Annotated in this window: 38 protein-coding genes (1 of these 38 running past the window's edge); 31 read left to right on the top strand and 7 right to left on the bottom strand. The window is 39.0% G+C overall.

Annotated elements, in window-relative coordinates; genetic code table 11:
• The 14 genes from LVD47_RS05605 to LVD47_RS05540 all read left to right on the top strand — a co-directional run.
• Positions 1–2,173: the 3' portion of a SusC/RagA family TonB-linked outer membrane protein gene (locus tag LVD47_RS05605; protein WP_236974575.1), read on the top strand. Its footprint begins 1,388 nt before the window's first position; the window shows 2,173 of its 3,561 coding nt (coding positions 1,389–3,561); the start codon falls outside the window, past its left edge; the stop codon is at positions 2,171–2,173.
• Positions 2,174–2,189: 16 nt separating this feature from the next.
• Positions 2,190–3,872, top strand: a complete 1,683-nt coding sequence (locus LVD47_RS05600; protein ID WP_236974574.1) for a SusD/RagB family nutrient-binding outer membrane lipoprotein — start codon at positions 2,190–2,192, stop codon at positions 3,870–3,872.
• A gap of 52 nt (positions 3,873–3,924) precedes the next feature.
• Complete coding sequence (locus LVD47_RS05595) at positions 3,925–4,836, top strand: DUF6807 family protein (protein WP_236974573.1); 912 nt, start codon at positions 3,925–3,927, stop codon at positions 4,834–4,836.
• 35 nt (positions 4,837–4,871) lie between these two features.
• On the top strand, positions 4,872–7,103 hold the full coding sequence (locus LVD47_RS05590) for an alpha/beta hydrolase (RefSeq protein WP_236974572.1): 2,232 nt from the start codon (positions 4,872–4,874) through the stop codon (positions 7,101–7,103).
• A gap of 9 nt (positions 7,104–7,112) precedes the next feature.
• Positions 7,113–7,991 (top strand): GNAT family N-acetyltransferase, encoded by an 879-nt coding sequence (locus LVD47_RS05585; protein WP_236974571.1) that lies wholly within the window; start codon positions 7,113–7,115, stop codon positions 7,989–7,991.
• A gap of 92 nt (positions 7,992–8,083) precedes the next feature.
• Positions 8,084–9,982, top strand: a complete 1,899-nt coding sequence (locus tag LVD47_RS05580) for a hypothetical protein (protein ID WP_236974570.1) — start codon at positions 8,084–8,086, stop codon at positions 9,980–9,982.
• A 13-nt stretch (positions 9,983–9,995) separates the two neighbouring features.
• On the top strand, positions 9,996–10,787 hold the full coding sequence (locus tag LVD47_RS05575) for a hypothetical protein (protein ID WP_236974569.1): 792 nt from the start codon (positions 9,996–9,998) through the stop codon (positions 10,785–10,787).
• Positions 10,788–10,801: 14 nt separating this feature from the next.
• A complete protein-coding gene (locus LVD47_RS05570; protein ID WP_236974568.1) occupies positions 10,802–13,060 on the top strand; it encodes a right-handed parallel beta-helix repeat-containing protein in 2,259 nt (752 codons plus the stop codon).
• A gap of 7 nt (positions 13,061–13,067) precedes the next feature.
• The gene (locus LVD47_RS05565) at positions 13,068–14,021 is read left to right on the top strand and encodes a hypothetical protein (protein WP_236974567.1); all 954 of its coding nucleotides are present in this window, start codon (positions 13,068–13,070) and stop codon (positions 14,019–14,021) included.
• Between the two features lie 32 nt (positions 14,022–14,053).
• Entirely contained in the window at positions 14,054–14,851 is a 798-nt protein-coding gene (locus LVD47_RS05560) for a DUF1338 domain-containing protein (protein WP_236974566.1), read from the top strand.
• 5 nt (positions 14,852–14,856) lie between these two features.
• Positions 14,857–15,987 carry a saccharopine dehydrogenase family protein gene (locus tag LVD47_RS05555; RefSeq protein WP_236974565.1) on the top strand — a complete coding sequence of 377 codons (1,131 nt, stop codon included), beginning with the start codon at positions 14,857–14,859 and terminating at the stop codon, positions 15,985–15,987.
• A 6-nt stretch (positions 15,988–15,993) separates the two neighbouring features.
• Positions 15,994–17,529 carry an L-piperidine-6-carboxylate dehydrogenase gene (gene amaB, locus LVD47_RS05550; RefSeq protein ID WP_236974564.1) on the top strand — a complete coding sequence of 512 codons (1,536 nt, stop codon included), beginning with the start codon at positions 15,994–15,996 and terminating at the stop codon, positions 17,527–17,529.
• Positions 17,530–17,550: 21 nt separating this feature from the next.
• The gene (locus LVD47_RS05545; protein WP_236974563.1) at positions 17,551–19,374 is read left to right on the top strand and encodes an alpha/beta hydrolase-fold protein; all 1,824 of its coding nucleotides are present in this window, start codon (positions 17,551–17,553) and stop codon (positions 19,372–19,374) included.
• Between the two features lie 35 nt (positions 19,375–19,409).
• On the top strand, positions 19,410–22,322 hold the full coding sequence (locus tag LVD47_RS05540; RefSeq protein WP_236974562.1) for a glycoside hydrolase family 2 protein: 2,913 nt from the start codon (positions 19,410–19,412) through the stop codon (positions 22,320–22,322).
• On the opposite strand, the gene LVD47_RS05535 is transcribed toward LVD47_RS05540, so the two are convergent.
• Complete coding sequence (locus LVD47_RS05535) at positions 22,319–23,671, bottom strand: nucleoside hydrolase-like domain-containing protein (protein ID WP_236974561.1); 1,353 nt, start codon at positions 23,669–23,671, stop codon at positions 22,319–22,321. The genes LVD47_RS05540 and LVD47_RS05535 overlap by 4 nt on opposite strands.
• Positions 23,672–23,777: 106 nt before the next feature.
• Between LVD47_RS05535 and LVD47_RS05530 the strand changes: the two genes are divergently transcribed.
• The gene (locus tag LVD47_RS05530) at positions 23,778–25,316 is read left to right on the top strand and encodes a sulfatase family protein (RefSeq protein WP_236974560.1); all 1,539 of its coding nucleotides are present in this window, start codon (positions 23,778–23,780) and stop codon (positions 25,314–25,316) included.
• On the top strand, positions 25,317–27,104 hold the full coding sequence (locus LVD47_RS05525; protein ID WP_236974559.1) for an arylsulfatase: 1,788 nt from the start codon (positions 25,317–25,319) through the stop codon (positions 27,102–27,104).
• Positions 27,105–27,430: 326 nt separating this feature from the next.
• Here LVD47_RS05525 and LVD47_RS05520 read toward each other — a convergent pair whose 3' ends face one another.
• The 4 genes from LVD47_RS05520 to LVD47_RS05510 are packed head-to-tail and all read right to left on the bottom strand — an operon-like array spanning position 27,431 to position 29,932.
• Positions 27,431–27,658: an RpnC/YadD family protein gene (locus LVD47_RS05520; protein WP_236974558.1), complete on the bottom strand. Its 228-nt coding sequence runs from the start codon at positions 27,656–27,658 to the stop codon at positions 27,431–27,433.
• A gap of 20 nt (positions 27,659–27,678) precedes the next feature.
• The gene (locus tag LVD47_RS05515) at positions 27,679–29,313 is read right to left on the bottom strand and encodes a DUF8614 domain-containing protein (RefSeq protein ID WP_236974557.1); all 1,635 of its coding nucleotides are present in this window, start codon (positions 29,311–29,313) and stop codon (positions 27,679–27,681) included.
• Between the two features lie 50 nt (positions 29,314–29,363).
• Positions 29,364–29,684, bottom strand: a complete 321-nt coding sequence (locus LVD47_RS24020; RefSeq protein WP_369427747.1) for a type II toxin-antitoxin system PemK/MazF family toxin — start codon at positions 29,682–29,684, stop codon at positions 29,364–29,366.
• The gene (locus LVD47_RS05510) at positions 29,678–29,932 is read right to left on the bottom strand and encodes an AbrB/MazE/SpoVT family DNA-binding domain-containing protein (protein WP_236974556.1); all 255 of its coding nucleotides are present in this window, start codon (positions 29,930–29,932) and stop codon (positions 29,678–29,680) included. The genes LVD47_RS24020 and LVD47_RS05510 overlap by 7 nt, the downstream gene beginning before the upstream one ends.
• 168 nt (positions 29,933–30,100) lie before the next feature.
• Between LVD47_RS05510 and LVD47_RS05505 the strand changes: the two genes are divergently transcribed.
• Positions 30,101–30,688, top strand: coding sequence for a gluconate 2-dehydrogenase subunit 3 family protein (locus LVD47_RS05505; protein WP_236974555.1), 588 nt, complete (start codon positions 30,101–30,103; stop codon positions 30,686–30,688).
• Positions 30,681–32,393: a GMC oxidoreductase gene (locus LVD47_RS05500; protein WP_236974554.1), complete on the top strand. Its 1,713-nt coding sequence runs from the start codon at positions 30,681–30,683 to the stop codon at positions 32,391–32,393. The genes LVD47_RS05505 and LVD47_RS05500 overlap by 8 nt, the downstream gene beginning before the upstream one ends.
• A gap of 11 nt (positions 32,394–32,404) precedes the next feature.
• Here LVD47_RS05500 and LVD47_RS05495 read toward each other — a convergent pair whose 3' ends face one another.
• Positions 32,405–32,857: a hypothetical protein gene (locus LVD47_RS05495; RefSeq protein WP_236974553.1), complete on the bottom strand. Its 453-nt coding sequence runs from the start codon at positions 32,855–32,857 to the stop codon at positions 32,405–32,407.
• An 81-nt stretch (positions 32,858–32,938) separates the two neighbouring features.
• A complete protein-coding gene (locus tag LVD47_RS05490) occupies positions 32,939–33,814 on the bottom strand; it encodes a helix-turn-helix domain-containing protein (RefSeq protein ID WP_236974552.1) in 876 nt (291 codons plus the stop codon).
• Between the two features lie 122 nt (positions 33,815–33,936).
• Here LVD47_RS05490 and LVD47_RS05485 point away from each other — a divergent pair, with 122 nt between their 5' ends.
• The 13 genes from LVD47_RS05485 to LVD47_RS05425 all read left to right on the top strand — a co-directional run bounded on the left by LVD47_RS05485 (position 33,937) and on the right by LVD47_RS05425 (position 57,600).
• Complete coding sequence (locus LVD47_RS05485; protein WP_236974551.1) at positions 33,937–37,164, top strand: DUF1553 domain-containing protein; 3,228 nt, start codon at positions 33,937–33,939, stop codon at positions 37,162–37,164.
• A 10-nt stretch (positions 37,165–37,174) separates the two neighbouring features.
• Complete coding sequence (locus LVD47_RS05480) at positions 37,175–38,626, top strand: DUF1501 domain-containing protein (RefSeq protein WP_236974550.1); 1,452 nt, start codon at positions 37,175–37,177, stop codon at positions 38,624–38,626.
• Positions 38,627–39,635: 1,009 nt separating this feature from the next.
• The gene (locus LVD47_RS05475; RefSeq protein ID WP_236974549.1) at positions 39,636–41,072 is read left to right on the top strand and encodes a BNR-4 repeat-containing protein; all 1,437 of its coding nucleotides are present in this window, start codon (positions 39,636–39,638) and stop codon (positions 41,070–41,072) included.
• 384 nt (positions 41,073–41,456) lie between these two features.
• Positions 41,457–42,284, top strand: coding sequence for a glycoside hydrolase family 16 protein (locus LVD47_RS05470; RefSeq protein WP_236974548.1), 828 nt, complete (start codon positions 41,457–41,459; stop codon positions 42,282–42,284).
• A gap of 84 nt (positions 42,285–42,368) precedes the next feature.
• Positions 42,369–42,752 carry a VOC family protein gene (locus tag LVD47_RS05465; RefSeq protein WP_236974547.1) on the top strand — a complete coding sequence of 128 codons (384 nt, stop codon included), beginning with the start codon at positions 42,369–42,371 and terminating at the stop codon, positions 42,750–42,752.
• A gap of 135 nt (positions 42,753–42,887) precedes the next feature.
• Complete coding sequence (locus tag LVD47_RS05460) at positions 42,888–43,406, top strand: RNA polymerase sigma factor (RefSeq protein WP_236974546.1); 519 nt, start codon at positions 42,888–42,890, stop codon at positions 43,404–43,406.
• 123 nt (positions 43,407–43,529) lie between these two features.
• On the top strand, positions 43,530–44,528 hold the full coding sequence (locus LVD47_RS05455) for a FecR family protein (protein ID WP_236974545.1): 999 nt from the start codon (positions 43,530–43,532) through the stop codon (positions 44,526–44,528).
• A gap of 16 nt (positions 44,529–44,544) precedes the next feature.
• On the top strand, positions 44,545–48,141 hold the full coding sequence (locus LVD47_RS05450; protein WP_236974544.1) for a SusC/RagA family TonB-linked outer membrane protein: 3,597 nt from the start codon (positions 44,545–44,547) through the stop codon (positions 48,139–48,141).
• Between the two features lie 10 nt (positions 48,142–48,151).
• The gene (locus LVD47_RS05445) at positions 48,152–49,816 is read left to right on the top strand and encodes a SusD/RagB family nutrient-binding outer membrane lipoprotein (RefSeq protein WP_236974543.1); all 1,665 of its coding nucleotides are present in this window, start codon (positions 48,152–48,154) and stop codon (positions 49,814–49,816) included.
• A 209-nt stretch (positions 49,817–50,025) separates the two neighbouring features.
• Positions 50,026–50,592 (top strand): RNA polymerase sigma factor, encoded by a 567-nt coding sequence (locus tag LVD47_RS05440; protein WP_236974542.1) that lies wholly within the window; start codon positions 50,026–50,028, stop codon positions 50,590–50,592.
• 590 nt (positions 50,593–51,182) lie between these two features.
• A complete protein-coding gene (locus LVD47_RS05435; RefSeq protein ID WP_236974541.1) occupies positions 51,183–52,334 on the top strand; it encodes a FecR family protein in 1,152 nt (383 codons plus the stop codon).
• A gap of 303 nt (positions 52,335–52,637) precedes the next feature.
• Complete coding sequence (locus LVD47_RS05430) at positions 52,638–56,165, top strand: SusC/RagA family TonB-linked outer membrane protein (protein ID WP_236974540.1); 3,528 nt, start codon at positions 52,638–52,640, stop codon at positions 56,163–56,165.
• Between the two features lie 70 nt (positions 56,166–56,235).
• The gene (locus tag LVD47_RS05425; protein ID WP_236974539.1) at positions 56,236–57,600 is read left to right on the top strand and encodes a RagB/SusD family nutrient uptake outer membrane protein; all 1,365 of its coding nucleotides are present in this window, start codon (positions 56,236–56,238) and stop codon (positions 57,598–57,600) included.
• Positions 57,601–57,671 lie beyond the last annotated feature (71 nt).

The following is a 57,671-nucleotide window of genomic DNA, read 5'->3' as shown; positions in this document are numbered from 1 at the left end:
TGTGCGCGATCTCTTTTATAAGACAGGAATTACCAATACTCAGAACGTGGCTATTACAGGGAGCAATGAAAATTCTTCTTTTCGTTTGTCCTTAGGTAATACCAATGCAAAGGGTGTTATTCCCAACCATGAAATTACAAGGTCAAACGTAGCTATAAAAGCTAATAGCCAGGTCAGTGAAAAAATTAGCATTGATGCCAGTGCAAATTATATCCGTTCAGGTGGAAATCAACGACCCACTCTTGGATATTCTGAACAGAATCCAATTTATAATTTAGCTATTTTATCGAGGTTTACACCGTTGGACTTTATAAAAAGATATTATGAAGAAACGGGAAGTTATGCTCGGTTCCCAGGCATGAATTACAATCCATGGTATATTGTCAATGAATTGAAAAATGAAGATAAAAAAGACCGTCTTTTGGGATATGTTTCTGCTAATATTGAATTTACCAGTTGGTTGAATTTAATGGGTAGGATTAGTACTGATATTTTTACGGAACTTAGAGAGGAAAGGTGGCCAGTCGGTGCCCGCGGTAGCAGCAATCAACCCGGCCGAATGACACAGACTAATCGGCACAGGAAAGATGTTAATGGTGATTTATTACTTACGGCTGAAAAAGACTTTTCAGGTCCTTTAGCAGGTTATTTGACTTTGGGAGGTAGTTATTTGTCACAGCGCTATGATCAAATGTTTTGGGATGCGCGTGATTTTAAGGCAGAAGATATTTTTCATATAAGTAATGCCAATGATGTAAGAGCAGATGGAAATTTGTGGGAAAGAGAAATGCAATCTGTATTTTTCAATAGTCAATTGAGTTATCGGGATATGCTGTATCTGGATATTACAGGACGGAATGATTGGTCTTCTACATTGGGGGCTGATAACAATTCCTATTTCTATCCATCTGTGAGTACCAGTTTTATATTTTCAGAATTACTGTCTGCAAGCAGTTTTGTAACATTCGGCAAAGTGAGGGCTTCCTGGGCGCAGGTTGGAAATGATTCAGATCCTTATTTGACACATGTTGGATATTCTTTGTATAATACGGGGTTTGATGGACTTAATTTTGCTTCTAAAAGTGGAACAATTCCACCCGTAAACCTTAAGAATGAGCTTACTGAATCCTGGGAAATTGGAACGGACCTGAGATTCATGCAAAACCGGTTGGGGCTTGATATTACCTACTATAATGGAAGAACCTATAATCAGATTTTGAACGTACCTGTATCCAATGCCAGTGGTTACAGTCAGGCGATCGTTAATGCAGGTGAAATCCAAAATAAGGGATTGGAAGTCATGTTGAATTACGACATTTTTGATCCGGCAACGAATGCGTTTGGATGGAGTATTACAGCCAATTATGCAAAAAACAATTCTACTATAGTTGAATTAGCACCTGATATTGATGTTTATACCTTAATAAGCACTTCTATGAATAATATAGAGGCAAGAGAGGGACAGCCATACGGGAATATTGTAGGATATGCTTACAAAAGGGCACCCTCAGGAGAGCGGATAGTCAATGAATCTGGAGGTTATGTGCGCGAGGAAGAAGTCAGTGTTTTGGGGAATATTACGCCGGATTGGATCGGGGGATTAATGAATACTTTTAGATACAAGCGCTTTTCAATGAGCGTTTTGTTGGATTTTGTCCAGGGAGGAGAAATATCTTCGCATACCCGGGAAAGAATGACTGCTAAGGGAACAGGTAAGTTTACTGAGGAAGGAAGACGACCCAAAGATGTAGATGAAAACGGGAATCAACTACCCTATGTTGGAGTTCTTGATGGTGTAATGGAAGTGACAGATAGTGAAGGGAATGTAGTGGGGTATGAAAAAAATACAAAAGCAGTACCTGGTCAAACCTATTGGGCTAATAGAGCCTGGTCACAAATTGGAGAAGAATTTGTATTGGATGCGAGTTATATAAGTTTGAGAGAAGTAATGTTGAGGTATAGCTTTAGTCCAAAATTTCTCGAACGAACTCCTTTTCAAAAATTGAATCTAAGTTTAGTAGGAAGAAATTTAATGTATTTGGAAGAGCATATGGACGATATGGGGATTTCCCCTGAATCTGCGCCCAATAATTCTGCCGCCGCCGCAGGATTGGAAACCTTGGCAATGCCCACTACCAGGACCTTTACTTTGAATGTAAACCTTTCCTTCTAACAAGAAAATTAATATAATGAAAATCTATATAAGAATTATACCAATTGTTTTGTCAGCTTTATTTTTTTCTACATCCTGTACGAAAGATTTCGAAGAGATCAATACTCCAAGAGATTTATTGCTCGAGGATAAAGTTGACGTGAATTTGATGTTAACAAGAGTAATGACGTATGCCATAATCAGGGACGGAGAAAGTGGGTTCGGGACCATTGGCAATTATTCGGGAATGTCAGTTTCTGGAGCAAATAGGCCTTTTCAAGAGGGTGAAAGTTCTGGATTGTGGAATGATACCTATGACAATTATGGGCGTAATTTGGCCGATATTATTGATATTTGTGAAAGGAGGGATTTGGAAGATGGAGAGCAATCGCGAACTAACAAAATTGCAATAGCACGTATTTTAAAAGCATGGGCTTTTTCTAGATGTACAGATGTATATGGAGATATTCCATATTTCGAATCCAATTTGCCAATCGAGGATGCCGTTTTTAAACCCAAGTACGATGATCAAAAGTCAATCTATGAAGACCTTTTTAAAGAATTAAGGGAAGCGGCCAATCAATTGGATCCGGACAAGGAGTCTTTTGATGAAGCTGATATCATGTATGAAGGAGATGTCGTGAAATGGAGAAAATTTGCTAATTCACTCCGATTGCGTCTCGCTTTGAGATTGAGATACGTTGATGAGGGTATGGCTAGTGAGAACATGAGCGATCTTTCACTTGACGATGTAATTACTGAAAGAGAAGACGATGCAGTTGTATATACTATAACAGATTATCCGGAGCATACGAATCCCGAGTATGTGGATTTGGTTTCCCGGGGCTTTATCGTGGTAAAAAATGCAATGGCAAAGACCTTCCTTGACATCCTGGCTAATAACGATGACCCGCGAACCAAAGTGTTTGCAGATACTGCAAAGGCTGAATGGCCGGGTGACCCAGATTATCCCCAGTACGACTATTTCGGTTATAGGGGCCTGCCATTACTGGGAATGTCCCCGCCCGAATACGGTTACCCTTATGCTGATGAATCGGTATCCCGTTGGTCCGACCTTTTGTGGGTCCCGAATATTGAACGAGCTCTTTTTAAAGCTTCGGAAACCTATTTTGCTTTGTCGGAAGCGGCGTTGTTTGGCATAAAGGGATCTCCTGAAGATGCACAGGGATATTACGAAAAAGGCTTGGAATTAGCGATGGAACATACGCTGGAATTTTACCAGCGGAGCGAACCACAATTGGCTGATGTCATCCAGTTATTCGATCCTGAAGCTACTTCAAATGAAATAGCGCAAAGGATAGCCGGTAAAAAAATCACCCAGGAAGAAATTGATGCTTTTTTGGCAGAATCTCCTGTAGTAGAACTATCCGGTACAAGTGAAGAAAAACTGGAACAAATTATTAATCAAAAGATGATAGCTTTATTTCCCCAGGAACAGGAAGCCTGGTCCGAATACCGAAGAACGGGCTACCCTAGAATTCTCGTCGGGCCGGACAATGATCATCTTATGGGGCAAATTCCGAGAAGGTTTCCCTATCCGACCAATGAACAAAATATAAATGGAGAACAATATCAGATTGCCTTGCAGAATATAGGTGGGCAGGACAACCGGTTGGTGCGTATTTGGTGGGACGCTAATCCAGAACCTATTAAAGAGCATCCGGAAGAAGTACAATGGATGGCCAAACCCTACAGGTGATAACAAAATTCAAATGCTTATCTTTAACATGAATCAAAATAAATAATAAACAATGTTAAGGTTTGCCATACTATTTTTAAGCGTAAAATTATTTATTTTATCTGCTGCGAGCGGACAAGATCTCAAAGTGATTAGTAGTCTTGAAGGGTTTGAATTTTATGAAGGTAATCGACCGATATTGACCTATATTGTCAAAGCCAATGATGAACACAAGCCCTATGACCGACCGCATTATATTCATCCACTATACGGACTTGATGGCAGCGTGCTCACAGAAGATGTTCCAGAAGATCATCCCCATCATCACGGAGTTTTTACGGCTTGGCACCAGTTATTATACAAAGGTGAACAGATAGGGGATACCTGGTTATGTGAGAATACAGAGTGGGAAGTAGAAAGTACTTCAATTGATGAGATGGAAGATCAAATAGTATTGCATTCTGCAGTAGATTGGATGTCAAAATTGGATAGTAGTTCTTCAAAAGAAGCCGTAGTAAGGGAAGAAATGGAATTGAGTATACACAAATCAGTTGAAGGATATAGAGCCATTGATTTTGAATTTATATTGATTCCTTTAGTGTCAGATATTGCTATAGGTGGATCAGATAATGAAAAGGGATATGGAGGTTTCAATGTTCGTTTGAAAAGTCCTGAGAATTTGATTTTTAATTCGGAAGGCGAGGTCAATCCAGAGAATACGGCAGTTCAGACGAAACCGTGGATGGATTTTATAATGAAAAATGAAAACGCTGGAGTGGTAGTCATGGTTCATCCGGAAAATCCTGGTGAACACGATAAATGGATTCTACGTAATAGCAAAAGTATGCAAAATCCGGTTTTTCCGGGTAGAGAGCCTGTCGTATTACCGTCAGAAGGAATAACACTAAAATACAGGGTAATTGTATATGATAATACATTTGATTCTTCAAGAATACCATATTTGTACGATGGCTACAAAAAATAGTAAGATTTAATTTGGGTTACAATAATTACTTTACATTGATTAATTACTTACGGAATATATTAATTGTATCGGTTTTGGGAATAGCGGCATGTACAGCTAATGCAAAACCCGTTTACATAGTCGATTCAATGCATTTTAGTGATGTATTTGGTGAATACAGACATTACCGGATCTTTTTACCTTCTGAGTATTATGAAAGGCCAAATAACTACCCCGTGGTATATTTTTATCACGGATGGTCGCAGCGGTATTTTGGTAGTTTGATAAGAGATGAAAATAATACGAAAAATCCTTCTGAAGAAGAGTTGATTTCAGAAGTGGTGGATAGGTATCAGTTGATTGTAGTTAAACCCGATGGTTACAATGCTGATCCAGAAGATCCGTATTACTTGAGACCTTATAATGTGGGTCCGGTAGAAACCCATAGACAATTTGCATTATACTTTCCAGAGTTGGTAGGTTTTGTGGATAAAAACTATAGAACTAAACCAGAGCGGAAGTACAGAGGGATTACGGGATATTCAATGGGTGGTTTTATGTCTTTTTGGTTAGCAGGGAAATATCCACACCTAGTATCAGCGGCGGGTAGCTTTTGCGGGTCTCCGGAATTTGTAATAGGTCCCAAAAATTTTCCAGTTGAGTATTATCATGGAGATGTACATCAAAATTACAAAGGAGTTCGATTGCGATTAAATTATGGAATAGAGGACTTTATCCGTGCTTACCATCGCGATTTGAACGAAATATTTGAAAATAGATTAGAGTATTATGAGGTGAGTGATTACCCGGGAGGACATGCTTTGTCCGGATTTGATGATATGTTTGATTTTTTCAATCGTTCATTTGAAAGTCCTTTGCCTTTAGTTCGTAGCTGGAATCACATTGATGTATATCCTCATTTTGAGGTTTGGGATTACCGTGTGACCTCAGATAGGAACATTCCGGGATTTACAATCCTTGAGAATGTATGTCACAATGGATTTCGAAGTAGTATTAGACCGTTTTTACCGAATGGAAAACCTATGGAGAGGTTTATGGTAAGGGTTGGTACTTCCCCAAGATACGAAAGAAACACTGATTATGTAGTTGCAATCTACGATTTAAAAGACCTAAATTATAAGGAACTTACTATAAAGTCTGATGACGATGGAAGATTGGAAATAAATTTGAACGGCAGTTTGAATGAAGTAGCCATTTTTCATCCTGATAGTGCAAGAGCCTTACCAATAATTCATTCTGTGGAAAGGAAATCAAATTCACAGCAGGAAGAAAGGAGAGAAAGGTTCTTTGTTAAGATATTGAACAAGGGCACAGAGGATTTTAAAGATGCTAAAATGGAAATTTTTTCTTTTAGAGATAAAGTGAAGCTTGGAGAAGTCAGCGTTTCCAAACTAAGAGGAGGAAAGTTAGTAGAAATTGAAGTGGAAATACAGCGACTGGAAACAAATCATACGTTGGAAGTTGAAAAATATATAGCTGTTTTTTCCAACGAAAAGGGAAAACGCTGGGAGGATACTTTTGAGTTGCGTATCCCGGAACGCAAAACCCTTGAAAAAAATTATATAATTGCAGACGGTGGTGAATATACATACTTGTCTAGAGGTAGTGACACGATTACCGCTGTTTTGGGAACTGGAAATGGCGACGGCGTGCTTAATCCAGGAGAGTCGTTTGCTATTTTAGTTGAAGATAATGGATTGCATAGATTGACGCAAATAAAGTCTAATTCAGAATTTTTGAATCTGGAATCGAAATATTCAAGAAAATCTGATAATTGGGTCCCGTTTGATCATGTTGGTGGATCATTTAAGTACACTATCCCAACGGTATCTTCAAATATCCTTGACGGAGAATTCATTGATTTGGCTATCGAATATTGGATGCCCAATTATCCGGACCATTTCATAAAAAAAAGCAGGATACGCGTGCCTGTAGAGGGTGAAGATTTTACAGCTCCTGTGGTAAATGATATTACATTGAATGGTGATAATGTTTTGCAGATATCTATATCTGATGGTGCAAGTATAGAGGTAGCCAAACTTTTAGTAAAAGGGGAAGAAGATACTGGTTCAATTACAGAATATGAATTGAATGATGATGGCGTGGGTGATGATATTGTTCCTAATGATGGAGTCATTACTCAGAAGATTAGTGTGCCTTATTTCGGAGAGTATAACCTTTCATTGTACCTTGAAGATGAATTGGGAAATTCAGGAGTTGTTACGCCTCAAGAAACGTATTTGTTTTATGGGAATAATTTGAAATAGGTATAATACTTGATAAACACTGATCAAACATATAATAATGGAATACAATTAAGAAATATAGATGAATCCGATTTGGGATTTTGCGGAGAATTGGTAAAGCAAGCAGGATGGAATCAAAATGAAAATGATTGGAGGAGAATGTTAAGGTTGGACCCGGAAGGATGTTTCCTGGGAGAGATAAAGGGGCGTAAAGTAGCTTCTGCTGTATTTACGCGATTTGAGAATGTGGTATGGATATCAATGGTTCTTGTTCACAAAGATTATCGCCGACAGGGAATAGGACGTAAAATGTTTGAGAGGATAATGGGGAAGTTGAAATCGATAGGTGTCAAAACGGTGAGGCTGGATGCGACCGAGATGGGCGTGAATTTATATAAGAAATTTGGTTTTAGAGAGGAGTATAATTTGACGAGGTTTGTACGTGAGCCAATAGTGCCAAAAAAAGCTTTAAGTAAAAGATTGTATGAATTGTCAGATTTGAAAGAAATAAGAGAATGTACTGTTATTGATGAAAAAATTACAGCGACTAATCGTGAAAATTTATTTCAAATACTTTGCGAGGATAGGTCAGCAAAATATTGTGGTAATTTTTCATCAAATGGTAAAATGGAAGGATATGTGGTTATACGAGATGGCCGAAATGGCGTACAAATAGGACCCTGTGTAGCATTGAGCAGTAAAGGTGAAATTCTTTTGGATACGGCAATGAATGCCGTAGGAGATAGAAAAATAATTGTTGATATCCCTGAAAAGCATCCTCAGGCTGTGAATTGGGCACTTAATAATGGATTTGAGAAAAAAAGAAGTTTTATTAGGATGTATGTCGGTGAGAAATTAAGAGATAGTCCAGAAAATATTTGGGCGAGTTTCGGACCGGAAAAGGGATAAACAAGAAATAAAATAAGAGAAGATGTTTAACTAGTGTCAAAAATCAAAGAGTGAATTTTTGAACAGAGGTTGTGTGTCAAAACCAAAACAAAATGAAATATTGCAATACTGTTAGTGTGTTATTTTTATTGTTGTTCATTTGTAGGGTAAATGGATTGGATGGCAGATGTGTTAGCCTAGATAAAAATTTGTCTGAAATCATAACAGAAATAGAAGACGAAAAGACCTATATTATCCATGCACCAATAAATGATATAAATGAGTTTAGAGAATTGGCAGAACAAGTTTCTGTCTTAAAATCATTTGGTAGAGTGTTAGTAAATATAAGTACTCTAGCAGATAAATCTTTCCACGAAATACCGGATGGAAGAAACCATTGGTATGAATATGCTAGTTATAACCCAACACCATTCAAGTTTTTCCCAGATGAAAAAATAAAACCTTTTATTCCTCAGTCTTTTGTCGAGAAAAATAAGATTCTTATAAAAGCCAAAGCAGAAATACTTAGGGAATATGGCTTAAAGGCGGCATTCTGGTCTTATGAGCCTAATTTTTTGCCTTATGAATTTTTCGATCAATACCCACAAATGTTGGGCCCCAGAGTGGATCACCCCAGGAGAAGTAATGAGCCTGCATTCGCACCTTGTATTTCTGTTAAAGCCACACGCGATATGTACCGTAGAATGGTTAGTATTCTTTTAAAGGAGGTTCCGGAAATCGAGGCATTCTTTTTTAAGACTAATGATGCAGGGTCGGGAATCTGCTGGTCAGATTGGCAATATACGGGGCCAAATGGACCTCTGCATTGTAAAGATGTTAAAATGGGAAGTAGGGTGCAAAAGCTAATGAATACCTTTAAAGAAGGAGCTAATGATGTAGGTAAGGATATTGAAATATATTTGACCGGGTCGATGTTTTCCGATGAAGAGAAAGCTGAAATTTATGAAAACCTTCCTTCAAATTGTTTTTTTCAGAGCCATAATTCTGATAAAGTCAGTGGACTCAAAAGCGGGATCGTAAGCAAGTATCCGATACGAGGATTTATAGATCCTATAAGTACAATAGAAGATGTAGTATCGACGATTCAGGATAACCCCCAAACTATATTTATCAGCTTTCGAGCGTCCTACGACCGGGGATATGAAAATAAAGAGGGACGACAGTTTTTACTTGATATGGTAACAACTGCCTTGCGCCGGAAAGAAGCGCTGAAAACAGAAGAATTATTTAAGGAGTTTTTGAAAGACCGCGGTGTCAAAAAACTTGGTGAGGAATTTTATCAAATTTGTAAAGAAATTAACAAAGCCGAAGAATACAGGAGTGATTCGGTAAAAGGACTGAGTAATATTTATTGGACCATTTCTACTCGTCATATTTTGCGTCCTTTGGTGTTTAACCCCCTTCTATTAAATTCGGAAGAAGAAAGATATTTTTTGCCTGAAGTATTCAATACGTCACAGGACGAAGCTCGATTGGACTATGCAGATATCCATGGAGGAAGATGGAGTTTGCCCTATAATCAAGGATTGATATACGCCTTGAAACTAGATAGTGTAGCGAATGACTTAATTGCTCTTTTTGAGAAAAGTAAATCTTTAGACTTTGTGAAAGACTGGAGTAGATCCATTCGTATCCAAAGTAGTTTGGCCAGAACGGCAGTCCACTTTGCAGAAGCCCAGAAAATAAGGGACCAAAATAGAATAGAAATAGAGAAAGGACCTCATGGTCCGGGTAAAGAATCTACATGGTCCGGTGATGAAGATTTATTAAAATTTAATGAGATAATGCGACAGGAGTTTGATAATACTCAGAATCTTATTGAGCTTTTGGAAAATGAGGGGATGGATCTTATTTGCCATGCAGTGAAATCTGTTTATGAGGATACATTTTTACTGGGACCGGATTTAATAGATCAATTAAAATTGAAGAGGAAAATAATGATGAAGCATTGGACGGATATCGAAAAATACTTGACTACTCCATTGAAATAATATAATAAAAAAAATGAAGACATTTTTGAAAATACTATTTGGAATTGGTGCTGTTCTATTATTAATCAATATAGCGGGATTATTTAAAACTATGAGAAATCCTGAATTGTATGAAGAGAATCGCACAGGTAGACTCAACGACATAACTATAGAGTATCCTGAAATAAATGAAATGTTATTAAAAAAACCGGATGAATCCAATCGAGAATTTGCCATTCGATTGAATAAAATAGTTAGCAAAGGGATGATTCATTATTGGAGGGATCCAGCTATTGATAAATATCATTTAAGAGTTCCGATATGGGAGAATTATATGCTATTTGCAGCTTCATATATTAAGCCAGATCGATATCTGAAATATGAATTCACCAATTATAGGAAGAATCTTGAACGAGGTCTGGGGGTGTGTTCTACGCATTCTACCGTAGTCAAGGGTGTGTTGAATGAACATGGAATTGAAGCTGAGCTTTGGGACATTGCCGGGCATGTTGTTGTTACAGCACAGGTTTCAGAAAATGAATCCATTATTTTGGATCCTGACTACGGTATTTTTGTGCCCTACGATATTGAGGCTATCGAATCGGACCCCGAGATTACAAGGGCTTCTTATGCGAGCATGCATGAACTTTATAAGCCCGAATATGACGATCCATATACCACTGATATTGTGGTTGATTTATATGGCAAGGAAGGTAATCACACCTATGTTATAGATCATTGGTTTGAACATTTTTCATATGTGGCTATCTGGGTTCTTCCTTTCCTTTTTATGCTACCGGGAATATTCTTATTTAATAAAAAGTAATAATACAAGTTATTATGATAAAATATAATGCTTTTAAAGCCGATAAAATGTTAGAATTGGTGGATTTGTTAGGCCTACGAAATAGGAGCTGGGTGGTATTGGGTTTATTAATATTTGGAGGCTTGTATACTGCAAGTGCACAGTACAAAACTGTTCCTCATCGACACGTCCAACCCGGTGAAATTGCAATTGATAAGCCGGGATTTTATGGAGAACAAGGAGCGACCTATGTTCTTACGGATAATATTGTAAGTCAGAAAAGTGGAATTTTTTTAGGAAAAGATGTTACACTAGATCTCAATGGGTACGCTTTGACTTTTGCAACCGGATACTATGATCATATTCCCAATTCCGGATTTGAAGATGGAGAGATACACTGGGATCTGAGTGAGGCTCCCGGGGCCAAGGTGAAAAACACCAGGGACGTACATATTTTTATTGGGGATAAGCTGCTGAGCCTGGAAAAAGGTGATGAGGTAGTGTCAGGTTATGTAAATCTTCCGGAAGCGAACCGTTCGTATTATGCTATGTGTGGAATTACAGGCCGCCATTCCCGGGATTTGAATTCCGATTTGTCGAATGAGATGAAGATTAGTCTATATGTGGAAGATGAGCACGGAGAACAGGTGGAAGTTACTACGGAGTATCAGGATGGTAAAAAGGTAAGTTGTCCTGTGGAAAATCGATCTCCCCGACTGGGGGGTGGATTTATTATTGCACATTTACAGGGACTTCCGGCTGGTAAGTACCGGGTTAGAGTGAAGGCCGAAACTGATTGCTTGATCGATGAAGTGGATATCCGTCCCGCAATGGATGTCGGAATTGGAATTGTGGAGAATACGGATCCGTATGGGCATTTTGATCATTTATACGATATCAGGCACAGTGCTTTTTTCGACTATACTGCTGATATTTCCAGTGGGCGCCCGTTGGATGGTATCCCCATTGCTGAGGGAAGAGGTACTGTGACCATTAAAAATGGGGTCATCAGATCGGGAACAAAGGGGGTACAGTCATGGGGTGTGCAATCTACAGCTAATGAAACCAAAATTATATTGGATAATGTAAAAGTCATTAACCAGGGGATCAATTCAATAGCGGTTGATGTGCCGCAGGCCTTGATTACCGGGTGTACTTTTGAAGTGGATAATCCTTTTGTCATCAACCGCCATGGTTCACAGTTTTATGCAGTGGACATCCGGGGAGAGGCACCTTCTGAAGTCTCGTTTTCGGAATTTAATGGGGGACAGGGATGTTTGGTATTCAAGGGGAACAATTCCAGTATTCACAACAATTATTTTGCAAATGAGCAAATGGTTACCAATCACTATAGTATTATGGCTATCGGAGATAGCTCTGAAATTTTTGAAAACCGGATAGAGCCCAAAACAGGATCGGGCATTGAGATCTACCGGCACAAAGGCATCGAAATATTCAACAATTTCATAAAAGTGGAATCTTCACCTCCTACTTGTGAGTATGGTGCTGAAGAGTACAGTGTGGCAGCAATAAGGATTGCCGATTACAATGCAGAACCTGATTCCAAAGGAGGTGCCGCAAATAACAAAGTTTATAACAATAAAATATACGTTACAGGTCGTGCATTTCCTGAATATGAAAAATACACACCCATGGTCTGGGCATTTTTCTACAGTGCAAGTGGAGGGCAAAATTATATTTTTGGGAATGAGATCTTTGTAGATCATAAAGAACCGAATGCCAAAGCCGAAGCTTCGGCCTTTTACATTTGTGGAGGTCTGGAAGGCTATGGTGGAAAATTTTACAATAACCGGATCCTTACCAATGTTCCCGCAGCCTGGATTGCATCCCGCTATGGGGGTACTGTGAATACGGAGGTATATAACAATACCATAATGCGGTCTCCCACTGCATCTGAAGATCTGCAACCTTTCAGAATGGGGTGGAAGTACGGCAAAACAAGCTATGCTCGTGATGTTAAGTTTTATTCTAACCGTTTTGAGGGGATGGAGTTTGGGATTGACCGTACAAACCAGGACCACAGTTATGAAGTGTACTGGACATTAGAAGTACGGGCCGAGGGATTAGTTAATAAAAGGGTAGTCGTTGAGAATTCAGAGGGTACAGTGGTAGATGAAGGTAGGATCAATTCCAAAGGTGTCTGGACAACGGAATTGTTAGATTTTTCATATGCAAAGGGAAATAAAACGTCAAATAATACCTACAAAGTCGTTTGTGGAAATTTTGATAAAAGAGTAATTCTGAATAAAAATCAAATTGTAACAATTAAATAAATGGATAATGAAAAAAATATTTATTACCCTGCTTGTTTTGGCAATTTACAGTGTGCCGGGATTTTCCGGGGAAAATGTGTTTTCAGTGGAAGGGAACCGTACCCTTCTAAACGGGGAGGAATTTCAGGTCATTGGTCTTCGATGTTCAAATTCTCTGTATTCTGAAGAAACCACGGATGACCTTATCGATCACCTGGATGCTTATATGTCATACGGGATAAATACCATAAGCGTATTTCTTATGGGATCCCGTTTTGGGGATATAAAAGGATATAATGAAGATGCATCTTTGAATAAGACCTATGCGAATCGCCTCAAAAGGATCATTGAAGAATGTGATAAGAGGCAAATGGTGGTATTAGTGGGCTGTTTGTATTGGAGCGATAATAACGGCTCTCGAGCTAAATGGGAGAGTTGGGGACAGGAAGAAGCAAATAATGCAATAGCTAATACAGTCCGGTTTTTGTCTGAAAATGAATTTCAAAATGTATTTATCGATCCGGACAACGAAGGTATGGCCAATCGGTCGGCCGGGTTTAATATCAGTCAGATGATCACTGCCGGAAAAACTGTTGACCCCTCTTATGTCATTGGGTATAACAATTGGGGGTTTGCTCCGCGAAGTGCAGATATGGCTTTACACTTTTCAAACAAAACCAAAATCATTCCCTATATAGAAACCGAAGGGACGATGACTGATTACTGGGGACCGTATAGCAAGGAAAACGGAACGTATCATTATATCAATGTGGGTATTTATACAGAGGGAAAAAAAGCTCAACAGTTGAGGCTGACAAAGGAACATTTGGACAATGGATACGGCTATATTTTTGCTTCAACCTGGTTACAAAATATCCCTATAAATCACAATCCCGGTGGACATGGAACACACTGCGATCCTGGTATTAAATGGTGGTTGAATTATATAAAGGAGAATTACGGAGCCTACAGCCCGAAGTAATAGTAATAAATTAATAAAATACACTTAGTGATATGAAAAACAATTATAATGAAACCTTCCTGAAATTGTGGAAGAAATACATCACATTGTGTCCTTCAGCTTTGAAGATTCACGATTTGTTATCAAAAAATAGCGTTATTCCAAACGACCATATTGCATTCAGGACATTTAATGATCCTCGAGTGGATAAAAGAGTGTTAGCGAGTCATTTTGAAAATTTAGGATATACTATTGAAGGCGATTATTATTTCGAGGAGAAAAAGCTTAATGCTATTCATATGGAACATTCAGACCCAGAGGCGCCCAAAGTTTTTATTAGTGAATTGATTATATCAGAATTTTCTTCAGGTCTACAGGATTTGGTGAAAAAGCTTATTGAAGAAATTCCTATTACTATGTATGGCAACCCTCAGCTTATATTTCAGGGACGGTTGTGGGAAACCCCAACTTACAGTGTTTATGAAAAATTGAGAGAGGAAAGTGAATATGCAGCCTGGATGTATATCTATGGTTTTTGCGCTAATCATTTTACCATTTTAGTAAATCATTTGGATGGATTTGATGGCCTGAATGAATTAAATGAATATTTAGTGCAAAATGATTTCAAAATGAATTTCAGCGGGGGGATTATCAAAGGTGGACCTAATGTGTGGCTTGAACAGAGTAGTATTATGGCAGATAGTATAGATGTGAGGTTTAAGGAAAAAATTTATACGGTTCCCGGATGTTACTATGAATTTGCTTACAGGTATGAAAAGGATGGAGCATTATTCAATGGATTTGTAACCCAGTCAGCAAATAAAATTTTTGAAAGCACGGATAAAAAGTAAAGATAATGAAGAAAATTATAATTGTTGGAGCAGGGGGGATTGGCAAAGCCTGTGGACTAATATTATTAGAACATTTTTCAAAAGGAGAGGTCAAAGTGGAGCTTGCTGATATTTCCGTTTCACAATGTGAGCGCGCACGCAGATGGATTTATAATGGACTTGGAAAAAAACAAGAAATCGAAATATTGGAAATCAAAGATTTAGCCTCATGGAACCCCACTGGAGATATACTTTTGGATTGTACTCCGGGGAGGTATTCAGTAGATGTTGCTAAAGTAGCATTGAAAAATAATATGCATTATGCCAATCTCACCGAACATGTTTCCGAGACCAAAGAAATAATCTCTATAACAAGAGGCAGTGAAAACGGATTTATACTCCAAACAGGCCTTGCGCCAGGATTTATAAATGTATTTACCAATTGCCTCGTGGACCTTTTCGAGAAAAGTCACCCAGAAATTCAAATAGAACATGTGAAAATGAGGGTGGGAGCCCTTAGTCCCTATGTGACGTCTCCTTCCTATTATGCCTTTACCTGGAGTCCGGTTGGGGTAAGTACCGAGTATTTAAATGATGCGGAGGTACTTAAAAAAGGTAAGGTGCAAATGGAACCTTCCCTTTCTCAACGAGAAGATTTAATTATTAATGGTGAGTTGTTTGAAGCAGACCTTACTTCAGGAGGAGCCAGTGACTTACCTGATTATTACAAAAATAAAATTGAAAACCTGGAATATAAAACACTCAGGTATCCCGGACATTATTCGAGGGTCGATCAACTAAAGGAAATGTTGGGGAATGATTTAAATCCGGAAACCTTAAAAGCAAAAATGCTCGATGAAACTTCATTTCAAGAAGACGATCGCGTATTGATTTATTCCAGTGTAGCCGGGAGAAATGAAGCAGGGTATTGGATGGAAAAGAACAAACATTTGGAAGTTAGGCCGGTAAATTTCAATGGTATTGTATTAACAGGTATCCAAAGAACGACAGCATCTGCATTGTGTCAATCAGCTCTTTTGCTGATGGCAGGGAACCTGAAAGGTCCAGTACTGCAAAGTCAAATTCCTACAAAACCATTTCTTTCCGGTCTATTTATTGAGCAGCACTATGGAAATTTTTACGAAGACTTTAAATAACAAAATATGACAAAGAATATATTCGAGGCATTGGGAATTAGAGAGAAAAATGGGGGAACGATTATTGGGTTGCGTGAAAGTTTTGACAACAAAAAAATAAAAGAAATATCCTCTTTCTCTCCGGCAAATAATCGCAAACTAGCGGATGTAACTATTACATCACGAGAGGAATTCAATCAGACCATTTTTGAAGCAAGGAAAGCATTTAAAGAATGGAGGAAAGTACCGCCGCCGCAAAGAGGTGATATTATTCGTCAATACGGGGATATTTTACGAAAGCATAAATCCGAGTTGGGGCAACTTGTTTCCAGAGAAATGGGTAAAAGTTTGCAGGAAGGGAAAGGAGAGGTTCAGGAAATGATAGATATATGTGATTATGCAGTAGGCTTATCCAGACAATTGTATGGAAAAACAATAGCCTCGGAAAGACCAAATCATCATATGTTGGAAAGATGGCATCCACTTGGTATAGTAGGCATTATTTCAGCATTTAATTTTCCTGTAGCGGTTTGGTCTTGGAATGCAATGATTGCACTAGTATGTGGAAATGTATGTGTTTGGAAGCCTTCAGAGAAAACGCCTCTGTGTGCCATTGCCTGTCAAAATCTTTTAGTTCGGATACTTCGTGAAAATGGGATTAATACAGCCATTTCAAGTGTGATCAATGGAGATCGGACCGTTGGGAATTGGATGACAAGTGACCCTGCAGTTAACCTGGTATCAGCCACTGGAAGTATTCGAATGGGCAGGGAAGTAGCAGTGGAAGTAGGAAAAAGACTGGGAAAACTTATTCTGGAACTTGGAGGCAATAACGCCATGATTATAAGCCCACAGGCTAATATGGATTTGGCTTTGAATGCTTCTGTATTTGGAGCAATTGGGACTGCCGGACAACGGTGTACATCAACCAGAAGATTGATAATTCACGATTCCATTTACGATGACTTTGTAGATAAATTAAAGAATGCATACAAACAAATTAATGTTGGAGATCCCCTGGATGAAGATAATCACATGGGACCTTTGATCGACCAAGACGCCGTGGACAATTATTTATCAGCATTAAATCAAATTAGAAAAGAAGGGGGAAAATTCATTGTTGAGGGGGGATTATATACCGAAAAAAAGCTTGAGAGCAATTTTTATGTAAAACCCTGTGTTGCGGAGATAAGTCCGGATGCCAATATTGTCCGTGAAGAAACCTTTGCTCCCATTCTTTATGTTTTACGGTACAATACTTTTGAGGAGGCTCTCACTATCCAAAACAGTACTTCCCAGGGATTGTCTAGTTCTATTATTACAGAGAATGTGCGAGAGGCTGAATACTTTATTTCTAGTGAAGGTTCGGATTGTGGGATTGCAAATGTAAATATTGGAACCAGCGGAGCTGAAATTGGTGGTGCTTTCGGAGGAGAAAAGGACACGGGGGGCGGACGCGAAAGTGGTTCCGATGCCTGGAAGGTTTATATGAGGCGCCAAACAATTACCATTAATTTTGGAAGTGATATACCTCTGGCTCAGGGCATATCTTTTGATTTTTAATGCGGTTACAAAACATCGAAAATGAAGGGATTCCACATATTGATTTTTTTGAGTTTAGTCCAATTTGGATATTCTCAGCAAGATATGAGTCACTACAGTGAAGTTTTCGGAAGAGACAAGCCGTATCGTATTTTCCTCCCGGAAAGTTATCAAGATACCGAAAGATCATACCCAGTTATTTATTACTTTCACGGGAACAAAGGGAGTCATAAATTAACAATGGATGGAGTCGCTGAATGGGTAAATGCTAATGACATTATTATTGTGGCGTGGAATGGGAAATCAGTTCCTGAAGACATCCGGCCTTACAATATTGGATTTCACTCAAACATCAATTATGAAGAACAGTTTAAGGATTATTTCCTTGAATTAGTGGAGCACATTGATACTAACTACAGAACCCAGGATCGACGAGAATCAAGAGGTGTAATAGGACATAGTATGGGAGGGATAATGTCTTTTTTTCTGGCCGGAAAATATCCACACATGATCAGTGCTTCGGCAAATTCAAAAGGGTCCCCTGAATTTTTTATTGGATATCCCGATAATCATACTTTGTACAGCGTGCGTTATTTATTTAAGAATTTATTGGGCGTACGTTTAAAGTTCTACAATAGTACCGAAGGTGAATTGGTTCACTTGAATAAAGAGGTACATAACGGGGCAATCCGGGAAAAAGAACTGAAATATGAATACGAGATAGCAGAAGGTGGTCATCAACTGCAACCGGAATTATTTAATGATGCACTGAATTTTATTGCAAGTTCTTTTAAACAACCTTTGTCAAAGCCAGAAAGGTGGCATCATGCTGATCTATATGCTGACTTTGATGTGTGGGGGTATTCTGTACGGAGTAATAAAAAGACCCCTGGATTTATCGAGCTAAGCGATGTAACTCAAGGAGGGTTTGAAATAGCTACGCGCGGATGGTTGCCATTGGGAGACCCTTTGGAGAATGTTGAGTTATCCATAGCTACAGCTGGAATTTATACACCTGATACTGAGTACAATCTTCTGGATTATAATAAATCAAACGAATCCGGGAAAGTTCGTACAATTAAAAGCGATCATTTGGGAAAGATCAATCTGGATGTTGATTATAAAAACAGGGTTTTTGGTATATTTCAGGAAGGAGGACCGGCTGAAATTGTGTCTGTAGATTACCTCGTAAATGGCGAAGGGCATTTTCTCCAGCACAATGAAGTGAGCCAATTGAAATTGAAACTTCTTAATAGAGGAGGATCCGATGCCGAAAATGTAAAGGTTACTTTAAGTACCGAAAATGAGGATGTGAAAATCAAGAATAAAGTTGTTAATTTAAAGGGTTTGGAGTCGACTGAAACGGAGTGGATAGATGCAGATTTTTTAATTACTGCAGAGAATAAACCCGTAATCGATGGTTCTCCGTTTAGAGTTCTGTTTAATATAAGAATGGAAGACGAAAATGGTAATACCTGGACGGATGAAATTGATATTCCTGTATTTTATGATGTACCTGTATTTACCAATATCGGTATTGATGACGGAGATAGTGAAATATTTGGAAGTGGTAATGGAAATAATATTGCTGAACCCGGAGAGAGAATTATGATTTACGAAGTAAGCCACAGGTCTAGATTGTATTACGACGATCCATATGTTAAAAAAGAAACATTACACATCGATTTGCAACCCGATAAATGGGGAGACGGGTACGCCGCTTCATCATTATTGAGGATATCCGAAGATTGTCCGCCAGGGCATCAAATCCGATTTTTGGCAAATTATGAAGAAAAGGAGTGGAAAACGATAAGAAGGAATGTGTATTGGGGAACATTTACCATTACAGTAGGTGCAAATGAATAATATTTTATTTGAGATAAAAGAATAACAAGGATTACATGAAAAAATTAGAGGCAGTTATTGGTTTTATATTTGTATTCCTGGTTGGGAGTGCATCCGCACAAGTCATTAGCAAGACTTTTGAAATGCGCCAGTTTACAAACGATCCGTCTGCCAATGGTGAAACTGATTTCAAAGGTGAAACCGAATGGATGGATACCGAAGGTCGAGTAAAATTTCTGAATCATTATGCGGATTTTTCTTCTCGTTATTTTAAAGATCAGAACCTGGATCGGAAGGTGGTGAAAGAGGAAGCAATAGATTCATTATTGAACAGTATTAAGCCACAACCGTTGCCGGATATCAGGAAAGAATGGGACCTTGAGAAATGGAAATCATTTGGTTACCGGGAAGGCCAGGAAAAAGAAAGCAGACAGTCTCATGGATTTTGGAGTGGTTTTCCCGGTGTAGAATTAGAAAACGGGGTGTTGATTTTGTCGGATGCTTTGATTGAGAAAGAATTTGAGCCCATGGACTGGAGGTTTAAGTTAGCGACAAAATTGAAGGCGAATCCGGAAAGTAATATAGTGTTTTCAATGTGCGATGGTAAGGAAGAAGTGGTTGTTCTGAAAATAAATGGAAATGGCGTGGTATCAGATGACCAGGGGAACGAAAGCAAGTTACCTGAAAGCCTGGAAGGCTGGATTGATTTAACGGTAGAAGGAGATATTGTAGAAGGAAGATTTAATTTACTAATTCATGGAGAAAAAGTCTTTGATTTTATTCCGTTTGTAAATGATAACCCTGAGAAGATCAATCGCATTACATTTCAAGTGGAGGGAAAAGTATCAATAAATGACATCTTACTCATGAATTATCGGAAGAAGGATAATGAACGTATACCTTATGTCCCAGAGGTGATCCTGGACGAAGAGTTTAGATTAAAATATAATCCCATTGGGTGGAATTCTTTGGATTTTGATGATAGTAATTGGGATGAAGTTCGTTTGCCAGCGGTTCATGGAGGGATTTTAGAGGAAGGTGAAGCGCTTTACCTTCGCAAGGAATTGGACCTGGATGAATTTGAAAGAGGGACATTGGAAATAGAGTCGCTGACTCCAGGTGGAGAAATTTGGATTAATGGGGATGCTGTAGCGGTGATAGATGCTAGGCATCCGAACGTCTTAGATGTCACCCCATACTTACGAAAGAATACGAAAAATATAATTGCGGTAAAAGTACGACCGTATCGATCAAATAATCCTATGACCCATTCACCTGCTGACCGAAATATAGGTTGGTTTCTGGATGAAACAAAATTGGTGTTAAGCAGTCAATGTATGATTAAAGGTGTGGATGCCTATACCAAAGAATTGGGGGAAGTGGCTCTTCAATCAAACAAGATCAGGATTGAATATCCAAGAAGTCAATATTTTGAGGGAAGCATTACAGTGAATTATTATCCCTGGTTTCCGGAAGAGGGGGGTGTTGTATCTTCAATGACAAGACGGGTAAGTATCAAACCTCGTGTATTAAATACGATTGCTATAGATTTACCTATAGAAAAACCTGAATTATGGCATCCCGGTCATCCGTATTTGTATAAAGTAGAAGTGATTTTGAAAGATAAAGATGGGAATGCTATAGACGATAAAGTAATCACTACAGGGATACGGACAGTAAGTCAGAGAGGAGGACACCTATATATTAATCAAAAAGTGGAAATGCTAAATGGTGTGCAGATCATGGGATTTAGGACTCCGGTTGAAGACTTGGCAAAATACAATCGTTGCCCCCCTGATGAAACCGTAGCGGAAGAAATGTTGATGGTCCGTAAAATGGATGCGAATTTACTTCGAATTCATGTTCACTCCGAAAAAGATACGGCGGATGGCATTAATGATGTCCGGTATGCGCGTATGGCTGATCAAATGGGTGTTTTTCTCATTTGGTCGACGGCAGGGTTTATCCGCGAAGGGGAGGCCTGGAATGTGGATTTTGAGGGATATCCCCAATATATGTCAAGGGTGATAAATCATCCTTCAATAGTAATGTGGGAAGCATCCAATCATCCGAACCGGTTTAAAGATCATGATATATCAGATTCTCATGAATACATAAGTAGGATTTATAATACAATTTACAGCAGGGATGCCAGTCGCCTGATTTCGCCTACGTCATTTTGGCAACATACGCACTACGGAAATTATCAAGGGGATACGACCTATACCGGACTGCCAATGAATCCGGTTCCGGAATATCATGCACCTTTGATGACCAGAGGGAGCCAGGATGCATATACGGGGTATGGGGCTGAATGGACAAAATTACGGAAAGCACCCAATGAGTGGGCTGCTTCTTGTCTTGTTGCCGGAGAAAAGGCATACTTTAATTTTGAGCACGAAGAATCGGCCGGACAACCCAACTGGGAATTGTCCAAAGGGAAGCCCTGGTATAAGGTTCAATCGTATGAATGGTCTTATGAAGAAGGTAGTATCGGTAGAAAATTGCAGGCAAGTGAATGGAGAGCCAGTCAGGCGTGGCAGGCTTTTTCAGCCTGGGAATCGATGAAAAAGCAAATGTTGCTGGGGTACGATGGATTTTCATGGTGTTCATTAAGAGGAGGGGCGAATTCCGGTACATATCAAAAGCCTTTAATTGATAACCTTGGATATCCCAAACTGGCATTTTATACAAATAAGATGGTTTTTCAAAGAACCTGGGCTGGAAGTGATAATGTGGATGTGGTATATGGACCAACAGATGAAATCCGACCTGTTATCCATCATTTGGGAAACTCGGAAAAGGTTAATCTTCATGTAAAACTTGTAGACGAAAATAATACAACGATAGAACAAAAGGAATTCAAAAATATTGATCTGAAAGAAGGACGGGATGTTGTTAAAATGGCTCCTTTCCGATTTAAAAATATGAAGAACGGTTTCGGGTATATTATATACGAGATTTTTTAATCGTTTATTTGAAATACAATCCTCTTATACCCTGTTAATGCTGGGTTACCACTATCCAATACTTCCAAAATGAGGTGAATCTCCTTTCCCGAAAAATCTTCGGGTATGGTAAATTGACAATTTTGACCATCGCTAGTAATCTTTCCGGTAAAAGGGATGTTCCCACTAATTTCTTCGTAGATAAACCAATTGAAAATAAGTCTATCCCCATCTGGATCCCGGCTTTCAGAAGCGTCCAGAGAGACGGTTTTACCCGGTTGGATAGATAGTATCATTGGCGTGGGATCTTGATGGCCATTTACCGAAACAATGGGATTGTGGTTTGCATATTCAGGTTCTTTAATGCACCAATCCAGTCGGGCCATAAAGTCTTTTTGAAATGTGGGGCGCCACCTCGATACGGTGTGTCTTTCATTGAGCTCGCCATTCAAAAAATCCTGTGCATCAATATAAAGGCAGTTCTTTAGCAACCGGAACCGGCCACCCCACCCTCCCCATTCCGGGCGGTCTGGGTCGTGCAGGCCGTTGGAAATGAGTCCGAGAAATGAAGGGGAATCGCCTTCTTTCATTCCATTGGTGCCATGACCGGATAAGGGGTAGGTGTTACTCAAAGCTCCATGATTGTGGACATTTTCTCTTACCCAATCAGCATTTTGCAGACTTTGGTCACCGGTCATATACATACCGCGAAATGCAGATATTTCGCGTATACCGAACTGCCCAAAAAAGGCAAAGGCATCAGCTATAAATCCTATGTGCGGAAAATTACTTAAGATATAATCCCTGTGTTTATCCTGGTCACCGATAGAATGTACCCGAATCTTTTGACAGAAAGCTTTGACTTCATCTGGTGAGTGATCTTGCTCATACTTCCACAATGCCTGGGCTAATTCTCTCAATCCACCCCAGACCGGGATGTTAATTATAGCTTTGGATTTATCTACTATATTTATAATTGCATTGGAAGCTTCCGTATCGAATCCTTCTCCTATATCGTGTTGATTGCCCTGGCCTTCTTTGATGATTGATAATAAGTAGCCGGAGGTGGGGAATTCCGGAGAATGTTTAATTAAATTCGGATAGGTTTTGCCATAAGCTTTGATTTGGTTTTCAAGAATTTCAGGTTTTATATCTTGACCATGTCCCAATCTGCTGGTTACGCAGATCGCCTGAAGGTCAAGTTCATTGGAATAGAGCAGTAAACGTACCATGCTTTGTTCATCATCCGGATCTCCCCCTATATCGGTGAGTACAATGACTTTGGGTTTTTCCTGACTAATGTCGTGTGTAAATGAGATTGTTATGTTTATTGTCAGGAATACGATTAGTGTTGTGTGTAAATTCTTCATGATTTAGTTATTCGGATGATATTTTGTGCTGATTGTTATTTTCTATATTACATTTGCAATTGATTATTATGACCTGATAGAATTAATTGAACAAGAATCGCAGCTTATGTTTAAGAAAGGCAAATTTAATTTTTTAATTTTTCTTCTAATATGTTCGGGAGCTTTGTTTTCGCAAAATAATGGGCCCAATGTAGTGATCATTTTTGCCGATGATATGGGATATGGTGATGTTTCAGGATTAAATCCCGAAGCGCGGACTGAGACGCCTAATATTGATTACCTTATTGAAAATGGAATTACTTTCTCGGAAGCCCATGCAAGTGCTTCGGTGTGTACGCCATCTCGCTATGGGTTATTGACTGGCAGGTATGCTTTTCGGGGTGCGGCGCGCCGGGTGGTAAATGGATTTGGTGGGCCTGTAATCAATAGAGATAGAAAAACCCTGGGGAATATATTCAAAGAATCGGGGTACGTAACAGCCTGTATCGGGAAATGGCATTTGGGAGTGGAATGGCAGACAAAAAATGGAAGGAAGCCTGAGTATCTTCAAGAATCCGGGAAGTCCAATGTAGATTATTCCAGACCTATATTAACCGGTCCTAATGATTTTGGATTTGACTATTCTTTTGTTCATACTGCTTCTTTGGATATGCCTCCGTATTTGTTTATAGAGGATCATCAAGTGGTGGACAATCAAATAGTATTGACTTCGGATGTTTATGAGTCTGAAAAAGATAATACTGAATATGCCTGGGACAAAAAACATACGAGGGAAGGGGATGTGTATTGGCGTAAGGGAGTTTGGTGGCGAAAAGGTGAGATGTCTGAATCGTTCCGAATAGAAAATTGTTTGTCTGAAATTCTGGATAATGGAATTGAATATATTACTAGACGTAAATCTTCACCGTTTTTCCTCTACCTTCCGTTGACGGGGCCCCATACCCCCTGGATGCCTACGGATGAATTCCAAGGTAAATCACCCATTGGGGATTACGGAGACTTTATTTTGAATATTGACCATGTGGTGGGAGAAGTAATCAAAGCACTTAAGAATACCGGGGAATTTGATAATACCATTATTGTATTTTCCAGCGACAACGGAGCTTATTGGCCGGAAGAAGAAATAAGATTGCAGGGTCACGATTCGAATTGGGGAAGGCGCGGTCAAAAAGGAGATGTATGGGATGGCGGTCATCGTGTTCCATTAGTGGTTCATTGGCCTGATGAGATTAGAGAATCTTTTGAATACGATGGGTTAACGAGTCTTACGGATTGGTATGCGACATTTGCGGATTTCTTAGATTATGATTTGGGTAGGGAAGAAGGAGAAGACAGTTATAGCTTTTTGCCCGTTATAAAAGGAAATAAAGAACACCATAGGAATACCATGATCCACCAGGGATCTAATGGAATGTATGCCTATCGCAAAGGAGATTGGAAATATATTGACGGTCTCGGTTCCGGAGGGTTCACGGCTCCTTCGAGGTTAGAGCCAAGTGATAATGGGGTTCAGGGGCAGCTGTATAACATGTCAGATAATGTAAAAGAATCCCAGAATAGATATGATACTCAAAGGGAAATGGTTCAAGGGATGAAAACTGAAATGGAGGAACAAATTGAAATGGGAAGGAGCAATAAAAATTAAATGATGATAAGTCCTTTAAAGGAAATGTGTTTTTGGCAATATTGCAGTTTGTTTCTTGGAGCAATTAATATAATTAGCTGCCAATCCTCATCTAAGGAAGAAGGCATGATTCCTCCCAATGTCATTGTGATTTTGTCCGATGACCAGGGATGGGGAGATTTGAGTATTACAGGCAATACAACATTGCAGACGCCCAATATTGACCGTATTGGAAAAGAAGGAGCGTTGCTTAGCCGGTTTTATGTGAGCCCGGTTTGTTCTCCTACCCGTGCAGAGTTTTTGACGGGGCGTTATCATACTCGAATGGGGGTTTATAGTACATCTGCCGGGGGTGAAATGATGGATTTGGATGAAAAGACAATTGCGCAGGTATTTCAGGAAGCCGGATACGCTACTGCTGCATTTGGAAAATGGCACAATGGTATGCAATTTCCCTATCACCCCAATGCCAGGGGGTTCGAGGAATATTATGGGTTTTGTTCAGGGCACTGGGGAGATTATTTCAGCCCACCATTGGACCACAACGGGGAATTGGTAAAGGGAAACGGTTATTTAACGAATGATTTTACCGACCATGCCCTCGACTTTATGGCAGATAATAAGGATCAACCTTTTTTCATGTATGTGGCATACAACACCCCCCATGCACCTATGCAGGTGCCCGATCGATGGTGGAAAGATATGGTTTCTCGAAATCTCAACCAGTATACGGATGACCGGTTTGAAGAGGACACCCTGTTTACGAAAGCGGCTTTGGCCATGTGTGAGAATATTGACTGGAATGTGGGACGGATTCTGGATCAATTGGATGAAAGCAAACTGGCTGAGAATACTATTATTCTTTACTTTTCGGATAACGGCCCCAATAGTTATCGATATAATGCTGGGTTTAAAGGGCGGAAGGGGTCGATAGACGAAGGGGGTGTCAGGTCTCCTTTTTTGATCAGATATCCCGGGAATATTCCTGAAGGGATTGAGGTTTCGGCATTGTCCGGGGCGATTGACTTGCTCCCTACTTTGGCTGATTTTTCGGGAATTGAAGTAAGTACTGAAAAGAAGTTGGATGGTGTTTCGCTAAAGTCCGTATTGACAAATAGTGCATCGCCTGAAGATCGCTATTTGTATTCCTATTGGAAAGGAAAAGCGGGAGTGCGTACCCAAAAGTATTTGTATACGCATCAAGATGAATTATATGACATTGAAGAAGATCCCGGGCAAAGAAATAATATTACGGAAGATGATGCTTTAAAAGGGGAAATGGAAGGACTATTGACAGCATGGGTTAACAAAGTAGAAAGTGAACAAAATATAGAGGAACGACCTTTCCCACTGGGACATCCCGCCGCCGAAATTACTCAGATGCCGGCTCGAGATGGCATAGCACATGGTGGAATACAGCGATCGAACAAATACCCCAATTGTTCATTTTTTACTAATTGGAAGAAATTGGAAGATAGGGTTACCTGGGATGTCAATGTGTGGGAAAGCGGTATTTTCGAGGTTGAATTGTATTACACTTGCCCGTCGGAAGATACCGGAGCCACTGTCCAATTGTCTATAGGGGAGCAGTCTTTGAAATATCAGGTTGAGGAAGCTCATGACCCCCCACTTCGTGGGATGGAAAATGACCGTGTTCAAAGGCCTGAATCTTATGTAAAGGACTTTAAGAAAGTGAGCATGGGAACTATTCAATTAGATGGGGGACGCGGTGTTTTGGAATTGAAAGCCATGGATATACCGGGAGAGTCCGTAATGGATTTTCGGTTATTGGTTTTTAGAAAGATATAAACATTAAGATGTTGAGAGCTTAATTGTACTTAAATTAGCTATAGTAATGGATAAAAGCAAGTTGTAATTCTTGCACGGTTTTTCTCTTTTTCAACAGCATATGTAGCGAAAAAACGTTAAGAATTTTCGAAGCCTTGGAGAAAATTTAGCTTTTTTGATACGGTTTTTGCTTGGAAAGCAAAAAATGCCTTTGAAAAAGTGCCCTTTCTTTTGTTTCGTTTTCTTTGGGCACGCAAAGAAAATGAATAAAATTCTGAAGTATAACAACTTGTGAATATTGTTCGTCGTATTGCTTAAACATTATTTACCTTAACTAAGAGGTTACCTTAACTAAGAGGGGGAGATAATCTATTTCTTACTTTTTTTACATAGTCAGACGATACTTCCAGGACTTTACAAATAATATCGTCATTGAATCCTTCCCGGATCATATTTTCTACTGCTGTAAATTCTTTTCGTTCGATACCTTGTTCGATGCCTTCACGGCGAAGTTGATCTGCAAAACTCATCATTTCGCCTTTTATTGAAGTCGGTAATTCTTTTATCTTTTTCATAACATCCGATTTTTTCGTTTTTATAATCCTAAAATCTTCACTCCCTGCTCAAAAACCACATCCACAGGTATTCCTTGGGCATTGACCCGGTCCAGGGCTTTTTGCAGGCTCGTGCCCATTTGACCTTTTTCTTCCATTAGTTGGGTGATTTTTTCATAATCCCCATTGCCTTGTATGGTGAGTATCAGTTCACTCAGGCTTTTCATTGCTTCCTGCATGGCTTCAAAATCTACCGAATAATGCCCCGTTGATTCGTCATAACTAAAAGCACCTTTTTCTTCGAAGTAGTTAAACCGCAACATATTAGCCCTGCCGTGGGCACTACTGGCACCAAACCGGGAACTGCGAAATATGCTGGCCAGGAAAGTGACATAATTGTCCATAAGTTGTTCTTCGGGAAACTCTCCTATTTCAGCCATTTTAGTGATCATATATAGCCCCAGTATATCTGCTTTACCTTCTTCGAGCGCACCGGCCTGTTCTTTTAATGCTTCTCGTACGGTTCCTTTTCCATTAATCGTATTTTTTATACCCAACCCGTGGGCTACTTCATGGAACATAGTATTTCCAAAGAAAGCGTCAAAAGTGATATGTTCTCGCTGTTCGGGAATTATAAGTTCTTTGGAAATAGGAACCAGTATTTTATCGAATTTGGCTTGCATAGCATTTTTCAACTGAAGGCGGCGCGTCCCTTTTTCCAATTGAACTTTTTCGTCGTTGGGGAGGTTAATGGCAATGGTTTTGCTGCCGGCATTACAATCGCCGGCATAGTAAATGGCATCATAGGCATTTAGATCACTATCTGTGCCCGGAACTTCCTTTTTGTATTCTTCGGATACGGGTAGTCCTTTCTGCAGTTGAGGGAGAAGTTTGGCATATTTGGACAATCTTTTGCTCCACGTTTTATCCTTTATTAGTACATACGCTTCAAAAGCTGCTTTTGCCCCCAATAGCTGATCTTCATAAGTTTCTATAGGACCTACGACAAAATCGATGTCGTTCTCTTTCATATCCATCCAGGCCATATCACTTGCCAGGTAATCATCGGATAGCAAGGCTTTTGCTCTTAATTGCAGGTATTTTTTGAACCCCGGATCCTCAGCTAAATTCGCTGCTTGTTGTAATTTTGAAGTGGCAATGGTCAGTTGATCACCGAAAAATTCGCTATAGGGAATTGCTTCCAAGGTTCCTTTTTCATCTCTGCGGACCATGGAATACAGTCCAGTATAATCTTCTCCGGCATTTTCTAAATCTTCTTTGGTTATGTCTTTTGGGTAAAGGTTTGCCCCGGCAGGCTTGGGCCCTATGTTCTCTATGAAAGGGGTATTCCCATTGAGTCTATCCCAGGGACCGTAGTTAATTTTTGTATACTTTATTAAATTAGAGTCCTCGATTTTTGATAGTAATTCATTTTTGTCACCATAGGCCTGAATCCAGAAAAGGTCATCCATTATTGTCGCTGTTTCGATCAGCAATGGGATCATTTTCTTTTGATTTTCTGATAAGTGGGACAGGTCCGATGTTAAGGTGAAAGAGGTATAATTGTTTATAAGGCTGTCGGAAGTGGGTACTATAGTTGATGAAGGAGATTTATTGTCTTGGTCCTGGCAGCTCAAGAATAAGACGGGAAGAAGTAAAATTAGGATTGATCTCATAACAGAGTTTTACTTAAAAATACAATTAAATTAGAAGTTATGAATTTCAGTTAGTCAATTAAAAATTCTTGTAACACCTGTTTTGTTTCCAAAATTTTCTCATTTGGTAATATCCCAGCTCTGCCTTTAATTCTTTTTTTGTCTACTGTTCTTATTTGATCAAGACAAATTTGGGCATGTTTATTTAAAAAAATAAAATTGATTCTGCTTTTATAGCTTTTGTTCGACGAGGTTAATGGTGCAACAATGATTGTTCGCAAAAAACGATTGGCCTCATCTGGGGAGATAATCAGACAGGGGCGGATTTTATTAATTTCGCTTCCAATAGTGGGATTGAGGTTGACCCAATATATTTCATATCTTTTTACCATGTCCAGTCCTCAAAATCTTCATCTTCGAATACATCAGGTATGAGCAACTCGTCGTCACCATTTTCATGCATCTTCTTAAAAGACTCCTCCCAACCTTCCCTTGGTTTTTTCTTTTTTGAAGGTCGCACGATCAGTTTTTCATTTTCCATCTCCAGTTGTACGGAATCCTCCAACCCTAATAATTTAATGATATTGGCCGGAATAATGATGCCTTTTGAATTACCTATCTTTATGATATTTGCTTCCATATTTCTATCTATTGAAGGACATTAAAACAATGTTATAACTTTTTTAATATCCAAAAAGTTTCATGTTGGATAGACAGATTCCAAATTCTATGAAATTTTTATCATGAGAATTTTTGTCCTATCTTAACCGGATGATTTGCATGAAGCAACTTCGAAATCCATTACACGATGAATAGACGAACAGTACTCAAACAGTTAGCTGTCATGACCGGGGGCATGGTTTTGGTCCCGTCTTGTGATTTTTCCAGAAACGATATACTATCGGCCTACGACCAACTAAAAGTGACGCAGGGAGAGGTGAATATTCTTGCGAAACTGTGCGAGACGATAATTCCTTCCGGCGAAGCTATAAAAGGTGCGGATGACCTTCATATCAAAGATTTTGTATTGGTTATGATGAATGATTGTTATTCTAAAGATGATCAGATGGCCTTTACAAAAGGATTGAAAAACTTTAATACTTTTACCAGGTCGGTAAGCGGTAAATCTTTTGAAGATATGGATAAGGATGAATCGAAAGAGCTGGTTCTTAAAGTATTGAACAAGGATATAGATACATCTAAGTTTGAAAACAATGAAGAGTACACCATGGAAGACATTAATTCCTTTGTAAATCGGACCAAGCAATTAACAGTGCAGGGTTTTATGGCTTCTGAGTATATAATGACGGGGATTATGCCATATCAGCTGGTGCCCGGCGGATTTAGTGGAAAAGTAAAAATTAAAGAAGGAGAAAAAGTAAATGTTAATGGCTAATTTGAATATAGATAGTAGGAAAGAAAGGACCTTCGATGCTATTGTGATTGGTTCCGGAATGAGTGGGGGATGGGCTGCAAAGGAATTTACGGAGAAGGGATTAAAGACCCTTGTATTGGAAAGGGGGCGTGAAGTCAAACATCTGCAAGATTATCCTACTACCAATTTACAACCGTATGAATTGGAGCACCGCGGAAAAGTAAAGCAAAAAATCAGGGAAGATAATCCGGTAGTAGCCCGGTGCTATGCTTTTCGGGAAGACACGCAACATTTCTTCGTAAAAGATCAGGAGCACCCATATGTCCAGGAAGAGCCATTTGATTGGATACGTGGTTACCAGACCGGAGGGAAATCATTGCTCTGGGCACGTCAGGTCCAGCGATGGAGTGATTATGACTTTGAAGGACCAGACCGGGATGGTTTTGTTGTGGATTGGCCGATTCGGTACAAAGATTTGGCTCCGTGGTATAGTCACGTGGAAAAATTTGTTGGTGTTTCGGGAAATAAAGACGGATTAGATAATCTGCCGGATGGAGAGTTTTTACCACCTATGGAATTAACTGCGGTAGAGCAATATTTTAAAAACCACATAGCTGAAAAATACGACGACCGGAGCATAATTATAGGCCGTTGCGCTCATATTACCGGAAACTTTGAATATTACGCCAAGCAGGGACGAGGAGGTTGCCAACATAGAAATTTGTGCCAACGCGGGTGCCCATTCGGGGGCTATTTTAGCAGCAATTCTTCCACTTTGCCCTGGGCGGAAAAAACAGGCAACCTGACGATGCGTCATCATTCCGTAGTAGAATCTATTATTTACGATGAGAAAAAAGGTAAAGCTACCGGTGTCAGGGTAATCGATGCCAATACAAAAGAAGCTGTGGAATATTATGCAAAGGTCATCTTTGTCAATGCCAGTGCGTTGAATACCAATTTGATTTTGTTGAATTCTACTTCAGATAGATTCCCGGAAGGGTTGGGGAATGACAATGGGCTTTTGGGTAAATACGTAGCGTTTCACAATTATCGCGCACGGATTTCCGGTGAATACGATGGTTTGTTAGAGTATAGGACCGAAGGACGTAGGCCAAACGGTGGATATATTCCACGGTTTCGCAATGTAAGGAGGCAGGAGACGGATTTCCTGAGAGGATATGCCGCCGGTTTTAGTGGGTTCAGAAAAATCCATACGGATCATAGTGGTGTAGGAGAAGAGCTGAAAAATCAGTTATTAAACCCTGAATACGGTCCCTGGAGAGTAGGGTCGCACATGATGGGCGAAACAATTCCCAAAGAGTCTAATTATGTCAATTTAGATCCGGAACAAAAAGATGAATGGGGCATTCCACTTTTGAATGTTTCTGTAAAGTATGATGATAATGATGAGGCAATGATCAAGGATTACCTGGAGCAATTAACCGAAATGTTTGAAAGTGCCGGGTTTACCAATATAAGTGTCAGAGATGACCACAGGGTTCCAGGACTGGATATTCATGAAATGGGAGGAGTCCGGATGGGAAAGGAGCCCGAGACATCTCTGTTGAATAAGTGGAATCAATTGCATGCCTGTCCCAATGTATATGTAACGGATGGGGCATGCATGACATCTACAAGTACTCAGAATCCATCTTTAACCTACATGGCATTTGCTGCCCGTTCAGCGAACCATGCTGTTGACGAATTAAAGAAAATGAATTTGTAAATACTTATGATTTATCGGGACAATCTCAATAAATGGAAAATAGTCTCACCATTTTCATCCGGTAAATGAAATAGGAATCTGTCGTCGGCCATACGTGTAATATAACCCACCATTTCTTTAGGGATATGATCTCCCGGGTCACTTAATGTAACTATAAGTTGATATTCTGCTTCGCGGTTGTGGTGATGGTGAGCGGAAATATGGTGCATTTCCCAGGATCCCCAGGAATTATAGTTCGCAGACAAGTTCTTATATTGGGCCCGGGAATTATAATGCAGGTCCAATATCATTTCCCCTGTTGATTGAGTTATGTCTTTTTGTTGTAGGTTCCCGTATTCTTTGTAATATATTTTTTCTGCTTTCCAGGACCCTGTTACCCGGTCTTCTTTCAATCTAATTCCTTCTTCAGGAATGCATGCCAATGACAATACCATCATTAGCGAAATGATAATATACCCTTTCATGTAATCGTATTTTATATATTCTACAGGACTCCAATAAATGAGAGTCCTTAACCTACAAAGATAGCAATTTTAAAATTATTTCTATACTTTCCACCGATTGGTTCGATATCTTCCCGGTGGTACGTTGAATCTACGTTTGAATAACCTTGAAAAATAGTGAATATTTGAAACTCCACACATTTCTGCAATGTGGGAAATTGGGATATCAGTAGTAGTCAATAATAATTGAGCCCTTTCCAGCCGCTTATTGTTGATATAGTCGATAGGGCTGATTCCCATAATTTTTTTGAACATTCGGGAAAAATGATCGGGAGATAAATGGTTGTCCGCTGCGAGCTGGTTTACGGTTAGTTTTTGATTTAAATTTCTATTAATAAATCGCAAGGTAGGTGTGATTCTGTGTATGGAGTGCTTGTTTTTTGTATTGGTATTGGATGTGAAATCATTGATAAATCTTGAAAATAATTGCTGAAGAATCCCCTGGCTTTCAAGTTGGATACTTGTATTACGATTAGAATTTAATTGGTTAAAACTAAGAAGGTCGGGACGGTTGTCGTATGCTTTTGGATCGTATTCAGCAATGGCTTTGTGGGGATTGATTTCTAATAGTCTGGAAAATATTTGATTGTCAATTTCCGTGGCCTTTTTTTCGTAATTAAAATCCGCAACATCATAGATGGAAAACCCTTCATCCGTTTCTTCAAGAAAACTTATATAGTATTGATCCATAAAGGTATCACAGTGATAATGGCTGTATGTAAAACTGGGGATTAAATACAGATATCCGGCATTTAAATTGTATTTTCTTTCATTGTGAAATACCCATCCTGTACCTTTCGTAATGAGGTATAACCTTGAGAAAGGACTTATCACGTTTTTATATTGCCAACTATCATCCAGCTGTGCATATCCAACGTGTAAAAGACCTAATTTTAAACTCTTAAGAATATTGTGCATAGTATCAAAATATCGGATTTGTGTAAAAGATACTCAAAATCCTGTAATATAAAGTAGAAAGGTAATTCTTATATTTAGCTTTATTATTTTGAATATATAGGTGACGAAATAATATTCATTATATGAAAGTACTAAATCGGAAATATTTATTTGTAGATATATTTTTTTATGGGCTTCTGATAGCCACGGGATTTCAAAGTTGCACTGAAGGCAAGCCGGAGGTATATTCAGAATTAGAAGCTCAATTACCTGAAAAAATCGATTATAATCTTCACGTAAAACCCATTCTTTCGGATAAATGTTTTTTTTGCCATGGTCCTGATAAGAACAGTCAGAAAGCGGGGTTGGATTTATCGAACCCGGAAAGCGCTTTTGCTTCATTGGAAAGCTCAAGGAATAAACATGCTGTTGTCCCGGGGAAATGGTCCCAAAGCGAATTGGTACATCGTATTATCTCGGATGACCATGAACGGCTTATGCCACCACTGGAATCCAATCGGGAATTATCGGAGAAAGAAAAAGCTATACTAATCAAGTGGATCGATCAGGGAGCTGAGTATAAACCTCACTGGGCATTTATTCCACCGGAAAATGTAGTTCTACCCGGCGTAAAAAATACTGCATGGATAAAGAACGGAATAGACCATTTTGTTCTGAAAAAGTTGGAAGATAAAGGGATGGAACCGTCACCTGAAGCGTCTAAGGAAACGCTGATCCGAAGAGTGACATTGGACTTGATCGGTTTGCCTCCTACACTTGAAGAAATTGATGCTTTTTTGAAAGATGACACACCCGGTGCTTATGAAAAAGTAGTAGATCGGCTTCTGCGATCAAAAAGATACGGGGAAAAAATGGCAGTATCCTGGATGGATTTATCTCGTTTTGCAGATACCCATGGATACACGGTGGATCGATATAGACCTATGTGGCCCTGGCGGGACTGGGTGATCGAAGCCTTTAATGGGAATATGCCGTATGATGAATTCGTGACCTGGCAGTTGGCGGGTGATTTGCTTCCGGATGCTACCAAAGAGCAGCGTTTGGCTACAGCATTTAATCGCAATCATTCACAAAATATGGAAGGGGGAATCGTCAATGAAGAATTCCGGGTAGAATATGTTGCTGACAGGACCAACACTTTGGGTACAGCGTTCTTGGGTGTGACTATGGAGTGTGCCCGGTGCCACGATCATAAATATGACCCCATATCCCAAAAAGATTACTACAGCGTTTTTGGTTTTTTTAATAACATTGATGAAGTAGGACAAATTTCCTGGGACAATGCTATGCCGGTTCCTACCATGATGTTGACAGATGAAAAAAAGGATAGCATAATAACCTTTTTAGATTCTGAAATTGAGCAAGCAAGAGCGGAATTGGATGGTATTAAAAATCGGAATAAAAGCAAATTCAATGAGTGGGCCGGAAATGAATCGGAGAACTATAATTTTGAAAAAGAAGCTGGTTTAGTCGCTCATTTCACTTTTGATAAATTTGATAAAGGCGTTACCAAAGATAAATTGAACCCTGATATTCAAGGAGAGGTTTTAGATCCTAAAGTAGTGAAAGGTAGAGTGGGAAATGCATTTCAATCCAATGGAGATGATATTCTTAATCTAGGGCCGACAGGCGTTTTTGGGCGTGGAGATCCGTTTTCAATCGGACTCTGGATAAATATCCCGGAAGACCTGACCAAGGGAGTAGTTTTTCATAAAGGTAACGGGGATATCCTGTATAATTTTAGAGGTTACTTTTTAAATATTAAAGGAAACAAGGCCGAAATACTGATGGCTCACACCTGGCCATATAATAGTATTGTAAAAGTTAGTCAAAATGAACTCCCGAAAAACGAATGGATCCATGTTTTGATGACATATGATGGTTCTGGTAAAGCAGAAGGGATTCGTTTTTATCTCAACGGTGAAGAGAAGGATTTGGTTACCGAAAATGACAATTTATATAAAGGGATACTCTTTAACAACGGAGGATTGATGAAGGGAGAACAGCCGGGGCTTCAATTAGGAGCCGATTGGAGAGGAAAAGGATTTACAGATGGATTGATGGACGACTTGTTAGTTTATGATCGGGAATTGACATCTATAGAAGTTTTGCAATTGTGGAATTTATATCAAGGCAGAAGTGGTAGTGAAAATATTGACTCACAGGACCCGGATATGTATGCTGAATTATATTTTAATCGGTTTTCTGAGGAGTACAAACAGCAAAAGGACGAACTCCGTAAGGCCCGTAAGAAAAAATTTGATTTTGTAGAAAATATCCCCGAAATAATGGTCATGGATGAAATGGAAGATCCGCGTACAACCTATGTATTGGAACGAGGGGAATACGATGCTCACGGGGAAGAAGTGCAGCCCGATGTTCCTGACCATATTATGCCTTTCCCGGATTCATTGCCTGAAAACAGGCTGGGACTCGCCAAATGGTTGTTTCATCCGGACCACCCACTTACATCGAGGGTCGCAGTAAATCGATTCTGGCAATCGTTTTTTGGGCGGGGAATTCATAAAAATATCGATGACTTTGGAAACCAGGGAGGACTTCCGTCCAATCTCCCATTACTGGATTGGTTGGCTAATGAATTTGTATCATCGGGATGGGACATAAAAGCTATGCAAAAATTGATCGTAATGTCTGCTACGTACCGTCAATCCTCACTAGCTACAGAAAAGTTGATGGGGGAAGATCCCGAGAATGTTCTACTGGCACGTGGCCCTTCTTCTCGTTTATCCGCTGAACTGATCAGGGACGGAGCATTGGCGGCCAGTGGATTGATGTCTGGGGAAATCGGTGGGCCAAGTGTGAAACCCTATCAGCCCGAAGGAGTTTGGGAAGTAGTGAGTGCAAACTACAATGAAGGAACAGGGGACGAACTTTATCGTCGCAGTTTATATACTTTTTGGCGGCGAACGGTACCACCGCCTTCCATGAATACTTTTGATGCTCCTTCGAGAAGTTATTGTACGGTGCGCAGGCAAGAAACGAATACACCCCTGCAGGCATTAGTGTTGTTAAATGATCCCCAATTTTTGGAAGCTTCCAAAGTTGTTTCGGAAAAAGCTTTAAAAGCTGCTTCAGAAGCAGAGGAACAAATTGTGTATATGTTTAGACTGTTAACTGCCCGCAAACCCGTAGAAAAGGAATTGAAGATAATGGTGGATCTTTACAATAAGCAATATGAAAAATTTCAAAAGAATTCTTCCGGGGCGGAAAGTTGGGTTAACATTGGACAATATCGGACAGACCCAAAGTCGGATCCGGCGGCATTGGCAGCCGGTACAGTGGTGGCTAATACTATTATGAATTCAGACGCTTATATTACTAAACGATAAATTTCTAGTCATGAACGACAGGGAGAAATTACAATGGATGGACCGTATCAACCGAAGGGCTTTTATATCCAAAACGTCTATGGGATTGGGAGGCCTGGCATTAGGTTCCCTGATCAATCCGGGAATAGGCAAAGCCAATTCGATAGGAGGAGGTGTATTGAAAAAGCCTCATTTTATACCCAGGGCTAAAAGGGTAGTATTTTTATTTCAAAGTGGCGGACCGTCGCAATTTGAGCTTTTTGATTACAAACCATTATTGCAAAAACGACACGGAGAAGACTTGCCTTCATCTGTAAGACAAGGGCAACGACTTACCGGGATGAGTGCCAGCCAATCCCAGTTACCCCTGGTGGGAACGCCTTATAATTTTGCTCAATACGGGGATAGTGGTGCATGGGTAAGTGATTTAATGCCTTATACAAGTGAAATTGTAGATGACCTCTGTTTTATAAAATCTATGCACACAGAACAAATCAACCACGATCCTGCTTTGACTTTTTTTCAGACCGGGCATCAACTACCGGGGAGGCCAAGTATAGGTTCCTGGATCAATTATGGGCTGGGATCGGATAATGAAAATTTGCCTGCTTTTATAGTTCTTGTCTCCAATAATGCGCCTAAGGATCAGCCGCTCTATGCCCGACTTTGGGGCAATGGATTTTTACCCTCCCGGCACCAGGGAGTTCAATTCAGGGCGGGAAAAGATCCGGTTCTTTACCTTAATGATCCCAATGGATACCACAGAAGTGATCGAAGAGAAATGTTGAATGCGCTTAAAGAATTGAATTTAGTGCAAAAGGAGATGGTTGGAGATGCATCTATAAGTGATCGGATTGCCCAATATGAAATGGCTTACAGGATGCAGGTGTCAGTTCCGGAAGTGCGCGATCTGGAAGATGAGCCGGATAGTGTATTTGAATTGTATGGAGAGGATGCCCGTACTCCGGGGACCTATGCAGCAAATTGTCTTCTTGCACGGAGATTATTGGAAAAAGATGTCAAATTTGTACAATTATATCACCAGGGATGGGATAATCACGGTAATTTACCGTCCAACATAACCAGACAATGTAAGGCGACAGACCAGGCTTCTGCTGCCCTTGTCAAAGATCTCAAACAACGAGGACTGTTAGAGGACACTTTAGTCATTTGGGGGGGAGAATTTGGCCGTACGAATTATTCGCAGGGAAAATTGACAAAAGATAATTTCGGTCGGGATCACCATCCCCGGTGTTTTACCATGTGGATGGCCGGAGGAGGGGTAAAACCCGGAATGACCTATGGAGCCACTGATGAATTTGGGTACAATATTAGCGAAAACCCGGTTCATGTTCACGATTTCCAGGCTACCCTTATGTATTTATTGGGGATTGATCATGAAAAATTGACCTATGAATACCAGGGTAGGAGGTTCCGGTTGACCGACGTCTCCGGAGAAGTAGTTGAAGGGATTTTGGCTTAGCCCGGAATTGAATATAAATATAATTAGTTCCAAAGGGATGCCTTCTGTATAAGGCTAAAAGGGCTAAAAAGAATGTAAAAATAGCCATCCCCCCATTGGGATTCCTCAATGTAATTAAGTAAGAGATAAAACGAATTAGATTGCAAATATTTCCCGCTGATCTACGCGGATTATCGCAGATAATCATTCCGTTTCTGCGAAAACCTGCCCCCCCGTCAGGTCTACCGTTAGGACAGATCTAAAATTAACAATATAAACCTGCCAGGAGCAGAGAGGCTCTAAGAAGTAGATAAAATCCACCCCCGCCCCGCATGGTTGTGGGAGGGATATTTCCGTACAAACCAAAGAACTAATTATTAAAATATGGGAATATGGTAAGAATTTCAGGCGAATTTTTTCCGAGAATTACATTTCTATCCCCCGCTGGCGGGGGCTTGGGGGTGGATAAAGTCTATTATATCTTATTTTTACGATGTGTACCAACAACAGGTCAGGCGGGTCTGCGATATCTGCCCTACGGACCACTTTGTGGCGGGCTGTAATCCGGTAACAATTCTTAGCTTCTAAGACCATTGTGGGATTCTCCTAGGAGTCTCGGGACCTGTGGGAGAATTCACAAAATATTCGAAAAGTGATTTATTCTTGCCCATCTGACGTCGGCAGGTATTCGTGGCGCTTGAAAGCCTGAATGTTCAGTGGCTTCATTTTAGTTAGATAGAAAAATGTACCACATTTTCCAGGGGCCACTAATTCACGAATAACCGCTACGCGACGCGAAAATTTGTGAGTTGTCCGCTTTGGCGGACAACCATTCGTGCGTTCATGGCTCGTAAGATCAGTTAGTCAGGTTCCTGATTTTTACATTTCTTAGTATTTTAATCTGAAAGGAGGAACAATATCATTATTTTTATAAATTCTTGACATCTGATCACTGATTTTACTATTTTAGGAGTTTTTAAAATAAAAGCTTTAACAGAAATATTTAATAATCTACTTGACAATTACACTAATGAAATTTGGTTTTTCCTGTTTGCAAACCTTTGGTTGTAAAACGTATTTATTCTTTTGCGTGATTTTCTTTTTGCCGGGATTAATACATTCCCAACAAGGCGATGCAAATAATAACAAAGTAAATGGGTACAAGGGAATATGGTTTACGCTGGGGCAGTTTGGAGAATATGGTGATAAATATTCGGGTGGATTGGGAACGTATACGGCCAAGCATGTACCCCTTGCCATATATGCTCCCGAAGTGGATAAAACATTTTTTGTGTATGGTGGGACTACCGGAGAACACGATCGATATCTTTTGTGTATGATTGGTTGTTTTGACCATGAATCCGGAATGGTTTCGAGGCCTACGGTAGTATATGACAAAAAGGGAGTGGATGATCCACATGACAATCCCAGTTTGGCTATTGATGAAGAAGGGTATATTTGGGTTTTTGTAAGTGGTAGGGGAAGAAACCGCCCGGGGTTCAAGTATCGCAGTTCCGAACCTTACTCAATCGCTCAATTTGACCAGGTAACCGAGGAAGAAATGACCTATCCGCAACCAAAATATATCAATGGCAAAGGCTTCCTTAATCTATTTACAAAATATACCGGTGTTCGGGAGTTGTATTTTGAGACCTCTGCGGATGGTAAGGACTGGACAGATGATGTTAAATTGTCGAGTATCAAAAGAGAGGGGGATGAAAGAAGCGGGCATTATCAAATGAGCAGTGTCCGGGAAGGAAAAGTGGGTACTTTTTTTAATTGGCACCCCAATGGGAATGTTGATAGGCGAACAAATCTTTATTATCTGGAGACTACTGATTATGGAAAAACCTGGACGGATATTAATGGAAAAGAGATGAAACTACCACTTCGCGATTTAGATGTTTCAGCCCGAGCTATGGATTATTACACTTTGAGCAAGAATGTCTATTTGAAAGATATGGAATTTGATAGGAATGGCCACCCTGCAGGCCTCTATATTACCAGTGGAGGGCATGAAGCCGGTCCTGAAAATGGTGCACGAGAGTGGCACTTGATCCGGTGGAATGGCGATGATTGGGAGGATCAGGTAATTTGTACTTCAGACCATAACTATGATATGGGCAGTTTAATGATCAATGGGGAAGAGTGGAGAATTATTGTACCGGGAGGGAATAGCCCGCAAGAACACGGAGGGGGAGGAGAAATAGAAATTTGGAGCAGTAAGGATAGTGGAAGTAACTGGGAGTTAACAAAGAATGTTACGAAAAATAGTATTCGGAACCATAATTACGTCCGCAAAGTCATCAACGGAACAGATCCTTTCTTGTATTTCTGGGCGGATGGTAATCCGGACCGTTTTAGCCCATCAATTATGTATTTTGGCGACAGCGAAGGGAATGTCTGGCAATTACCTTATGATATGTCATCTGATAACCAGGTTCCGGTAAGGGTAAAGTTTTATTAGAAAAGATCTAGCTTTTTAAATTTTACCGGGTGGTGAAAATGACCGTAAGTATTGACCAGGAGTCATCACACCAATTTTGCTATTTTTGAAATCTTTGGTGTTTCGGCTGCATTTTCTGATTAGGGTTGACGATCATAGAAAAAATCGAGAAGGACATCGGTATCAATTAATATTTTATTCATCTAAATATTTTTTGCTTTTTCTATAACTTTTTTTTCCACTGTTAGTGTCAATTTCGCATTCATCGTTTTGATAATATAATACCGCTATTAATAGTTTGTAATATTTGATGCACGTGTGAAATATATGGCGATAACACGTGATATTTACAATTGGTTTCTTTTTTACAAAATTATTATCTTGAAGGATTCAAACTACTGATGTATGATCAAGAGTGTAATGCTGATTCTTTTTCCAACTTTACTTTTCTTGTTAAAAGAGCATTTTTTCCTGAATGATTCAAACAAAAGAGGCAGTAAAAAAATGGAGTTGGTTTGGTGGGATGAATTTGACTACTCCGGATTTCCAGACAAGGAAAAGTGGAACTATGAAGTGGGGTTTATACGCAATAATGAGCCGCAGTATTATACTGAAAGGAGATTGAAAAATGCACGCGTAGAGGATGGACATCTAGTTATTACGGCGATTAAAGAAGCGTTTCAGGACGCTGAATATACCTCAGCGAGCATCAATACGAGGGACAAATTTGAGTTTACGGAGGGACGCATTGAAGTGCGAGCAAAATTGCCAAAGGGAAAAGGTGTCTGGCCGGCGATTTGGACCTTAGGAAATAACATAGGGGAGGTAGGGTGGCCGGATTGTGGTGAAATTGATATTATGGAATACTGGGGACACAATCCTGCATCCATTCATGCAAATGTCCATACAGGTGATTACAATCATGCCAAAGGAACGGGAAGAGGAGGTAAAATAGAGGTAGAAGTTCCCTGGGAAGAATTTCATGTTTTTGCGGTGGAGTGGTATCCCGACCGCATGGATTTTTACCTGGATGAAACCATGTATTATTCATGTCTACGGTTGAACGAAGGAATGGGTGAATGGCCTTTTACCAAACCACAATATTTGCTATTAAATCTGGCATTGGTTAATCCTGAGCAGTGGAACACTGAAATTGACGACTCCATTTTTCCTGTTGAATATAAAATCGATTATGTAAGAATATTTACCTGGAAGAAAAATAGGGGACAATAATTTACAAAAAATTATCCTTTGTTTCGTTTCGAATATTTTACCTTGAAGCGGAATTAATTTTTCAATACTAAGTGCTATCAGATAATGAAAATTGAACATTTTGCAATAAATGTACCGGAGCCACAGGCAATGGCGGATTGGTATGTCAGGAATCTTGGAATGAATATCGTAAAGCAGATGCATGACGCTCCATTTATGACTTTTTTAGCAGACAATAGCGGGAAAGTTATGTTGGAGATTTATAGGAATGATAAGGCCCCGGTTCCAAATTACACGGATCAACATCCTTTGGTTGTCCACCTGGCATTTGTATCTGAGGATCCCGGTAAAGATAAAATTCGTTTGCTGGAAGCAGGGGCGAAAGAGGTAAGTGATGATATATTGAGTGATGGTTCCCATCTGGTAATGTTGAAAGACCCCTGGGGGATATCTGTACAACTTTGTAAAAGGTCCAGCCCCATGATTTGAATTAAAATTCCTGTTTAAGTAGAGATAGTATCGGTAATCGGCCAAATATTATTATTGAATATTTGTTAACTTGTTTACATTTATTGCATTGGAATTAATGTGTATATTAAAATCTTTGACTGAACCAACCACGGTATGCAAGATAGCCGTAAAGAGGATTTATTAAAACAGTTATATTATAAAAATTACCCAATTATGCTTCGGTATGGATTGAAGCTTGTGGGAGACAGGGCGCTAGTATTGGATGTAATACAAGGTTTATTTCTTAGGTTTTATGAAAAGGGTTTGAATCTTGAAATGCACCCGGCACCTAACGCGTATGTCGTTAAGTCATTTCGAAGGGAACTTATCAAGGTTGAAAAAAAATATTATGGCACGGAAAACAAGCTTCAAACTGATTCTGTACAATACTCATATGAGGATATTTTAATCCAAAAAGAGAATTCCTTTGAGCAGAATACCAAGTTAGTTAAGCTTTTGAATTCTTTGACGGATAGACAGAGAGAAATAATCTGGCTCCATTACTTTGAAGGTAAATCGTATTCCGAGGTTGCTGAAATACTGGATGTTAATTATCAATCCATTTTAAATAATCTTCAGCGAAGTTTTCGAAAGATTAGAAATGAATTTCCCAAAGGTGTCGAATCCTTATAAGTGTATAGCTTTCAACGGTAAATTTCTTCTGTAAGTCAAAATTCAAAATTTATTTTAATTTATTTTTCAAAAGTGAGTATATCTGACTATTGATATTACTTATATAAGTGTATAGATTACAATATGGATAAAAATACATTATTAGACAGTCTTTTAAATGATCCGAAATTTAGGGACTGGGTTGAAAAAGATAAAAATGCTGAGTATTGGGATCACTGGAAAAAAAACCATCCCGAGAACATTGAAATATTGGAAGATGCCAGGGCTATTATCCTGGGGTTACCGGTAAATTTACATCAGGTTGATAATGCTGAAATTGATAAGCATTTTGATGCATTGAAAGAAAAAAGAAACCAAGGAAAAGAGCGAAAGATAAGAAGTATTTCAAGAGGATGGTTTAAATATGCTGCAGCTGCTGCAATCCTTTTGTTCGTGGGGTTGTATTTCTTGAATGATTTTACATCTTCAGATGCTGAAAATGTACAACTGGCCGAAAGTACAGCACCCGGACAAATAAAAAGTATCGCTTTACCTGATTCGTCCATGGTGGTGATGAATGGCAATACAAAAATGCAATTTTCGTCAAACGCAGATCGAAGGAATCTTAGCCTGGACGGTGAAGCACATTTTACAGTTAAAAAAGTAAAAGGGCAATCCGGATTAAAGAAATTTGTGATTGAAACTCCAGATCTGGCAGTTGAGGTTTTGGGTACTGTTTTTAGTGTAAGTAATGATAGCATTTGGACCACTGTCGTCCTGGAAGAAGGGAAGGTTATGTTGCGCGGAAAAACAAGTGAAGATGATTCTTATATCATGCGTCCCGGGGAAAAGGTAGTGTTTAATAAATTGGATCATTCCTTTGCAGTAGAAGAAATAGATGCAGTTGGCTATAATTCCTGGACCTCTAAAAAGCTTTCTTTGGTCAATCGTTCAGTCCGGGAATTGGTGCGATGGTTTGACCATAATTATTCGATAAAACTGCATATCCCGGAGGAATATTCTGACAGGGAATTAACTGGAACTGTGGACTTAAATAATAGTGAAACTGCTGTCAAAATGATCGCGGTTGCATTAGGGCTTCAACCGGAAAGAAAATCTGAGAATATATGGTATTTTAATTAATAAATATAAATCAATAATGAAGAGTAGGTATTTTTTAGGAATACTGACTTGGCTGGCAATTTCTATTGCGAGTCTATACAGTCAGGAAGGGATAGCTTATGTCAATACTGAGCCATCCTGGAGTCAACAAAAGGAAACAAAGGTTCCTTTGGCTACAATTTTGCAGAAACTTGAAAAGCAATTTGGAGTACATATATTAGTTCAGTCGGAATTGCTATATGATAAATTGCTTTCCGGTGAGATTGATAGCTATAACAATATAGAACATGCTTTAAATCAGGTGTTATCACCAATTCAGCTGGGGTTTAAGAAAATTGATGCCCAAAATTATGTAGTAATTCCGGTGGTTGAAAAAGATCAGAAGCAAGTGATAGGAGGAATTGATCATGATTTTGCTTCTGAAGTGACTGAAGAAGAGTTAATTAATATTTCAGGCGTAGTTACAGATGAAGAAGGAGAGAAGCTCATTGGGGTGAATGTACTGGTCAAGGGTACTGGAAAGGGTACTTCAACGGATTTTGATGGCGAGTTTACTTTGGAGCAGGTAGAAGAAGATGCGATAATTGTTTTTTCATATATAGGATACCAGACACAGGAAATTTCGCTGGAAGAAAAGGGTGTCGGTAATGTAGTTTTAATTAGAGATTCCAAAACCCTGGATGAAGTGGTAGTTACTGCTTTAGGTATAAAAAGAGAGGAAAGATCTCTTGGATATTCTGTAGGGAGTGTGGATGGAAGTCAGGTAAATGAGACTACACAAGGCAATTTTTTAAGTGTTTTATCCGGTAAAGTGTCTGGTGTCCAAATTTCCCAAATGGATGGTATGATGGGGTCTTCCATGAATGTAGTCATTCGCGGAGCTACTTCATTGAATAATGACAATCAACCGCTTTTCGTAATCGACGGTGTTCCGGTAGATAATTCCTTGAATAATATCTACAATGGTGCGGATATGGGGAATCCCATATCAGATATTAATCAAAGTGATATCGCTGACATTTCAATACTAAAAGGTGCAAGTGCAGCCGCTTTATATGGATCCCGCGCAGGAAATGGGGTAGTCTTGATTACTACTAAATCCGGGGCTAACCGGGAGAAAGGACTTGGAGTTTCCTATAACACTTCATACATTTTTGACCAGCCTTTCAATTATGTGGATGTGCAGAATAAATTTGCATCTGGTAAGACCGGAACCCATGTCTTGGAAGAGAGTCAAAATGAAAACTGGGGCCCGGCTTTGGATGCGGGAGAGAATTGGGTACAATGGAATAGTGATGGACAAGCTGTGCCATTGGTTTCATACCCCAACCGATTTGAAGATTTTTTCCAAACCGGATCATCCTTTACCAACAATGTAGCTATCAATGGAAACTATGACAAAGGGAATTTCCGGCTTTCATTAGGGAATGCTAATAATACAGGTGTGGTTCCTAATACTGATTTTCGAAGGACAACATTCAATTTAAATTCACAATATAGAGTGAACGATAAATTGTCGATCACGGCAAATGTGAATATTACCGGTTCGGGATCTGATAGCAGACCCAATATTGATGGAGGAAGGAACTCTCCGGTTCGTAGTCTATACGAGTGGGGTTCAAATATAAATGTCATGGATCTTAGAGATTATTGGGAACCTGGACAAGAAGGTCTCCAGCAATTGAAATATAAATTCAAACAAAATAATCCCTGGTTTTTGGCGTACGAAAACACGATCGGATTTAAAAGGGATCGAAATGTGGCAAAATTTCAGGTAGACTATAGTCTTACGGACGAATTAAGCATTATGGCCCGATATACAAGGGACGGATATACCCAGGAGAATGAGGCCAAGAAAGCATTTAGTACGTATGACTATTTCAATGGTGGGTATAATATTGTCAATATGTATCGCAAGGAAGATAACATGGATTTTATCTTATCCTATGACAAGCGATTTAATGATGACTTTAGTTTTAATGCATTTACAGGATTTAATCGCCTGGAGCAATATAGCAGGGACATAGAAAACAATGCAAATGAATTGGTGGTGCCTCAGTTATATTCGATTTCCAATGGGGTCCCGGGTACCGTTCAATACGATAGCAGAATTTACAGAAAATATATATATGGTGTTTATGGAAGTGCTTCTTTGGGTTTCAGGGATGTTGTTTATCTGGAACTTACGGCCAGGAATGATTGGTCCAGTACTTTGCCTGTAGATAATAATTCTTTCTTCTACCCGTCGGCTTCATTAAGTGTCCTGCTTTCAGAGATGGTTGCAATGCCCAACTGGATAACCATGTTGAAATTGAGAGGAGGTATAGCTCAGGTAGGTAATGACGTGAGCCCTTACAGCCTGGCACAGTATTTTTCAGTAGCGACAGATTGGGGTGAAACCAAAAGGATGTTTATGGGAGGGACACTGAGAAATGCTAATCTTAAACCGGAAATCTCCACATCAAATGAAGTTGGATTTGACTTGAGAATGTTTAACAGCAGGTTGGGGATAGAAGCTACGGTGTATCAAGTGCAAAATGAAAACCAGGTTCTTAATATTAGTTTGCCGGTTGAATCCGGTGCTACCAGTAAATTGATCAACGCGGGTTTAATTGAAAGTACGGGGTTTGAATTAGCTCTGAAGACTACGCCAGTTCAAACTGAAGATTTCAAATGGGATATGAATTTTACTTTGACGAGGAACCGAACAAAAATCAAGGAGCTGGCGGAAGGGATAGAATATTTTAATTTTGGTTCTGTCCAGGGAACAGAATTCCGTACTTATGTTGGTGGAACACTGGGGGATATTTATGAGCGCCCAATGCTTACAGTCAAAGATCCCAATTCAGAATATTTTGGCTATCCATTATTGACAGGTTCCGGGAGATACCAAAGAGATAATGATGTCAATAATTTAGTGAAAATAGGAAATTATAACCACGACTTTATATTGGGAGTTCAGCCTTCAATTTCTTTTAAGAATTTCTCACTTTACGCTAATATAGAGTGGCGACAAGGCGGAGAATTTTATTCTGAATCATTGATGTTTATGGCCAATAACGGGCAAACCGAAGCATCCCTTTCTGGTGTGTCCTATGATCAAAATCGAAGTATAGAAGAACAAATTTTGGAAAATCCGGATTATTTCTTTGGAAATTGGGTCGGGGGAAGAAATGCGGAATACGGTGGATTCGAGTGGCCTGAAAACAATCCCGGTGGTCATGATGCCAGTTTCAATCCGGGTGTTCGACAAGAGACGGATGCCAATGGGAATATTGTATATGTTGAGAATTTCGGGGGTGAAGGTACTAAATGGTTGAATCCGTACGAAGCCCATAGGTATGCAGTGCGGGAATTTCCTTCCAGGAATATTTACGATGCTACCTATGTCAAGCTTAGGGAGATATCATTATCATACAAGTTTGACCGTTCATTAATTGAGAAGATTAAACTACAGAATTTGTCAATATCCCTGGTAGGTAATAATGTATTGCAATGGGTAGCTGCCGGGATTGATATTGATCCGGAGCGGGCTTATAAAGTCAATGGAAGTCAGTGGGTACAAGGATACGAATACTACAATATCGTTCCCTGGACCCGTTCGATTGGAGCGAAATTAAATATTGAATTTTAATCTGAAAATCATGAAGTTATTATATTATATATTAATCCCGATTTTACTTTTGACAAGTGCTTGTGAGGATTTTGAAGAAATCAACACCAGTCCGAATAACCCTGAAGAAGTATCTTCTAATTTTATCCTGACATATGTACTGTCAGAAACTGCCAAGTTATACGAAAGTCAGGGAAGGTATGACTACAATATTAGTGGAGCGATGCAATATACGCAGCGAGGGACTGAATTCAATAGTACCGGTCCCAATTTTTACGGTTGGGATAATGAATCCTGGTCCGGTTATTATAATGTTTTGAGAAATAACCAGATTATTTATGATAATGCAGTTGAGGAAAACAATCCTTCATTTCAGGGGGTGGCCCTGGTGATGAAGTCACTGGTATTTGGTTTGTTAACCGATCTCTATGGAGATATTCCATATTCTCAGAGCCTGGAGGCATCAAATGATGTTTTTTTCCCATCGTATGACGATCAGAAATCTGTATATATTGGCATTTTAAATGACCTCAGGGAAGCTGATCAGATTTTGTCAGATTCTCAAACGGCGGATTATCCTATAAATGCTTCATCGGATATTTACTATGGAGGTAACGTTGACCAATGGAGAAAATTTGCTAATTCATTGCGGATGAGATATGCGATGAGATTGTATAATAAAAAGTCGGAAGTTTCGGAAATTGATCTAGCCTCTGAATTTCAATCTGCCAGTGCCCATACTTTTGAAAGTAATGATGACAATGCAGTAATGGAATATGTAGGGACTACGGAAGACAATTCTGCACCGGGCGGATCTTTGCGTTCTGCAAATCCTAATTTTTCTGTAAAAGCATCCCTGACTTTAATTGAAACTCTCAGGAATATAAATGATCCTAGGTTGGAAAGATGGGTTTCCCCGGCACTCAAAAAGTGGGATTCCAACGTGAATACAATCAGGGACACGGTGGTCACAAATATTTATGGTGAACAATATACAGTAACATTAATGCCACCGGATGGAGAAGGTTTAGATACTTCTATTTACGTTGGTTTGCCGATAGGATTACCTTCTATCGAGGCTATTAACTATAATATTGGTGAAGACGAAGAATTCTTTGATCCGGAGAAAAATCCGCATATTTCATTTTTGCACGATCGCTATCGCTTAAATAAAGAGGAATTGGTGGATGTTAAGTTGATCACCTACAGTGAAGTGAACTTTTTATTGGCAGAAGCTGTGCTTAAAGGTGATATGGGAATCTCCGGCGATGCAGAAACATATTATCGGGAGGGTATAGAAGCATCCATGGAAGACTGGAAGGTATTCCGCGATGCAATTGGTTTCAATTTCGATAATTATTATGCTAGTGAAAATGTTGACCTGTCATTGGCAGAAGATAAATTGGAAAGAGTAATGGAACAAAAATGGATTGCCGGATGGTTGCAACCCGAATCCTGGTTTGATTGGCGAAGGACTGGCTTCCCTGAATTGGAAACAGGTGAAATCACACAATTTGGAGATGCAATACCCATCCGTTACATATACCCGACCCCTAACTTAGATCCCAATTACCTGGTTAATTACGAATCGGCCATTGAGAAATTAGAAGCAACGGGCTTTGTGCCTGTAGGTCAGAGCAAAGACCATCACTATTCCCGAATGTGGTTGTTGCAAGGAACGGGAAAACCGTGGTAAAATAGAAGGAAAAAATTAGAAGTTGTTAACTCCTGCTCCCGTTTCTCTATTGGGGCAGGAGTTTTTTTTTGCGCTATTTTTTAAAACAATATGCTATTGTTGTCTGTGTACTGCTTGTAAAGTGTGTTGAAAGCTTGTCAATAAGATTAAATATTTGGTTTTATTGTAAATAATTTACAATTTTACATTCCCGGTTAAGAAGACAGGATTTGGAAACTAATATCATAATCAAGGGTATACGGAAAAAGGATCATAGAATCTTTAAAGCGTTTTATGACGAATTCTATGAAGAGTTGGTTCGATATGCCTATCAGTATCTATATGACAAAGCTTACAGTGAAGATACAGTGCAGGAGGTATTCATATACATTTGGGAAAATGCCGATAGAATCCGTGTTACTACTTCGCTAAAAAGTTATGTTTACCGCATGGTAAGAAATAGATGCCTTAATTTTCTAAAATCCCTAAAACTTACCGATGAAGGTGGTATGTTAGATCCGGATTTGGTTGTAGAAATTGAATATGGAATAGACCAAATTTTTGTCAGTAGGGAAGAGGAGATGTACAACGCCGTGCTACAGATCGTCGATACTTTACCTGATAAAATGCAGGTAATCTTCCGGCTCAAATACCTCAAAAACTACCAATATAAAGAGATTGCAGAGGAGTTGGCCATTTCGGTGAATACAGTCAAGACCCAGCTAAAGCGTGCCAAAGCTAAGATCAATGAATCGTTGATCACGGTGTTGGTTTTGGGATTTTTAGATTGTTTTTGAAATTAAAATTACTTCAGAAAGTCACAAGCAGTTAAAATAACCACTAAGAAAATGGACTCATTCATTCTTTGTCAGTAATTGCTGTTAGATTTTAGAAGTTAACCTCAGAGGTACTTCTATATCCCGGGTTTCATCTACTACTTTGTTTCAAAATTCATTAGAGATAAGGCTTGACAAACTTTGGAAATATTTATTTACTCGAAATCAATTCAATACTTGATTATCTTGGTGTTTTATTGAAGTCTACCTACCGGCTGAGACAGGTTTTCCAAACCTTTAAACTTTACTGTATCAAGCTACTATTCTCTGGTAGTGTTTTTCCAAGTTGGTGCTAACTTGTTTTTTACTTTATTAGGTGACTGCACGACCACCCGGACTGTGCCATGGATTACACGACAGAGTTTCGTGGGTTAGGGAAGAGATCGCAAAAAAGGATCCGCCACGTATGTTTTGTTAAGAGACGGACAAATTATCGATTTTTAAAAAAAAATTCCATCCATTGTCACCCTTTTTACATTTTGAGTTGTCATAGTAATAAAGAATATATCTCTGTGGAGTTTGCATTAATTATAAAAAAAATTAAGGGAACCTTGTCTAAGGAGGAATCGATCTTATTCGACAAGTGGTATGATGAATCACAGCGACACAGGGTGTATTTCAAAAAAGTCAAAGAGAACTACCGTCGTGATCCAGGGAGTATTGACAAAGAATCAGCCTGGATCAGGATAGAGAAAAGACTAGGATTGACCATGCTGTCTACAGTAAAACAACGGGGTGTAAGAAGAGGAAAAAGTCGCAAGAAGTATTGGAAGTTTGGTGTGGCAGCGTCTGCATTATTGTTAATAGCTTTGTTTGTTTTCCTGAACAATTATTCGAATGATGAGGAATCCGGAAATATGGCCGATTCCGAACTGGGTATTGAATCCAATATCGAGATCGGAAGTAATAAGGCGATTTTGACCTTAGAAGACGGTTCTGACGTTACGTTGGAAAAGGGTAATGCACTTAACCGTGAAAACCTGAGCAGTAATGGGGAAGAATTGGTCTATCTCAAGGGTATTGGAGGAGGAATAAATGCAGAAGGGGAAGTGAAATACAACACATTGACGATTCCGAGGGGTGGGGAATTTTTTCTCCAGTTATCAGATGGAACGAAGGTTTGGTTGAATTCGGATTCGAGGATCCGGTACCCTGTGACATTTGTAAAAGGAAATACCCGGAAAGTGGAGTTGCTGTATGGGGAAGCTTATTTTGATGTAACCCACGCCGAAAATCACAAAGGAGCTTCATTTGAAGTGATTTCAAAAGACCAGGAGATCACTGTATTGGGTACACAATTCAATGTGAAAGCGTATGCAGATGAAGAAGAGATTTACAGCACCCTGGTAGAGGGGAGTATCGAACTGCGATATGAGGGACAAAAACAGCTTCTGAAACCCAACGATCAGGCGATTATTCGCAAAGGGAATTCAGGCATTAACGTACAATCCATTGATGTGTATAATGAAATTGCCTGGAGAAAAGGGGATTTCGGGTTTGAAAAAGAGACGTTGGGAGAGATTATGAAAGTGTTGTCTCGGTGGTATGATGTGGAAATAGAATTTGAGAATAAGGAAATAGAGAAAGTACGGTTTACCGGAGTGTTTAATAAAAGGCAGCAAATAGATAATATATTGTCGATTATATCCGGTTCGAATGGTATCGATTATGAGATAAATGGTAAGACTGTGGTCTTGAAGTAGATCGGGGTAAAAAGAATACTTTTGTTTGCAAAAAGATCTACCCCCGCCCTTTGGGTACCTCCGCCAGCGGGGGAAATTTACGAGCAGCAAGTAAGAACTGAAAGATCAAAAATGTATTAGATGTTGATAGATAAAGTTTTTATCGAAGACAGGTTGATGTCCCCCGATGGTGAGGGTTGGAGGTGGAAGAAGTATAAGTTGCAAAAGTGTAGAAAATAGGAAAAAAGGTAACACTTTGATCTCTAACCATGCAAAGTATTACCCTGAAAATTGAGTATTAATCAAATTAATAAATACGAAGATATGGAAAATAGGTTTACTTATTTACTCTTCCGGATAATACACCGGAAAATGGAGGTTTGGAGTTCGAGAAAATGGCTTTTGCCGGAATTATTAGCTTTAGCTTTATTACCCATTGTGGGAATTTCTCAAAATTCAATGATCACTGTCAATTCTGATACTTCCCTATCAATCGAGGAGATCTTTGACATGATCAAAAAGCAGACGGATAATACTTTTATATATCGCGCAGATTTATTTGAAGGATTACCTAAAGTGGAACTGAAAAAAGGGAAAGTGCCCGTTGATCAATTGTTGAATCTGAGTCTTCAGGATCGAGGGTTTGACTATACTTTTTCGGATGAAAATAGTATAATATTGAGCAAAATAAATGAAGAATCAATAAAATTGACAATGGATGAAACTCCTTCGATAAAAGTAGAAGTACCACTTTTAGATGCTTCGGGCACAGTAATGGACTCTGAAGGCGAGCCTTTAATCGGTGTGAATGTACAGGTAAAAGGAACAAACAAAGGAACCGCTACGGATTTTGACGGTAATTTTACCGTTGAAGATTTGGAGGAAGGAAATATTCTGGTGTTTTCTTATATTGGATATCAAACACAGGAAGTTGAAATATCTGATGATACGGATTTAACAATTACATTACTGGAAGATTCGCAGACATTGGATGAAGTGGTGGTAGTGGGGTATGGAACTCAGAAGAGAAGTGATTTGACAGGGGCGGTGAGTAGTATTGGTGCAAGTGAATTAAATGAACCTTCAACAGCTAGCTTTGATCAAATGATTCAAGGCAAAGTACCTGGTGTCCAGATAAATCAAACTTCAGGTTCTCCTGGTGGTGGAAATGTAAATATAATTATTCGAGGTATTAGTTCAATTACGGGTGGAAATCAACCATTATATGTTGTTGATGGATTTCCTGTTAGTTATGAGAATGAAAGTTCGGATTTGAGTTCCTATGGTTCAAGCAACTTTTCATCTTCCGGTATAGCTAGTAATTCTAGTAGTAGAATTAACCCGCTATCTCTATTGAATCCAGCTGATATTGAATCAATAGAGATTTTAAAAGATGCTTCTGCCACAGCAATATATGGTTCTAGAGGTGCAAACGGTGTGGTTTTAATTACTACAAAAAGAGGAAGGTATAATGAATCAAGCATTACTGTGAATGCTTCATATGGAGTCCAAGAAGTAAGTAGTAAAATGGAGATGATGAATGCACAAGAATATGCTGAATTTGTGGCAGATGGTCGAGACAATGCTTGGGAGTTTGCTGGTGGCTCAAAAAATGATCCGAATGAAGTACGGTCTGGAGCTACTAAGGTGAGACCAGAGTTTAGAAATCCAGAATCAATTGATATTAATACAGATTGGCAAGATGTGATTTTTCGGAGGGCACCAGTAAAAGAATTGCAAGTATCTGCTAGAGGAGGTACTGAAAAAACAAAATATTTTATATCTACAGGTTTATTTTCGCAAGATGGTATTATTAAATCTTCCAATTATAATCGATATAATCTTCGAATTAATTTAGATACTAAATTAAGTGATTGGTTAAGTTTAGGCTCTTCTACACTTGGCTCAATAGGTAGTGGAAGATTTGCAAATGCGGAGGGACACTATGCATTTGGAGGCGTTGTTGCTATGGCACTAGCTGCTAGCCCAACAATTCCTATTTATGATGATGAGGGAAATTACTACTTCAATGTGAGTGATGTCTCTGATGGATTAGGGTGGTTAGCAAATCCTTTAGCTGTCATAGATGGATTTTCTGATCGAAGAAAGAACTTTGATATCATTACCAATAATAATTTGAAAATTCAGTTATCCGAAAATCTACAATTTAAAAGCAGTATTGGCATTAACTCTAGAGCTAAAACTATAAAGCTTTGGAGATCATCTGCTGTTCCAAGAGGAACTACATTAGATTATCCCGCAAATGCTGGTACTACTAAAAGTGAAAGTGTGAATTGGTTAAATGAAAACACTTTAACCTATAATAAAGTATATGATGAGAGACATTTTATAGATGCAATTGTGGGCTTTAGTATCCAAAAAAATAAATACGATGTGTTGTCAGCTGGAGCTGGAGAATTTGCGACTGAGTATGTCCCTTATATATCTGCTGGAATTGTTAATTCTGGAAGCTATACTATTAGCGAATGGAGTCTATTGTCATTTATTTCTAGGTTAAACTATTCATATGATAGTAAATATTTATTTACTGCTACATTGAGAAGAGATGGTAGTTCTAGATTTGGAGCTAACAACAAGTGGGGAACATTCCCCTCATTTTCGATAGGTTACAATATTTCTGAAGAATCTTTTTTTGAAGAAATTGATATCATATCAAAGCTAAAACTAAGACTAAGTTATGGTGTGTCGGGAAATAACCAAATAGGAAATTATGAGCATATAGGAAGGTTAACAAATGTAAATTATGTTTCCAATGGTAGTATCAATTCTGGTTTAGTTCCAAGCAGTCTTAGTAATGATAACTTAACTTGGGAGGTTTCTCGACAAATGAATTTAGGGTTAGAATTTGGTATTTTGAAGAATCGAATTTCAATGATTCTGGATTTATATAGAGACTATAAAACGAATCTGTTACTGGCCGTTCAATTACCTTCAGCATCAGGCTTTCAAAATGCAATACAAAATATAGGAGACATTGAAAATAAAGGATTAGAATTGGGGTTAGATCTTTTAGTCATTGATAAGACAAACTTCCAATGGAACAATACACTTACTTTTAGTGCTAATAAAAATAAGGTGTTAAAATTATCTACCAGTAATAGTAGAATTTCAAACTCAAGCTTTCAAATAACAGAGGTTGGTTACCCAATTTCCAGCTTTTATTTATTAAAAAAACTTGGCATTTTTCAGGATGAATCAGAAATTCAAGAATCTGCTGTCCAACATCCGTTGACACAACCGGGTGATCTTAAATTTGAAGATGTGAATAATGATGGGAAAATTGATCAAGGAGACAGAACATATGTTGGAAGTCCTTGGCCGGACTATACATGGGGATTAGAAAGTAAGTTCAATTATCATAATTTTGGACTTTCAATTTCGATATTTGGTTCGCATGGAGGTCATTCATATTTCCAAGCTGGATCTCTGATTATGAATTCAGCAGGTGTTCAAAATCAATTAAAGATTTCAGATAATCGATGGAAGTCAGTTTCAGAGCCTGGAGAGGGGGTAATACCAAGAGCTATTAGAAATAACTATGCTTTCGGAGCTACAGGAGGCAATTCGACACATTTCCTATTTGATGCTTCCTTTGTACGGATAAAGAATATAAATTTTTCATATAAATTAGAGGACCACATAACACATAATTGGAATGTTAACGGTCTTTCACTTTTTCTGAATTTATCAAATCCATTTACTTTTAGTGATTACCCCGGGTTCAATCCTGAATCAAGTACAGCGGGAAATAATGTAGTAAGTACAGGATTAGATTATTTGTCCTACCCGTTGTCGAGAACGATAACTTTTGGTATGAATCTTTCATTATAAATAATAAATTATTATGAGATTATTACTCAGTACTTTTTTAAGTTTTTTTCTCTTGTCATGTAACGATTTTTTGGAGATAAATCCCGAATCTGAAATAAATGAGGGAATTTTTTATGAAAATTCAGGAGATTTTGAAGCTGCAATTATAGGCTGTTATTCAGGATTGCAATCGTTGCATAATGGAGGAATTCTCCACTTATCTGAACTAACTACAGATAATGCGATGATTCAATGGACAGGGCCATCAATTTCACAAAGAGAATGCGACGAATATAGTTTTACTTTTTCAAATGAAATTATTGAAGGAATTTGGACAAACTGTTTTACTACTATATCGAGATGTAATAATATTCTATCGAGAGTTAGCGATTCAAATATTTCAGAAAATGACAAAAATAAATTCAAGGGGGAGGCACTTTTTTTGAGGGCGTATAACTATTTTTTACTCGTTCAATTTTTTGGAGATTTACCTATTGTTGGACGATCGTTTAGGAGCCCAGATGAAATTTTTGAATTTAATATGAATCGAAAACCTATTGATGAAGTTTATCAACTAATAACCGATGATTTAGTTAAGGCTAAAGAATTACTTCTTAATGGAAATAATAAGGTAAGAGCTTCAAAAAATGCTGCTTGTACGTTATTGGCGAAAGTCTATTTGACGATTGAAGAGTATTCTGAGTCGGAAAAACTTCTTAATGAAGTTATTTTATCAGGAACGTATTCATTGCAGGAAGATTACTTTTCAAATTTCACAAATGGAAATGAAAATAATGAAGAGTCTATTTTTGAAATACCATATCTCTCGGGAAATTTAGGAGAAGGCAATAATTTTTCAACCACTTTCACACCTGCTATATTTAATATGGCAATATTCCCTGGAAACATGGTAGGGGGCGGTGCAATTGTCCCTACTGAAGATATGTTTGAAATTTACGAAACCGGTGATAGGAGGAGGAAGTCAATTAATGATTCTGTCCTATTAATTGATGGTACTTACGAGAAAAGTTTATATGGGGTGAAATTTGTAGACTTTTCATCTGGAATAATCGGAGATGGTGGTATTAACTTTACATCATTGCGATACGCTGATGTTATTTTAATGTATGCGGAGGTATTGGATAAATTAGGAAGAATTGATGAATCGATGGAATACCTTAATCAAGTTAGAAAGAGAGCAGGGTTAGAGGGATTTAATGATGCAAATAATATCAATCTTTCAGAAATGATTTTAAAGGAAAGGAGAGTGGAGTTTTTTTTAGAAGGACATCGATGGTTTGATTTAAAACGAACTAACCAATTAGAAAAAGTCATGAACGATTACTTTGAAAAGAATAATTTGGGTTTTTCGGTTGAAAACCATGAGTTACTTCTACCTATTCCTCAAAGAGAAATAAACATTAATTCTAGCCTTTCGCAAAACCCAGGTTATTGAGTGTCACGAAACGATGCAGATTATGAATAGTTGATAAGCAGCATTGTGGCTGCACAATTGATGAGGGTAGG

The organism is Membranihabitans maritimus, from assembly GCF_021729145.1.
Classification (GTDB): Bacteria; Bacteroidota; Bacteroidia; order Chitinophagales; family Saprospiraceae; genus Membranihabitans; species Membranihabitans maritimus.
Note: the sequence above shows the minus strand (reverse complement) of the source record. Positions and strands in the feature narration are given on the sequence as shown.

What these genes read in the sequence shown, in the direction of transcription:
- LVD47_RS05580 (WP_236974570.1), top strand. Translation starts at nt 8,084, where the DNA reads ATGAAATATTGCAATACTGTTAGTGTGTTATTTTTATTGTTGTTCATT.
- amaB (WP_236974564.1), top strand. Translation starts at nt 15,994, where the DNA reads ATGACAAAGAATATATTCGAGGCATTGGGAATTAGAGAGAAAAATGGG.
- LVD47_RS05460 (WP_236974546.1), top strand. Translation starts at nt 42,888, where the DNA reads ATGCAAGATAGCCGTAAAGAGGATTTATTAAAACAGTTATATTATAAA.
- LVD47_RS05505 (WP_236974555.1), top strand. Translation starts at nt 30,101, where the DNA reads ATGAATAGACGAACAGTACTCAAACAGTTAGCTGTCATGACCGGGGGC.
- LVD47_RS05525 (WP_236974559.1), top strand. Translation starts at nt 25,317, where the DNA reads ATGATGATAAGTCCTTTAAAGGAAATGTGTTTTTGGCAATATTGCAGT.
- LVD47_RS05530 (WP_236974560.1), top strand. Translation starts at nt 23,778, where the DNA reads ATGTTTAAGAAAGGCAAATTTAATTTTTTAATTTTTCTTCTAATATGT.
- LVD47_RS05465 (WP_236974547.1), top strand. Translation starts at nt 42,369, where the DNA reads ATGAAAATTGAACATTTTGCAATAAATGTACCGGAGCCACAGGCAATG.
- LVD47_RS05595 (WP_236974573.1), top strand. Translation starts at nt 3,925, where the DNA reads ATGTTAAGGTTTGCCATACTATTTTTAAGCGTAAAATTATTTATTTTA.
- LVD47_RS05445 (WP_236974543.1), top strand. Translation starts at nt 48,152, where the DNA reads ATGAAGTTATTATATTATATATTAATCCCGATTTTACTTTTGACAAGT.
- LVD47_RS05520 (WP_236974558.1), bottom strand. Translation starts at nt 27,658, where the DNA reads ATGAAAAAGATAAAAGAATTACCGACTTCAATAAAAGGCGAAATGATG.
- LVD47_RS05470 (WP_236974548.1), top strand. Translation starts at nt 41,457, where the DNA reads ATGATCAAGAGTGTAATGCTGATTCTTTTTCCAACTTTACTTTTCTTG.
- LVD47_RS05600 (WP_236974574.1), top strand. Translation starts at nt 2,190, where the DNA reads ATGAAAATCTATATAAGAATTATACCAATTGTTTTGTCAGCTTTATTT.
- LVD47_RS05540 (WP_236974562.1), top strand. Translation starts at nt 19,410, where the DNA reads ATGAAAAAATTAGAGGCAGTTATTGGTTTTATATTTGTATTCCTGGTT.
- LVD47_RS05480 (WP_236974550.1), top strand. Translation starts at nt 37,175, where the DNA reads ATGAACGACAGGGAGAAATTACAATGGATGGACCGTATCAACCGAAGG.
- LVD47_RS05450 (WP_236974544.1), top strand. Translation starts at nt 44,545, where the DNA reads ATGAAGAGTAGGTATTTTTTAGGAATACTGACTTGGCTGGCAATTTCT.
- LVD47_RS05485 (WP_236974551.1), top strand. Translation starts at nt 33,937, where the DNA reads ATGAAAGTACTAAATCGGAAATATTTATTTGTAGATATATTTTTTTAT.
- LVD47_RS05500 (WP_236974554.1), top strand. Translation starts at nt 30,681, where the DNA reads ATGGCTAATTTGAATATAGATAGTAGGAAAGAAAGGACCTTCGATGCT.
- LVD47_RS05490 (WP_236974552.1), bottom strand. Translation starts at nt 33,814, where the DNA reads ATGCACAATATTCTTAAGAGTTTAAAATTAGGTCTTTTACACGTTGGA.
- LVD47_RS05575 (WP_236974569.1), top strand. Translation starts at nt 9,996, where the DNA reads ATGAAGACATTTTTGAAAATACTATTTGGAATTGGTGCTGTTCTATTA.
- LVD47_RS05570 (WP_236974568.1), top strand. Translation starts at nt 10,802, where the DNA reads ATGATAAAATATAATGCTTTTAAAGCCGATAAAATGTTAGAATTGGTG.
- LVD47_RS05560 (WP_236974566.1), top strand. Translation starts at nt 14,054, where the DNA reads ATGAAAAACAATTATAATGAAACCTTCCTGAAATTGTGGAAGAAATAC.
- LVD47_RS05510 (WP_236974556.1), bottom strand. Translation starts at nt 29,932, where the DNA reads ATGGAAGCAAATATCATAAAGATAGGTAATTCAAAAGGCATCATTATT.
- LVD47_RS05495 (WP_236974553.1), bottom strand. Translation starts at nt 32,857, where the DNA reads ATGAAAGGGTATATTATCATTTCGCTAATGATGGTATTGTCATTGGCA.
- LVD47_RS05545 (WP_236974563.1), top strand. Translation starts at nt 17,551, where the DNA reads ATGAAGGGATTCCACATATTGATTTTTTTGAGTTTAGTCCAATTTGGA.
- LVD47_RS05430 (WP_236974540.1), top strand. Translation starts at nt 52,638, where the DNA reads ATGGAAAATAGGTTTACTTATTTACTCTTCCGGATAATACACCGGAAA.
- LVD47_RS05535 (WP_236974561.1), bottom strand. Translation starts at nt 23,671, where the DNA reads ATGAAGAATTTACACACAACACTAATCGTATTCCTGACAATAAACATA.
- LVD47_RS05565 (WP_236974567.1), top strand. Translation starts at nt 13,068, where the DNA reads ATGAAAAAAATATTTATTACCCTGCTTGTTTTGGCAATTTACAGTGTG.
- LVD47_RS05515 (WP_236974557.1), bottom strand. Translation starts at nt 29,313, where the DNA reads ATGAGATCAATCCTAATTTTACTTCTTCCCGTCTTATTCTTGAGCTGC.
- LVD47_RS05555 (WP_236974565.1), top strand. Translation starts at nt 14,857, where the DNA reads ATGAAGAAAATTATAATTGTTGGAGCAGGGGGGATTGGCAAAGCCTGT.
- LVD47_RS24020 (WP_369427747.1), bottom strand. Translation starts at nt 29,684, where the DNA reads ATGGTAAAAAGATATGAAATATATTGGGTCAACCTCAATCCCACTATT.
- LVD47_RS05475 (WP_236974549.1), top strand. Translation starts at nt 39,636, where the DNA reads ATGAAATTTGGTTTTTCCTGTTTGCAAACCTTTGGTTGTAAAACGTAT.
- LVD47_RS05455 (WP_236974545.1), top strand. Translation starts at nt 43,530, where the DNA reads ATGGATAAAAATACATTATTAGACAGTCTTTTAAATGATCCGAAATTT.